This is a genomic window from Pantoea sp. RG18 (assembly GCF_025910075.1).
Taxonomy (GTDB): Bacteria; Pseudomonadota; Gammaproteobacteria; order Enterobacterales; family Enterobacteriaceae; genus Pantoea; species Pantoea agglomerans.
On sequence record NZ_JAPCIL010000002.1, the window covers coordinates 574,780 to 632,450 of the forward strand.

The 57,671-nt window shown below is 54.7% G+C and carries 53 protein-coding genes and 1 tRNA gene (2 of these 54 only partly in view); 37 read left to right on the forward strand and 17 right to left on the reverse strand.

What is annotated here, in order from left to right; genetic code table 11:
- Both OK409_RS03030 and OK409_RS03035 read left to right on the forward strand, forming a co-directional pair.
- Positions 1 to 10, forward strand: the 3' end of a protein-coding gene (locus OK409_RS03030; protein ID WP_010670838.1) for a hypothetical protein. The gene continues 332 nt to the left of window position 1, outside the view; the window shows 10 of its 342 coding nt (coding positions 333–342); the start codon falls outside the window, past its left edge; it ends in the stop codon at positions 8 to 10.
- Between the two features lie 151 nt (positions 11 to 161).
- Complete coding sequence (locus OK409_RS03035; protein WP_010670837.1) at positions 162 to 428, forward strand: hypothetical protein; 267 nt, start codon at positions 162 to 164, stop codon at positions 426 to 428.
- Positions 429 to 466: 38 nt separating this feature from the next.
- Here OK409_RS03035 and OK409_RS03040 read toward each other — a convergent pair whose 3' ends face one another.
- Complete coding sequence (locus OK409_RS03040; protein WP_003854508.1) at positions 467 to 706, reverse strand: DinI-like family protein; 240 nt, start codon at positions 704 to 706, stop codon at positions 467 to 469.
- 174 nt (positions 707 to 880) lie between these two features.
- On the opposite strand from OK409_RS03040, the gene iraP reads away from it, so the two are divergent.
- Positions 881 to 1,180: an anti-adapter protein IraP gene (gene iraP, locus OK409_RS03045; RefSeq protein WP_010247621.1), complete on the forward strand. Its 300-nt coding sequence runs from the start codon at positions 881 to 883 to the stop codon at positions 1,178 to 1,180.
- A 202-nt stretch (positions 1,181 to 1,382) separates the two neighbouring features.
- On the opposite strand, the gene OK409_RS03050 is transcribed toward iraP, so the two are convergent.
- On the reverse strand, positions 1,383 to 1,706 hold the full coding sequence (locus tag OK409_RS03050; RefSeq protein ID WP_008926858.1) for a DUF6388 family protein: 324 nt from the start codon (positions 1,704 to 1,706) through the stop codon (positions 1,383 to 1,385).
- A 254-nt stretch (positions 1,707 to 1,960) separates the two neighbouring features.
- Here OK409_RS03050 and yedD point away from each other — a divergent pair, with 254 nt between their 5' ends.
- Complete coding sequence (gene yedD, locus OK409_RS03055) at positions 1,961 to 2,434, forward strand: lipoprotein YedD (protein ID WP_010247616.1); 474 nt, start codon at positions 1,961 to 1,963, stop codon at positions 2,432 to 2,434.
- A gap of 100 nt (positions 2,435 to 2,534) precedes the next feature.
- Here the strand turns inward: yedD and amyA are convergent, their stop codons facing one another.
- The 4 genes from amyA to fliD all read right to left on the reverse strand — a co-directional run bounded on the left by amyA (position 2,535) and on the right by fliD (position 6,314).
- Positions 2,535 to 4,016, reverse strand: a complete 1,482-nt coding sequence (gene amyA, locus OK409_RS03060) for an alpha-amylase (protein ID WP_163657635.1) — start codon at positions 4,014 to 4,016, stop codon at positions 2,535 to 2,537.
- 101 nt (positions 4,017 to 4,117) lie between these two features.
- On the reverse strand, positions 4,118 to 4,483 hold the full coding sequence (fliT, locus tag OK409_RS03065) for a flagella biosynthesis regulatory protein FliT (RefSeq protein WP_010247612.1): 366 nt from the start codon (positions 4,481 to 4,483) through the stop codon (positions 4,118 to 4,120).
- Positions 4,483 to 4,890, reverse strand: a complete 408-nt coding sequence (gene fliS, locus OK409_RS03070) for a flagellar export chaperone FliS (RefSeq protein WP_182504272.1) — start codon at positions 4,888 to 4,890, stop codon at positions 4,483 to 4,485. The genes fliT and fliS overlap by 1 nt, the downstream gene beginning before the upstream one ends.
- A gap of 11 nt (positions 4,891 to 4,901) precedes the next feature.
- Positions 4,902 to 6,314: a flagellar filament capping protein FliD gene (gene fliD, locus OK409_RS03075; protein WP_264366742.1), complete on the reverse strand. Its 1,413-nt coding sequence runs from the start codon at positions 6,312 to 6,314 to the stop codon at positions 4,902 to 4,904.
- Between the two features lie 336 nt (positions 6,315 to 6,650).
- Here fliD and OK409_RS03080 point away from each other — a divergent pair, with 336 nt between their 5' ends.
- The 10 genes from OK409_RS03080 (at position 6,651) to OK409_RS03125 (ending at position 16,993) form a co-directional block, all read left to right on the forward strand.
- Positions 6,651 to 7,850, forward strand: coding sequence for a FliC/FljB family flagellin (locus OK409_RS03080; RefSeq protein WP_022625486.1), 1,200 nt, complete (start codon positions 6,651 to 6,653; stop codon positions 7,848 to 7,850).
- A gap of 159 nt (positions 7,851 to 8,009) precedes the next feature.
- The gene (fliB, locus tag OK409_RS03085) at positions 8,010 to 9,212 is read left to right on the forward strand and encodes a flagellin lysine-N-methylase (protein ID WP_022625487.1); all 1,203 of its coding nucleotides are present in this window, start codon (positions 8,010 to 8,012) and stop codon (positions 9,210 to 9,212) included.
- Between the two features lie 305 nt (positions 9,213 to 9,517).
- A complete protein-coding gene (locus OK409_RS03090; RefSeq protein WP_033772033.1) occupies positions 9,518 to 10,486 on the forward strand; it encodes an HNH endonuclease signature motif containing protein in 969 nt (322 codons plus the stop codon).
- Between the two features lie 144 nt (positions 10,487 to 10,630).
- Positions 10,631 to 11,353 carry an RNA polymerase sigma factor FliA gene (locus tag OK409_RS03095; protein ID WP_003854529.1) on the forward strand — a complete coding sequence of 241 codons (723 nt, stop codon included), beginning with the start codon at positions 10,631 to 10,633 and terminating at the stop codon, positions 11,351 to 11,353.
- Between the two features lie 50 nt (positions 11,354 to 11,403).
- Positions 11,404 to 11,907, forward strand: coding sequence for a flagella biosynthesis regulatory protein FliZ (fliZ, locus tag OK409_RS03100; protein WP_010247591.1), 504 nt, complete (start codon positions 11,404 to 11,406; stop codon positions 11,905 to 11,907).
- A gap of 218 nt (positions 11,908 to 12,125) precedes the next feature.
- Positions 12,126 to 13,112, forward strand: coding sequence for a D-cysteine desulfhydrase (locus tag OK409_RS03105; protein WP_010247588.1), 987 nt, complete (start codon positions 12,126 to 12,128; stop codon positions 13,110 to 13,112).
- A gap of 113 nt (positions 13,113 to 13,225) precedes the next feature.
- Entirely contained in the window at positions 13,226 to 14,026 is an 801-nt protein-coding gene (gene tcyJ / locus OK409_RS03110) for a cystine ABC transporter substrate-binding protein (protein WP_031593429.1), read from the forward strand.
- Positions 14,026 to 14,694, forward strand: coding sequence for a cystine ABC transporter permease (gene tcyL / locus OK409_RS03115; RefSeq protein ID WP_003854540.1), 669 nt, complete (start codon positions 14,026 to 14,028; stop codon positions 14,692 to 14,694). The genes tcyJ and tcyL overlap by 1 nt, the downstream gene beginning before the upstream one ends.
- Positions 14,691 to 15,443 carry an L-cystine ABC transporter ATP-binding protein TcyN gene (gene tcyN, locus OK409_RS03120; protein WP_010247571.1) on the forward strand — a complete coding sequence of 251 codons (753 nt, stop codon included), beginning with the start codon at positions 14,691 to 14,693 and terminating at the stop codon, positions 15,441 to 15,443. The genes tcyL and tcyN overlap by 4 nt, the downstream gene beginning before the upstream one ends.
- A 464-nt stretch (positions 15,444 to 15,907) precedes the next feature.
- Complete coding sequence (locus OK409_RS03125; protein ID WP_010247569.1) at positions 15,908 to 16,993, forward strand: acyltransferase family protein; 1,086 nt, start codon at positions 15,908 to 15,910, stop codon at positions 16,991 to 16,993.
- Between the two features lie 983 nt (positions 16,994 to 17,976).
- Here OK409_RS03125 and putA read toward each other — a convergent pair.
- Complete coding sequence (gene putA / locus OK409_RS03130; RefSeq protein WP_264366743.1) at positions 17,977 to 21,924, reverse strand: trifunctional transcriptional regulator/proline dehydrogenase/L-glutamate gamma-semialdehyde dehydrogenase; 3,948 nt, start codon at positions 21,922 to 21,924, stop codon at positions 17,977 to 17,979.
- Positions 21,925 to 22,375: 451 nt separating this feature from the next.
- On the opposite strand from putA, the gene putP reads away from it, so the two are divergent.
- From putP to phoH, 5 genes are all read left to right on the forward strand, one after another.
- Positions 22,376 to 23,860: a sodium/proline symporter PutP gene (gene putP / locus OK409_RS03135; RefSeq protein ID WP_010670826.1), complete on the forward strand. Its 1,485-nt coding sequence runs from the start codon at positions 22,376 to 22,378 to the stop codon at positions 23,858 to 23,860.
- A 189-nt stretch (positions 23,861 to 24,049) separates the two neighbouring features.
- A complete protein-coding gene (efeU, locus tag OK409_RS03140) occupies positions 24,050 to 24,874 on the forward strand; it encodes an iron uptake transporter permease EfeU (protein ID WP_031593440.1) in 825 nt (274 codons plus the stop codon).
- Positions 24,875 to 24,926: 52 nt separating this feature from the next.
- On the forward strand, positions 24,927 to 26,042 hold the full coding sequence (gene efeO, locus OK409_RS03145; RefSeq protein WP_010258498.1) for an iron uptake system protein EfeO: 1,116 nt from the start codon (positions 24,927 to 24,929) through the stop codon (positions 26,040 to 26,042).
- Between the two features lie 2 nt (positions 26,043 to 26,044).
- Positions 26,045 to 27,322, forward strand: a complete 1,278-nt coding sequence (gene efeB, locus OK409_RS03150) for an iron uptake transporter deferrochelatase/peroxidase subunit (protein ID WP_033778976.1) — start codon at positions 26,045 to 26,047, stop codon at positions 27,320 to 27,322.
- 571 nt (positions 27,323 to 27,893) lie between these two features.
- A complete protein-coding gene (gene phoH, locus OK409_RS03155) occupies positions 27,894 to 28,682 on the forward strand; it encodes a phosphate starvation-inducible protein PhoH (RefSeq protein ID WP_010258505.1) in 789 nt (262 codons plus the stop codon).
- A 169-nt stretch (positions 28,683 to 28,851) separates the two neighbouring features.
- Here the strand turns inward: phoH and OK409_RS03160 are convergent.
- The 6 genes from OK409_RS03160 to eptA all read right to left on the reverse strand — a co-directional run bounded on the left by OK409_RS03160 (position 28,852) and on the right by eptA (position 34,037).
- Positions 28,852 to 28,939, reverse strand: a tRNA-Ser gene (locus OK409_RS03160).
- Positions 28,940 to 29,203: 264 nt separating this feature from the next.
- Complete coding sequence (gene msrA, locus OK409_RS03165; RefSeq protein ID WP_031594591.1) at positions 29,204 to 29,737, reverse strand: peptide-methionine (S)-S-oxide reductase MsrA; 534 nt, start codon at positions 29,735 to 29,737, stop codon at positions 29,204 to 29,206.
- Between the two features lie 59 nt (positions 29,738 to 29,796).
- On the reverse strand, positions 29,797 to 30,363 hold the full coding sequence (locus OK409_RS03170; RefSeq protein ID WP_022625495.1) for a flavin reductase family protein: 567 nt from the start codon (positions 30,361 to 30,363) through the stop codon (positions 29,797 to 29,799).
- Positions 30,364 to 30,673: 310 nt separating this feature from the next.
- Positions 30,674 to 31,732 (reverse strand): two-component system sensor histidine kinase PmrB, encoded by a 1,059-nt coding sequence (pmrB, locus tag OK409_RS03175; RefSeq protein WP_045139876.1) that lies wholly within the window; start codon positions 31,730 to 31,732, stop codon positions 30,674 to 30,676.
- Positions 31,729 to 32,409: a two-component system response regulator PmrA gene (pmrA, locus tag OK409_RS03180; RefSeq protein ID WP_010670822.1), complete on the reverse strand. Its 681-nt coding sequence runs from the start codon at positions 32,407 to 32,409 to the stop codon at positions 31,729 to 31,731. Before pmrA ends, pmrB begins: the two co-directional genes overlap by 4 nt.
- Entirely contained in the window at positions 32,409 to 34,037 is a 1,629-nt protein-coding gene (gene eptA / locus OK409_RS03185; RefSeq protein ID WP_264366890.1) for a phosphoethanolamine transferase EptA, read from the reverse strand. Before eptA ends, pmrA begins: the two co-directional genes overlap by 1 nt.
- 453 nt (positions 34,038 to 34,490) lie before the next feature.
- Between eptA and otsB the strand changes: the two genes are divergently transcribed.
- The 18 genes from otsB to flhE all read left to right on the forward strand — a co-directional run bounded on the left by otsB (position 34,491) and on the right by flhE (position 55,409).
- The gene (gene otsB, locus OK409_RS03190) at positions 34,491 to 35,279 is read left to right on the forward strand and encodes a trehalose-phosphatase (protein ID WP_064691411.1); all 789 of its coding nucleotides are present in this window, start codon (positions 34,491 to 34,493) and stop codon (positions 35,277 to 35,279) included.
- A complete protein-coding gene (gene otsA / locus OK409_RS03195) occupies positions 35,276 to 36,712 on the forward strand; it encodes an alpha,alpha-trehalose-phosphate synthase (RefSeq protein WP_010258527.1) in 1,437 nt (478 codons plus the stop codon). Before otsB ends, otsA begins: the two co-directional genes overlap by 4 nt.
- Before the next feature lie 1,019 nt (positions 36,713 to 37,731).
- Positions 37,732 to 38,085 carry a flagellar transcriptional regulator FlhD gene (flhD, locus tag OK409_RS03200; RefSeq protein WP_010258528.1) on the forward strand — a complete coding sequence of 118 codons (354 nt, stop codon included), beginning with the start codon at positions 37,732 to 37,734 and terminating at the stop codon, positions 38,083 to 38,085.
- On the forward strand, positions 38,082 to 38,660 hold the full coding sequence (gene flhC, locus OK409_RS03205; RefSeq protein WP_010258532.1) for a flagellar transcriptional regulator FlhC: 579 nt from the start codon (positions 38,082 to 38,084) through the stop codon (positions 38,658 to 38,660). Before flhD ends, flhC begins: the two co-directional genes overlap by 4 nt.
- Before the next feature lie 133 nt (positions 38,661 to 38,793).
- Positions 38,794 to 39,681 carry a flagellar motor stator protein MotA gene (gene motA, locus OK409_RS03210; RefSeq protein WP_003849139.1) on the forward strand — a complete coding sequence of 296 codons (888 nt, stop codon included), beginning with the start codon at positions 38,794 to 38,796 and terminating at the stop codon, positions 39,679 to 39,681.
- Entirely contained in the window at positions 39,678 to 40,619 is a 942-nt protein-coding gene (gene motB, locus OK409_RS03215; protein WP_010258536.1) for a flagellar motor protein MotB, read from the forward strand. The genes motA and motB overlap by 4 nt, the downstream gene beginning before the upstream one ends.
- A gap of 11 nt (positions 40,620 to 40,630) precedes the next feature.
- Positions 40,631 to 42,613, forward strand: coding sequence for a chemotaxis protein CheA (cheA, locus tag OK409_RS03220; RefSeq protein WP_022625500.1), 1,983 nt, complete (start codon positions 40,631 to 40,633; stop codon positions 42,611 to 42,613).
- 23 nt (positions 42,614 to 42,636) lie between these two features.
- Complete coding sequence (cheW, locus tag OK409_RS03225; protein ID WP_010258541.1) at positions 42,637 to 43,134, forward strand: chemotaxis protein CheW; 498 nt, start codon at positions 42,637 to 42,639, stop codon at positions 43,132 to 43,134.
- Between the two features lie 161 nt (positions 43,135 to 43,295).
- A complete protein-coding gene (locus tag OK409_RS03230) occupies positions 43,296 to 44,969 on the forward strand; it encodes a methyl-accepting chemotaxis protein (protein WP_010670819.1) in 1,674 nt (557 codons plus the stop codon).
- Between the two features lie 194 nt (positions 44,970 to 45,163).
- Positions 45,164 to 46,726 carry a methyl-accepting chemotaxis protein gene (locus OK409_RS03235; RefSeq protein ID WP_010258545.1) on the forward strand — a complete coding sequence of 521 codons (1,563 nt, stop codon included), beginning with the start codon at positions 45,164 to 45,166 and terminating at the stop codon, positions 46,724 to 46,726.
- 106 nt (positions 46,727 to 46,832) lie between these two features.
- Complete coding sequence (locus OK409_RS03240) at positions 46,833 to 48,509, forward strand: methyl-accepting chemotaxis protein (protein ID WP_010258548.1); 1,677 nt, start codon at positions 46,833 to 46,835, stop codon at positions 48,507 to 48,509.
- A gap of 80 nt (positions 48,510 to 48,589) precedes the next feature.
- The gene (gene cheR / locus OK409_RS03245) at positions 48,590 to 49,462 is read left to right on the forward strand and encodes a protein-glutamate O-methyltransferase CheR (RefSeq protein WP_010258551.1); all 873 of its coding nucleotides are present in this window, start codon (positions 48,590 to 48,592) and stop codon (positions 49,460 to 49,462) included.
- Entirely contained in the window at positions 49,462 to 50,511 is a 1,050-nt protein-coding gene (locus OK409_RS03250; RefSeq protein WP_010258555.1) for a protein-glutamate methylesterase/protein-glutamine glutaminase, read from the forward strand. The genes cheR and OK409_RS03250 overlap by 1 nt, the downstream gene beginning before the upstream one ends.
- A 39-nt stretch (positions 50,512 to 50,550) precedes the next feature.
- Positions 50,551 to 50,940: a chemotaxis response regulator CheY gene (cheY, locus tag OK409_RS03255; RefSeq protein WP_010258559.1), complete on the forward strand. Its 390-nt coding sequence runs from the start codon at positions 50,551 to 50,553 to the stop codon at positions 50,938 to 50,940.
- Positions 50,941 to 50,949: 9 nt separating this feature from the next.
- A complete protein-coding gene (gene cheZ, locus OK409_RS03260; protein WP_003849160.1) occupies positions 50,950 to 51,591 on the forward strand; it encodes a protein phosphatase CheZ in 642 nt (213 codons plus the stop codon).
- Between the two features lie 188 nt (positions 51,592 to 51,779).
- Positions 51,780 to 52,931 (forward strand): flagellar biosynthesis protein FlhB, encoded by a 1,152-nt coding sequence (gene flhB / locus OK409_RS03265; protein WP_010258565.1) that lies wholly within the window; start codon positions 51,780 to 51,782, stop codon positions 52,929 to 52,931.
- On the forward strand, positions 52,924 to 55,017 hold the full coding sequence (gene flhA, locus OK409_RS03270) for a flagellar biosynthesis protein FlhA (RefSeq protein ID WP_010258569.1): 2,094 nt from the start codon (positions 52,924 to 52,926) through the stop codon (positions 55,015 to 55,017). The genes flhB and flhA overlap by 8 nt, the downstream gene beginning before the upstream one ends.
- Positions 55,017 to 55,409, forward strand: a complete 393-nt coding sequence (gene flhE / locus OK409_RS03275; protein ID WP_010670816.1) for a flagellar protein FlhE — start codon at positions 55,017 to 55,019, stop codon at positions 55,407 to 55,409. The genes flhA and flhE overlap by 1 nt, the downstream gene beginning before the upstream one ends.
- Positions 55,410 to 55,571: 162 nt before the next feature.
- On the opposite strand, the gene OK409_RS03280 is transcribed toward flhE, so the two are convergent.
- The 4 genes from OK409_RS03280 to OK409_RS03295 form a co-directional block, all read right to left on the reverse strand.
- A complete protein-coding gene (locus OK409_RS03280; RefSeq protein WP_010258577.1) occupies positions 55,572 to 55,904 on the reverse strand; it encodes a HigA family addiction module antitoxin in 333 nt (110 codons plus the stop codon).
- A gap of 80 nt (positions 55,905 to 55,984) precedes the next feature.
- Positions 55,985 to 56,302 carry a type II toxin-antitoxin system RelE/ParE family toxin gene (locus OK409_RS03285; protein ID WP_010670815.1) on the reverse strand — a complete coding sequence of 106 codons (318 nt, stop codon included), beginning with the start codon at positions 56,300 to 56,302 and terminating at the stop codon, positions 55,985 to 55,987.
- A 74-nt stretch (positions 56,303 to 56,376) separates the two neighbouring features.
- Positions 56,377 to 57,375: an aldo/keto reductase gene (locus tag OK409_RS03290; RefSeq protein WP_064691409.1), complete on the reverse strand. Its 999-nt coding sequence runs from the start codon at positions 57,373 to 57,375 to the stop codon at positions 56,377 to 56,379.
- A gap of 209 nt (positions 57,376 to 57,584) precedes the next feature.
- Positions 57,585 to 57,671, reverse strand: partial view of a LysR family transcriptional regulator gene (locus OK409_RS03295; RefSeq protein ID WP_264366744.1) — the end only. 849 nt of this gene lie beyond the right edge of the window; 87 of the gene's 936 nt are visible here — the last part of the coding sequence; the start codon falls outside the window, past its right edge; the stop codon is at positions 57,585 to 57,587.

Here is a 57,671-nt window from a genome sequence, read left to right on the forward strand (position 1 = left end):
TAAACCATAACTTCCGATTATTCTTAATGCGGCTTCGCTATTATCGACTAGTTTTAAATATCCGGGCAACATTTTGTACCTGAATGCAGGCCCGCTGATTGGCCGGTTGATGAACCGCTAAGCCTACTCACTTTGGATAGATGACCAGAAGGAAATTTAGCATGAGCGATTCAACAGAAACCAAGACCAAAACTGAATATCTGCGTGACGTGACTTCTCAGCTAAAAGAGATGCGTCACTATGCTCAGACCAACACCGAAACCCTTTCCAGCCAATGGTTAGCGTTTGATGCGGGTGAGTATAAAGACAAGACCAACGCCGACCGAATCGATGCGTTGCTGAATAAGCAGGGTAAACTGCTGGAAGATCTGGATGCCGCGATTCAGGACATCGAGATTGAAGTTAATCACAGCGAGCAGGAGAGCTAAGTCATCTCCCGCTAACTGATGTGGTGGCCGTTAAGGGATTAATCGGCCACCAGCCACATTTCCGCTTCGTCGAACATCTCTTCAACAATCCGCGCAACCGTCGCTTTATCGTTCTTACTCAAATCAGTATCAATCGCGTTACGTTCCATCGGCTTGACCTTAACTTCAATGTCAGGGAACACCCGATGCACCCGCTTTTCCAGCTCCTCACGAATCATCTCGCGAGCACCCGGTAAACCGGCAACGTTGCGCTTGTCATAAATCAACTCAACAAACATGATGGCAATCCATTCAGGGCAAAATCGCTGACATATAATACTGTAAATAAAAACAGTAGCAAGGCAGCGCGCCTGATTTCGTGTAAATTTTTATCTCGCATAAACCTCAATCTTCGACTAGCAAAATGCGCACGCATCGCGACATAATGGCGGCTTACTTTTAGGAGGTCCGCGATGCGACAACTGGTAATTGATATTCTGCTAAAACTGGCAAAGATGGACGTCGATGCAAAAGAGTTGACGGCGCAGCTTGAAGCGCAGTCCCTGCTGGTTGCGGCGCTGCTGGTGCAGGCGAAACAGGACAACTCGCTGACTATTTCAGAAACGGTGCAGGATGCCATTGTTACCGCTTCGCAATCTTCGACCGAGTTTCTGCAGTCTGATGTGGATCTGCTGCTGACGCATATTAATCGTCTGCTGGCGGTAGCGAGTTATGTTGAAGTAAAGGGTAAAGCGACGGAAGGTGAAGGGTAGGGGCGGATAAAAAAATTCGCCTCTGGAGGTGGAATTGAGACAACACCTGCAGAGGCAGTGCATCAGCACTATTCGTTAAAGGACAATCACGACCTGAGTCGCACGCCGAAGTTATACACTTTCCCCCGGTTAGTACAATTTTATCTGCAGTGCCGGAACTGGTTGGAGGTGTTTGCAATATACAACTTCAGCGCGTCCCTGATTAAAGCTCGTTTTTGATGCAAAACTCTTCCCAGCTCATCCCCAGCGACTCAGCATGAGATTTGAGATAAGTCTCGATAGCTTCAGCCGCCACCGCTTTATCCGGCTCAGCGAGCTGAATAGAAAAGATCATTCCATCCAGATTCTTCTGCCGCAAAAAGGCCGCATAGATGCGTTCGGCATGCCATTCGCGCAGCTGTCGCAGTGACAGGTTAGCTGCACGGGCATCGCTCTCCGTTAATTCATCAAGTGCAGACTGAAAGTCGGGATGCGCGGTAAAAAACATCTCGCGCGCCTGGGCATAGTAGGCTTCTGGCGTTTTCATATTCATATTCCTGAAAGTCTGTTGCAGCGCGTCAGTGTAGCGGGTTGTCTTCCGCTTGTCAGGCGTGACAAAGGACGGAGTTTGCATCAGTTCAGCCTCTGAACTTCCGGTCAAAAACCTGACCGTGGAGCTCACTGCGGGATAAATTCTGGCGCAATCAGGGTCTGCGTGGTGTTTGAACACCCAGATACCTTGCGCAACGCGGTGGAAAAATTATAACGTAGCCGCCATTGATGGGATCTTAGGGATTAAACATGAAAAAGTGGATGCTGATTGCCGCGCTGGCACTGAGTGGCTGTGCACAAATCAACGATTATGAAAATGCGGTGCAAACGCCGGCGCCCGCTGATCTGCAGGGAACCTGGCAAACCGTCGGTCCACAGAGCAGCCTGATCAGCGACAAGGCGATAGCCAGTGTGATCATCAATGCGGATGGCAGCACGCTGGACTGCCGTCAGTGGATGCGGGTGATTGCGAAGCCGGGCAAACTGACCCGGTTAAGCGGCGATTATGTCAACGTCACGCGTCAGGTGCGGGTGATGCCGCTGGTCGTGGAGAATGGCGAACTGAGCTATGACAGGATGACTCTGCGTAAAGTGGCGCGTCCGACCGTTGAGTGTCAGCAGGCGCTGGAAGAGGTGGCGAAACAGCCGAAAGCCGCCGTGATTCAGAACATCGAACCGCAACTGCTGCGCACACCGATTACAGAAAACAACGCGAAGTCATAACAGCCGGACCATAACAAAACCGCCCCGACGGGCAGAGCGCACTTCACGCTTCTGCCTGCCGGGGCGGGTTTAGTTTTGAGTCATTTCTTCGGCAACGACCTTATTCTGCAACCACCCAGACGCTGACACTGCCACCGTTACAGACAAAGACCGCCGTGCCGTGCTCGTCGGCAGTAATGGTCTCTTCCCGATTCCCCAGATGATCGCGCCAGACCTTACCGGCAAAACCTTCACCCATCGGCACGCTTTTCTCACCGGCATCGCCGTTCGACATGATCACCACACAGCCTGGCTGTGTTTCGGTGCCGCTGCGGCTGAAGGCCACGCAGTTTGGGTGATCAAAATAGTCGGTCTGCACACCCCAGCCATACTGCTGGCGCGCCCGGATCAATCCTTCCAGTTCAGGGATCACCGGCATCTCAATTTTGTACTTCTCGCCGTCGCCGCCTTCATCTTCATAGGTCGCGCCGAACAGGTCAGGATAGAAGATGGTAGGCACACCCTGCTCACGCAACAGGATCAGCGCATAGGCCAGCGGTTTAAACCAGGCTTCTACCGGCGCTTCCAGCGACTGCAGCGGCTGGGTGTCGTGGTTAGCCACGATCGTCACGGCATGCCACGGATCAGCAACCACCAGAGAGTTAGCAAAGATCTGGCTCATGTCGTAGGCGCTGCCCGCGGTTGAAGCCTGGTGGAAGTTCATGTGCAGTGGCGCATCAAACAGCATGGTTTTGCCTTCCACCTGATGCACATACTCCTGCAGCTTCTCCGTTTCAAACGACCAGTATTCCGCGACGATAAACATCGGCTCCTCAGCAACCTCCTGAATATGGTCAATCCACTCTTTGTAGAACCAGGCCGGGATATGTTTTACCGCATCCAGACGAAAGCCGGTGCAGGGCACCTGTTCCATCACCCAGCGCGCCCAGTATTTCAGCTCTTCCCTGACCGCGTTGTTGCGGAAATCGATGTTGGCGCCCATCAGATAGTCGAAATTACCCAGCTCGTTATCAACCTGGTCGTTCCAGCCTTCGGCGGTGTAGTCATTGATGATTTTGAATACGCCGTTTTCGTCCGGATTTTCGATGTGGTCTACGCCGCTAAAGCATTTGTGGTCCCAGACAAATTTCGAAAACTCCCCGGCGCGTGCCGGAAAAGTGAATTTCGTCCAGGCCTCGCACCCGACCACTTCGTCGTAGATTTCATCGCGGTTATCGGGATTGACGCGGTTAACGCTGATCGCCTCTTTCTCGTCGGCACCCATTTTGTGGTTGAGCACCACATCCAGCAGCACCCCAACGTTGTGACTACGCAGGGCTTCTGTTGCCGCCAGTAACTGCTGTTTGTCGCCATATTTGGTGGCAACGCTGCCTTTCTGATCAAATTCACCCAGGTCAAACAGATCGTAGCTGTCGTAACCGACAGAATAGCCCCCCGAATCCCCTTTGTAGCACGGTGGCAACCACGCCATGGTGATACCGATTTCGCTGAGCCAGGCCGCACGATCGGCGACTTCCGGCCACAGTTTGCTGCCATCCGGGTAATACCAATGGAAAAACTGTAATAACGTTGGGTTTTGCATGTACCACACTCCAGGGGATGATGAAAATCAAGTATGGAGTAAGCGGCAAAAAAGAGACGCCGCGCAGAAAAATAAATCTGGCGGCGTGACAGAGCAGGGGATCAGGAGAGGGTTTCGTGCGGCACCATAACAACGCCGCCTTGATTGCTATAAGCGGACATCACCGATTTCTGGCGGCTGTTCTGACCCACCAGTGAGGCCAGCTCATCCATCCGCGCCTGCAGCAGACGTTTCACTTCACATTCGTTATCGAGAATACGGCGCAGCACCGGACGTAACTGCTCCTGAGTCTGTGCCGACGGCGACACGGCTTCTGTCGATTGGGCTAAGTTCTGCACCGCACTGACATACTCCATCTCCCTGCTGATCAATTCATCCCATTCGCCTTGTGCTGCATGACGCAGCATTCCCTGGCTGAGATCGAGTAACTGTTGGTAAACGGTAATCAGATGCGGTGCAGTAGTCATTAAACGGCGTCCTGAATCAGGTTAGGTTGAACCACTTCTTTCCACGCGTCAGCAATGTTGCGCAGCAGGCCTTCGACCTCCTCGACTGCTGCAACATCATTGTTCAGGTTGGCATGCAACAGGCGACGCGTCATGTAGTTGTAAAGATCCAGCAGATTATCGGCCAGCTCATCACCACGGTTTTCAGTCAGGCCCTCTTTCAGGCCGGCTTCGATAATATTGATCGCTTTGGAGATCGAGTTGCCTTTGCCTTCAATATTGCCATCCAGCATAAAGAGACGGGCGCGGATTAACGCGCTGAGTGCGCCGTCGAACAGCATCACAACCAGCTGCTGCTGGCTGGCGCTCATCACGGCGCTTTCTACGCCAATTTTTGCATAGGCTTTGGTGCCTGTAGCGCTGTACATGGTCACTCCTGTTATTTTTTAGACGAATCGGACGTGTCGAACTGCTGCGTCAGATAGGTGCTGGTCGAGTTGAGTTTACTGATGGCCATATCCAGCTGAGTAAATTGCGTTTTATAGCGTGCGATATCCGCATCAATGCGATCGCTGGTGGTGTTATAGAGGGTGGTTAACTTATTCAGTGTTTTACTCACGCCATCGGTGGCGGACTGAATAATCCCTTTAGTGGCCAGCCAGTCAGTCAGTTTACTGTCGATTTTAGCGGCGATACCGGTTTTACCGTCACCTACGATCATCGCTTTCACGCCCTCAGCATCTTTATCCAGTGCGCTGCTCAGCTTGGTTGAATCCAGTTTTAATGAACCGGTGGTGGGATCAGTGGTGACACCAATCTGACTCAGTGATTTAAAGGTAGATGTGCTCTGCGAATTGGTGAGCATGCTTTTCAGCTGCGTCTCAATCGTCCGTAACGTACTGTCACCCAGCAGTGCACCATTACTGGAGTCCTGTGCATCGCTGTTGGTATCCACTTTGGTGTATTTGGTCAGGGTATTAAACTGATCCAGCAACGTATTGTAGGCATCCACCCAGGCAGTGATGGCGCTGGAGGCTTTTGAGGTGTCTTTGGTAATCGTCAGCGTCTCATCGCCAACTGTCTTCGCGGTCAGATTTAAAGTAATCCCTTCCAGCGCATCGCTAATCTGATTGCTGCTGTTTTCAATCGCAACATTGTTGACCGTCAGTTTGGCATTCTGCGCAGCGACGCTCTGGGTCATCACATTGCTGCTAGCGGATGCATCAAAGCCCACAATCCCCTGCAGCGTGCTGTCGCCGGTGACGGCGATGGTTGCCACCGCATTGTCGCTGCCGGTTTTATTGGCGCTCATTGAGAGGCGGAAGCTGCCGTCTGATACCTTAATAATACTGGCGGTGACGCCTGCATTGGCGCCGTTGATGGCGTCACGCATGCCGGTCAGCGAGGTCTGATCGCTGGAGAGCGTTACGCTTTTGCTGGTGCCATCTTTTAAGGTAATCGCGATGCTGCGGCTGGCCACGGAGCTGTCGCCCAGCGCGGCGGTGTTGCTACTCTGTACTCCTGAGGTCAGAACCTGCGCCTGTGCCAGCTGCGTGACGTTAATGGCATATTTACCGGCCACGGTGCTGCCAGAAGTGGTCGCGCTGAACGCTGTGGAGCTACTGGCCGCAGTCGTAGCGGTAAACAGGTCAGCACTGTTCAGCTTGGTATTAGCAGCCTGGAAAGTTGTCAGTGAACTTTTCAGGGTGGCGTAAGCACTGAGCTTGGCCGTATAAGCTGTCTGCTGAGTAGAAATAGGTTTGAGTGAAGCTTTTTCAGCGGTGGTCAAACTGTCAAGCATGGTACTGAGTGGCAGGCCGGAACCCACACCGAGGTTGCTTATACTAGCCATATTAATTCCTTTATAAGGTCGACAGAGAAATTGATACCTGGGTTATCGGCCTTGAATAAGGAAAGTTTAAGGTTATTTGCCTTAGGGTAATGAGGTAAATAAGCACTATAGAGAAGGGTAATTCAGCGGCTAGAAAATTAATGAATTAAGCCTAAAGAAGTTCGGGCGGGTGGCGATAACTTAAAACGTGACAGGTTGAAGCAGAAAAATTCGCCTGGTACTAAAAAAATTCTAAAGGTTGTTAAACGGCAGACGATAACAACTTTGACGGCGCTGAAGCCGGCGGGTTGAAGCCCACACCTTAACCGAAAGACTTGATTAACAGGAAAATTCATCATGGCCCAAGTCATTAATACCAACAGCCTCTCGCTGATCACTCAGAACAACATCAACAAGAACCAGTCAGCTCTGTCTACTTCAATGGAGCGTCTGTCTTCTGGTTTACGTATCAACAGCGCGAAAGATGACGCTGCTGGTCAGGCAATTGCCAACCGTTTTACCTCTAACATCAAGGGCCTGACTCAGGCTGCTCGTAACGCCAACGACGGTATCTCTGCTGCGCAGACTACTGAAGGCGCACTGTCAGAAATCAACAACAACTTACAGCGTGTTCGTGAACTGACTGTACAGGCTTCAAGCGGTACCAACTCAGCTTCTGACAAATCTTCAATTCAGGACGAAATCAAATCCCGTCTGAGCGAAATCGACCGCGTATCAGGTCAGACTCAGTTCAACGGCGTGAACGTGCTGGCTAAAGATGGCTCAATGAAAATTCAGGTTGGCGCTAACGATGGCGAAACTATCACCATCGACCTGAAGAAAATTGACTCTTCTACGCTGAAACTGAACACTTTCAACGTGAATGGTCCACAGGGTACACCTACTGCTGCTGCAGCTGCTGACTTCCAGAGCGTTTACGGTTCTACCAGTAACGTATCTAAAGCCACTGTTGCTGAAGGCACAGCTGATAGCCTGGCGACTCGCCTGGGTGTTGCAGCCGCTAACGTCACTGTTACTGCAGATAAAGTGTATAAAGATGACAACGGCAACCTGTTCGCTAAAGTTAACGTGAAATCAGCCAGCGATGCAGAAACCAACAGCCTGAAAGCGAACGGTTTTGACATTGCTAACGGTGCAAACCAGGACTTCTACGTTGCAGTTGATGCGAAGGCTGCAGTAACGACTGCTGGTGGCGATACCGCTGCGTTCACACTGGATACGGCTAACATGAGCCTGTCTAACGTGACCTCGGGTTCAACTTCTGATCCACTGAAAAAGCTGGACGAAGCGATTGCCAGCGTTGATAAGTTCCGTTCTTCACTGGGTGCGATTCAGAACCGTCTGAACTCAGCCGTGACTAACCTGAACAACACCACCACTAACCTGTCTGCAGCACAGTCTCGTATTCAGGATGCTGACTACGCAACTGAAGTTTCAAACATGTCTAAAGCGCAGATCGTACAGCAGGCTGGTAACTCAGTGTTGGCTAAAGCTAACCAGGTTCCACAGCAGGTTCTGTCTCTGCTGCAGGGCTAATCACCCAACTTATAAAAGACAAACCCCGCTTCGGCGGGGTTTTTTTTATGCCTGCGATTAGCCTGTTTTTGCCCTGTTTCTCTGCCAATCAATCTCCCCTCGTTCCTTTATCCTCACAGTAAGACTCTTTTTTAAATGCCTTTGTTGAGCAGGTAAATAATGAAAAATATTACTGTCGTGGAACCGCTCTTTGTCAGCGCCTTCAAATGTATTGGCAGTGAGTGTCGCGATCACTGCTGTAAGGGCTGGGATATCCACCTGGATAAGCCCACGGTCAATCGCTATTTAAAATCCTCGCTGATTGAAATCAAAACGCTGGCAGTTGAAAACATCACCACCACCCGCAAAAGCTTTGCCAGTTGGGGAACTATGAAGCTTAATGCTTCTGGCAACTGTGCATTTATGGATGAAAATCGCCTGTGCAAAGTGCATTCCCGGCTGGGTGCTGCCGCACTGAGCAACACCTGTGCGACCTATCCCCGAGCGGCGAACACCTTTAAATATGAACAGCAAAAAACGTTGGCGCTCTCCTGTCCGGAGGCGACCCGGCAATTATTAGCCTCACCTGACGCGATGCTGTTCGGGGAGAGCATCAGGCAACAACCTTATGGCAATAAAGCTAAAGATCTCGATCAGCAAAAGAAACTGCTGAATCTGATGTGTCTTAACATCATTAAATTCAGCGGCATTCATCTTGATGAAGGGTTTTACGCGCTTGCCAGCTTTCTGCTGGGCGCGGAAAGAGTAAGCCCTGAAGAAGACTGGCTGGTCCAGATGGAGCATCATTTTTCTGATGTACTCAACAACCTGACACAGGGTGAAATCAGGCTGCAGCTTGATCAGGTTAAACCTGACTATAACCTGCAATGGTCTTTACTGTTGAGATTGCAAAGCTGGTTCAGCACCATGGCCGATAAGCGCGCCTTTCCTACCCTGAATCACTACGTTAATAAGCTGATTTACATTCAGGCCGAAGGGGCCAAAACCGATGACGTCAGTCAGCCAATGATCCGGCTGGACAACGTCTGGCAGAAGCAGGTTATGCCCTGGCTTGCTGAACGGCCATGGATAATGAATAACTATATTCAGTACCGCATTTATGATGATTTCTTCCCTAATAACGAAAATCGCAGCCCGTTACTGAGCTTATATCTTCTGACGGCAGAATGGTTCCTGCTTAAATCACTGATTGCGGCCAATGTTGAGTTGGTCGGAACCGTCAGTGAAGAGGATATTATTAATATCATCTACAGCTACCACTCAATAACAAAACATACGCCACAATCGGTGATGGCGTTTCTGGCCGAGATTGATAAGGTCAAGGTCAATGACGATTTGTCGCTGATTTATCTGCTTAAATGATCTGAGGCGATGTAGCTTCGCATCATCGGCATCGCCCATTTGTCCCTGATAGCTACGGGCGGGCATTAGCTAATCGCTGAAAGAATTGCGGCTGGTGTGCTGGCTTATTTTTATGCCAGCAGCGCCAGGCAATGCAACGTAATTTAACACCTGCTTCCTTCAAACCGGTTTACTGACCACAACCTTGCAGGCTGCCTGTCTCTCAATCCCAGGCAATCCCCCCAGCCCGTTACAGTTCCCCTCCAGACTGCCGATAACTCCTCACAGAACAACATCATTTTTGATTTTAACTTTGTGGAGTGTCTATGCGCTTCAATTATGACCTGTTACCGGGTGAGCGGCTGACCTTTGAAGAGATCGCCCGGCGTTATGCTCTGCAATACCCTGATGATAAAGAGCTGACGGCGCGCGCCTTGCTGAGTCCGTCAACCGGGCTGCGCACGCTGAAAATCCGCGCGGTGTTCGCGCAGGAAGAGAGCAACAGCCCGCTGGAGGATCTGCTGTTCATCTCCCATGACAACGAACGTAAAAATTACCTGCGTCGCTTTGAGCACTACCTTAAGCAGAATCTCTCCTTCCTCTATTTCCGTCGCAGCGATAGCGAAAAGCGCGACAACCTGTGGAAGGTGATGGGCAGCAGCCAGGTCTTCGCGATGATCGATCCGCAATCCGCCACGGCACAGAATCTGCTGAACAGTCGCGGCTACAAACTGGTGCTGATGCATCAGGATGATGAAGACGCTTACTGGCAGCTTTTCAATCCACAGGCAGATCCCTGTTTTCCGCAGTCGCAGCGCATTCAGTTCATCGTGGTGCTGAGTACGCCGCAGCACAAAGTTCCGGCGGCGGTGATGCCGGGAACTGAGGTCGGGCGTCGTGTTAAAGCCCGGGTGCTGCAGCGCGCCAGCCAGGCGGAATTCAGCGCCGGTGTCAAAGCCCGCTACGGCGCCTGTGTGATGACCGGCACCGAGCTGACCGAACGGCATAACTGGCCATGGGTGGAAGCCTGCCATATCGACACGCAGGAAGGGGATGACGGTGTACTGGCAGATAACAGCATCGATAACGGCCTGTTTTTACGCAGTGATTTGCAGCGGCTGTTTATTAACCGACTGATTAGCATTGATGGTGAATCGGGCGAGATTCTGGTGCATCCTGGCGAGGAGGCGCAGCAGCATCTGGCGCCCTGGTATCAGGAACTGGAAGGTCGCATCTGCAGCCTGTGGGCGGCAGTGCCGCCCGCCACCCGGCAACGGCTGCGCGCCCGTCGTTAATCTTCACTGAAGAGTGCAGAAGGATCTGCACTCTGAGGTAACAAAAATGAAATAGCCTCGTTTTACCCCGCCTATTCAGCCAATCGAAAACGCTACAGAATTGGATAATCATGCCGATAACTTCATTAACGCAGGGTAGTCAACGTGAACGATTTCTATACCGCCGAAGGCGTGATGGACAAGCATTCGCTCTGGCAGCGCTACGTGCCGCTGGTGCGCCATGAAGCGTTGCGTCTGCAGGTTCGCCTGCCGGCCAGTGTTGAGCTTGACGACTTGCTGCAGGCGGGTGGGATAGGGCTGTTAAATGCCGTAGAGCGTTATGACGCGCTCCAGGGTACAGCCTTTACCACCTATGCCGTGCAGCGTATTCGTGGCGCCATGCTCGACGAGCTTCGTAGTCGGGACTGGGCACCGCGCAGTGTGCGTCGTAATGCACGCGAGGTGGCCGGAGCAATGCACAGAGTGGAACAGTCGCTGGGGCGTTCTGCCTCTGAGCAGGAAGTGGCGCAACAGCTGAATGTTTCCATGGAGGAGTACCGGCAGATCCTGCTGGACACCAACAACAGTCAACTTTTCTCCTACGACGAGTATCGGGAAGAGCACGGCGACAGCGCGGAGCTGGTGACGGAAGGCCATGAAGAGGCTAATCCGCTTCATCAGTTGCTTGAAGGGAGTCTGCGTGAGCGCGTCATTGAAGCGATCGAAGCATTACCCGATCGTGAAAAGATGGTGCTGACACTGTACTACCAGGAAGAACTGAACCTGAAAGAGATTGGGGCGGTGCTTGATGTGGGTGAATCCCGTGTCAGCCAGCTGCACAGTCAGGCGATTAAACGCCTGCGTGCCCGACTTGCGGGAGCGCGCTAGCAGTATCAGTTCCTGGCGATTCAAAATTATAAAAAACCGGGGACTCAGTAATGGGAGCCAAGACCAAGGCCAGACCGTTAAGTCGTTATCTTAAAGACTATAAACACAGCCAGAGCAACTGTTCACACTGTGGCAAGGTATTAGATCGAATGGCGCTCGTTTTTCGTGGCCAGATCATCAATAAAGAGGCCATCGCTCGGATGGACCAGATGATTGATGAGCAGCTGTGGCTGAAACTTCAGCCCGAACTGACCGCGCTTTGTCGTTTTTGCAGTGATATTTTTTGTAATACCCATCCTAATTACTTCGACATAATGGCGTTTAAACAGTATCTGTTTGAACAGACAGAGATGAGCCCCAGCACGATTCGTGAATATGTGGTGCGGCTGCGTCGTCTGGATGAGATGCTGAAAGCCAGAAATTTCCCGGCCGACAGGCTTCAGGGAAATAGCTGGCATCAGTGTCTGGAAAGCGATCTGCCCGATGCCGGTAATAACAATTACCGCATCGCGCTGCGCAAGTACGATCAGTTCTTAGGCTGGCAGCAGGGTTAACCCTGATCTGCACCGATTGCTCCCCCGCGTGCCTGCGGCACGTTCCCCTTTTGCCCGCCAGCCGGGTAGAAGGGAAGGGGGAGCACGGCGCTTCTTTCTCCTGCAACTTTCACTACACATCTGTCTCACCGCATCTGCTGACACCTGAATCAGGGTGATCCTTTTCGCATCTTCTGCAACACTGTAAGGATAAATTGAATGCCCGAACGGAGGCAGCATTGTCTTTACATCTGTTACACCAATTCCCACGTCTTGAACTGCTGGGTGCACCCACGCCGTTAGAACATCTGCCTCGGCTCTCTGACTATCTGGGCCGCGATATTTTCATCAAACGCGATGATTTCACGCCGGTGGCGATGGGCGGCAATAAGCTGCGCAAGCTGGAATTTCTGGCGGCGGACGCGCTGCGTGAAGGCGCCGATGTGCTGCTGACCGCGGGCGCTATCCAGTCCAATCATGTGCGTCAGACGGCGGCAGTCGCGGCCCGGCTTGGCCTGAAGTGCGTGGCATTGCTGGAAAACCCGATTGGCACCCACGCTGAAAATTACCTGAGCAACGGCAACCGTCTGTTGCTGGATCTGATGGACGCTGAAGTGATCATGGTGGATGCGCTGAATAACCCTGCGGAACAGCTGGCTGAACAGGCCACGCGTCTGGAAGCCCAGGGTTATCGTCCTTACATCGTGCCGGTCGGCGGCTCAAATGCGCTGGGTGCACTAGGCTATGTAGAGTGCGCGCAGGAGATTGCTCATCAGAGCGAAGGCGTGGTCGATTTCGCCGCCGTGGTGGTGGCCTCGGGCAGTGCCGGCACCCATGCCGGACTGGCGGTGGGTCTGGAGCATCTGCTGCCGGAGACCGAGCTGGTGGGCGTTACCGTTTCACGCCAGGTTGAGGCGCAGTTGCCGCTGGTGGAGCGGCTGCGTCAGTCGCTGGCGGAGACGCTGGAAGTGCATGCTAAGGCACCGATTACCCTGTGGGATGACTACTTTGCGCCACGCTACGGCGAACCCAATGATGAAGGCATGGCTGCGGTGAAACTGCTGGCGCGGCTGGAAGGGATCCTGCTGGACCCGGTCTACACCGGAAAGGCGATGGCCGGACTGCTGGATGGCGTGAGCCAGAATCGTTTCCGCCGTGAAGGTCCGTTGCTGTTTATTCATACGGGTGGCGCACCGGCGTTATTTGCTTATCATCCTTCGGTCTGAGACAAGCGAATAAAACAGTTTATACTCCGTGGGTTATCCTTCTGGACTGGCAGCGACAAGCCGTGCTGCCCTTATAAGAACACACACACAATACTGTCAATAATGGGGTGAATATGTCCTTTTCTCGTGCAGGTCGTCAGATGGTGATGGGCGTCATGGCCGTGGCGCTGATTGCTGGCGTCAACGTTAAAACCTTTGCAGCGGAAAATCTGCTCAACAAAATTAAAGAGCGCGGCACGCTGCTGGTGGGTCTGGAAGGCACCTATCCGCCATTCAGCTTCCAGGATGAAAAGGGCAAGCTGACCGGCTTTGAAGTGGAATTCGCGGAACAGCTGGCACAGCACATGGGCGTCAAGGCGAGCCTGAAACCGACCAAGTGGGACGGCATGCTGGCCTCTCTCGACGCGAAGCGCATCGATGTGGTCATCAACCAGGTCACCATCTCTGATGAGCGTAAGAAGAAATATGACTTCTCCACGCCATACACGGTCTCCGGCATTCAGGCGCTGACCATGAAAGCCAATGCGAACACCATCACCAAACCTGCGGACCTGGCCGGTAAAAAAGTGGGCGTCGGTCTGGGCACCAACTACGAGCAGTGGCTGCGTGAGAATGTGAAGGGCGTGGACATCCGTACCTATGATGATGACCCGACGAAATATCAGGATCTGCGCTCTGGCCGTCTGAATGCCATTCTGGTTGACCGTCTGGCCGCGCTGGATCTGGTGAAGAAAACGGGCGATACCATGGCGGTCGCGGGCGATGCGTTCTCTCGTCAGGAATCGGGCGTGGCGGTACGTAAAGGCAACGACGACCTGCTGAAAGCGATCGACCAGGCCATTGCTGACATGCAGAAAGATGGCTCGCTGAGCAAGCTGTCTCAGAAATGGTTTGGCGCGGACGTGACGAAATAATGCAGGAAAGTCTTCAACTGGTGCTGGATTCAGCACCTTTTTTATTAAAAGGCGCGCTGTTTACGCTGCAGCTCAGCATCGGCGGCATGTTCTTTGGCCTGCTGCTGGGCTTTATTCTGGCGCTGATGCGTCTGTCGCGCTTCTGGCCGGTTCGCTGGCTGGCGCGGATCTATGTCTCGATCTTTCGTGGCACGCCGCTGATCGCCCAGCTGTTTATGATCTATTACGGCCTGCCGCAGTTTGGCATTGAACTGGATCCGATCCCCTCCGCGATGATTGGTCTTTCCCTTAATACCGCAGCCTATGCCTCAGAGTCACTGCGTGGCGCGATTTCATCGATTGAGCGCGGGCAGTGGGAAGCGGCGGCAAGTATCGGCATGACGCGCTGGCAAACCCTGCGCCGGGTGATCCTGCCACAGGCAGCCCGCACCGCGCTGCCCCCGCTGGGCAACAGCTTTATCAGCCTGGTGAAAGATACCTCGCTGGCGGCGACCATTCAGGTACCGGAGCTGTTCCGTCAGGCGCAGTTGATCACCTCACGCACGCTGGAAGTCTTTACCATGTATCTGGCAGCCTCGCTGATCTACTGGGTGATGGCAACGGTGTTATCTGCGTTGCAGAACCGGCTGGAACAGCATGTTAATCGTCAGGATTCGGAGTCGAAATGAGCGCCATCGAAGTCAGAAAGCTGGTGAAGTCTTTTAACGGCCAGACGGTGCTGCACGACATCGACCTTGATGTGGCCGCCGGTGAAGTGGTGGCCATTATCGGCCCCAGCGGATCAGGTAAAACCACGCTGCTGCGCAGTATCAATCTGCTGGAAGTGCCGGATAGCGGCACCATCCGGGTCGGAGAGATTACCGTTGATGCGGCGCTGGCACAGAGTAAGCAGAAAGAGCAGGTGCGTCGTCTGCGTCAGCAGGTCGGGTTTGTCTTCCAGAACTTCAATCTGTTTCCGCATCGTTCAGTGATGGAGAACATTATTGAAGGGCCGGTTATCGTCAAAGGCGAAGCGAAAGCGGATGCGGTGGCCCGCGCCCGCACGCTGCTGGAGAAGGTCGGGCTGCACGGCAAAGAAGAGAGCTATCCGCGCCGTCTGTCGGGCGGGCAGCAACAGCGCGTGGCGATTGCGCGTGCGCTGGCGATGCGGCCGGAAGTGATCCTGTTTGATGAACCGACCTCGGCGCTGGATCCGGAGCTGGTGGGCGAGGTGCTCAGCACCATTCGCGCGCTGGCCGAAGAGAAACGCACCATGGTCATCGTCACGCATGAGATGAGCTTTGCCCGCGATGTGGCTGACCGCGCCATTTTTATGGATCAGGGACGGATTGTGGAGCAGGGCGAAGCGAAAGCGTTGTTCAGTAACCCTCAGCAGCCGCGTACCCGTCAGTTCCTTGATAAATTTCTGAATCAGTAATCCACACTGCCTTCCCCGGAAGGCAGTTTTAACCCGTTTAAAACCCTCATTTTTTAAGCTGCCACTGGCTATGGTCACGCTATTAGCAGGCGCAGTATCATAAATAACTCTGCCGCTGTTAAACCTTTTGGCACATCTGACAAATCTTTTCTTTTCATCGGGGATATATTGGCTTTTCCCGTTGCCACTTTCTCTTAATTATATTTTCTGAATTATGAAGCAATATTATCCTTTAAGCTGGCTGCGGCACTGCTAATTAGTGTGTTGCGTCGATATTAATAAGTGTAAGGAAACGTTCTGCTGAGTAAATAACTGTGGTAACAGGGCCACTCAGCGGCTTTTAAGAGTTTCGCTACATTCATCACCGGTTCAATGGCGAATAATTGCCGGATAATCATAAAAGCAATACTGATTTCCTCGCTTTTACTTTCCAGCATTCTGACCTACACAGCAGGAGTCATTGAATGAACCAGACTAAGTCAGATCAGATATTGTGGGTCGATACCCTGAAGGGCGCCTGCATATTACTGGTGGTCCTGTACCACACAGTTTTACCCGGCTTTGAAGGGACGATGAAATATCTCTCTGCCGGATGGATCCCCGCCGAAATATGGATACAGTTTAATACGGTACTGTCGCCGCTGCGTATGCCCGCCTTTTTCTTTGTCTCGGGATTGCTGGCGACCAATGGCATTCTGAACCGGCCATGGAAGCAGGTATTTACCAGTCGCATCACCAATCTTTTTTATCTCTATATTCTGTGGGGGTTTATTCAGTGGTGGTCAATTATCGGTATCTCTACTGAAATTACCGGCCAGCGTATTTCGCAGAACCTTAATGCCGCCTATGCGGGTTCGCTATTCGAGTTTCTCAAGCTGACCTTTATGGCTATGAGCACCTCGTGGTATCTGTATGGGCTGGGACTCTATTTCCTCTGTGCTAAAGTTTTCCGTCAATATAAGCTGGCCCTGGTGGCGGTGGCGATCCTGCTGAATTATCTGGCGGCAGAAAAAGTGATCCCGTTCTGGGGACCCCAGAGCCTGGCCCAATATTTTGTGTTCTTCCTGTTAGGGGCATTCTGGAGCCAGACGATGCTGCGCCTGAGTGAATGGCGGCGTGAGAATCTGATGCCCTGGGCGCTACTGGCGGCAGCCGCCGGGATTCATGTGCTATTCGGGCTGGATAAGAGTCTGTTCCTGTGTGTACTGGCGGTGTTATTCAGTATCGCGGCCTGTCGCTGGCTGAATCAGCACTTCAGCATGCGCTATCTCAACTGGGTTGGCCGCAATACGCTGCAGATTTATGTCATCCATCGTATTTTTATCGAGTTTTTTGGTATGTCTGCGATTCTGTTCGCGCAGCGGCATCATCTGTTCGAGCAGGCGTGGTTTTCGTTTCTCTGGGCCTGTTTCTATCCGGTGGCCATCGTGGGTCTCTGCTCGCTCTGTTCAGTGGCAATCTGGTCGCTGACCAATCGCGGAGTCGGGCAGTCGCTGTTTGTGTTCCCGACGTTAATGAAAAGGGCGCCTGGCGGCGCGAGCGGTGGGTAAGTTACGCCTGGCAGCGGGGAAGTTACGCTTTGCAGCGGGCTTGCACTGAGCGGGTTTCGCCCGCCAGGCGATGGGGAGTTTCAGGTTGCCTGTGCAGGCGGACGCGTCAAGGGGCGGACGCCCGCCCCTTAACAATCCCGGCGTCCGGCTGCCTGCGCGCCCCGCTGTACGGGGTGCCTTCGTCACGCCCTGCGGCCGACGGACCGTCCGGACTCGCCATCCCTGGCTCGTACCGTCCTTTCGCCGACGTCCTGTCGGCTCATCCTGGCCTCCGGTTGTTCCTCAGCGCTGCGGACGCCTCTGGGAAACCCCCTGCCGGTGATTTCTTTGTGTTTTCTTTAGTGCAGCGTTGTCTGGTGATCCGAAAGCCAGTCTCAATTCCGGAAGCTTACCGCAACACTCTTAGTGACCTGAAAATGAGATAACAGCGGGTAGGGTTGAATGCCATTCTATGTGCTGAGCCGAAAGTCAGAGGCAATCCCAAAAAACCACAGCGATAAAGCACTCAACATAAAAAGCAGAGATAACAGCGGGTGGGTTGAATAACATTCGGTCTGCTGAGCAAAAATTCAGAGGCAATCCCCAAACTCACAGCGACAGCGAACCCAACATAAAAAGAAAAGATAACAGCGAGGGGGTGGGGAGGCCGTCAGAACCGCTGAGCGGATGAGGGATTTCAGGACGAGCGACAGGGATGTCGCGAAGAGGCGGGTTCGCGCCATGGATGGCGCGTCCCGCTGGTCCGTGAGAAATCCTGAAGTAGCGAAGGAACCGCGAAGCGGCGGTGAAGCAGGCCGGAGCCCGGGGTCAAGGGGGCGCGGCGACTGGCGCCCCCTTGTCGGTCGCCTGCAGAGGCGAATCTGAAACTGCCTGGCTTACCAGGCGAACGAAACCTTCTCATAGCCCGTTCGCGCAGCGAACAACTCCAGCTTCAGCTCCGCACCTCAGCCCGTTCGCGCAGCGAACAATCCCGCGAACGCCCCTTACCCTATGGTCATCAGGCTCGCATTACCGCCTGCCGCAGCGGTATTCACACTCAGCGAACGCTCAATCAGCAGACGCTCCAGCAGCAGATTGGTCTCGCCGCGCGCAAAGCCCTGCACCGACACAATCGCGCCTTCACGTGCGGCAATCTGTTCACACAGGGTACGCAGCTGATCGGCATCACCGTGATAGATCACCGCATCAAACTCTGCTGCTAACGGGTCACGCGCCAGCGTGACGCGCGCTTTCACTGCATCCGGCAGCGAGGCCAGCAGGGCGCGATGCAGCTCATCATCCTGCCACAATGCTTTACTGCCGACGCTGGTCACCGCGGCCAGCTGGATTAACGCATCCTGCTCGTTATCAGCCAGACAGAGCACCTGATCACGCGGCAACAGTGAGAAGGTATTGCGCTCGCCTGTCGGGCCAGGCAGCAGACGGACCACGCCCGCCTGCGCCAGATCGCCATAGTGCTGGCAGAGTTCAGCCAGTTCAGGCTTATCCTTAGCCCAGTTGCTGAGTGCCAGATGCGGTGCCAGCAGTGACTGACGCAGCGTGCTGTCCGCCGGGCGTTCTGCATCCTGACGATCAAAAGTCAGACGCAGCGCACTATCCGGACGATGCGCCAGCAAGCGGTAAAGATAGAGCGGACCGCCGGCTTTCGGACCGGTACCGGATAAGCCCTCGCCACCAAACGGCTGTACGCCGACCACCGCGCCCACCATATTGCGGTTGACGTAGAGATTGCCGACTCGGGCGTTCGCCGTAACCTGTGCAATCGTTTCGTCGATGCGGGTATGTACGCCCAGCGTCAGGCCATAGCCGGACGCATTGATCTGCTCAACCAGCTGCGGCAGGTTATTGCGGGTGAAACGCACCACGTGCAGCACCGGGCCAAAAATCTCTTTATCCAGATCGCTGACCTGGCCCAGCTCAATCAGTGTCGGTTTAACAAAGGTACCGCTATTCCACTCTTTGCTGTCCTGCGGGTTTTCCTGCACCGCCTGATAGACCGTGAAGCCTTTATTACGCATCGCCTGAATATGGCGATCGATATTGGCTTTCGCTTCGGCATCAATGACCGGACCGATGTCGGTCGAGAAGCGTTCCGGATTGCCCATGCGGCACTCCGCCATCGCGCCGCGCAGCATCTTCAGGGTATGGTCGGCGACATCTTCCTGAATGCAGAGCAGGCGTAGGGCAGAACAGCGCTGTCCGGCACTGTCGAAGGCAGAGGCGACGATATCGATCACCACCTGCTCAGTCAGCGCGGAAGAATCGACGATCATCGCATTCATCCCGCCGGTCTCAGCAATCAGCGGCACAGGACGACCGTGCTGGTCAAGGCGACCCGCCAGATTACGCTGCAGCAGTGTCGCCACCGCAGTTGAACCGGTAAACATCACGCCACGTACCCGAACGTCACCGGTCAACTGTGCACCAACGGTTTCACCCTGGCCAGGCAGCAGTTGCAGCACGCCTGGCGGCACACCCGCATCCAGCAGGATCTGAACCGCCTGTGCGGCAATTAGCGGTGTCTGCTCGGCCGGTTTGGCCAGCACGCTGTTACCCGCTGCCAGTGCAGCCGCAATCTGACCGGTAAAGATCGCCAGCGGGAAGTTCCATGGACTGATGCAGACCACCGGGCCCAGCGGACGATGGGTTTCGTTGTCGAAATCGTCACGCACCATTCCGGCGTAGTAATAGAGAAAATCAACCGCTTCGCGCACTTCCGCGATGGCGTTGTTGTAGGTTTTGCCAGCTTCACGCACCAGGATGCCGAGCAGCTGCTGCATCTGGCCTTCCATGATCTGTGCGGCGCGTTCCAGAATGGCGGCACGCTCCTGCGGCGGTGTGGCAAACCAGATTGGCCCGCTGTTTACCGCGGCATCCAGCGCCACAGAAACTTCCTGCTCTGTGGCTTCACGGACCTGACCTACACGGTCGCCAGGCGCTGCCGGGTTCAGAATGTCGCGCAACTCGCCGGCACCCGCTTCACCGTCGATCATCGGCTCGGCCAGGCAGGGCTGTGCGGCGCTGCTCAGCAGGGCGCTGGAGAGTGAGGCAAGACGGTGTTCGTTGGCCATATCCAGACCCGCAGAGTTAACACGGTTATCGCCATACAGATCGCGCGGCAGGGGGATTTTCGGATGTGGCAGACCAATGGCGCCTTCGCTGGCACCCAGCTTCTCCACCGCGCTCACCGGATCGGCCACCAGTTCATCAATCGGCAGCGAGGTATCGGCAATACGGTTAACAAAGGAGGTGTTGGCCCCGTTTTCTAACAGGCGGCGCACCAGATAGGCCAGCAGGGTTTCATGGGTACCGACCGGCGCATAGATACGGCAGGGACGGTTAAGCTTCCCGTCTGCCACTTTGCCGACCACCTGCTCATAGAGCGGTTCGCCCATGCCGTGCAGGCACTGGAACTCATACTGACCGGGATAGTAGTTGTTGCCCGCCAGCTGATAAATCGCCGCCAGTGTGTGGGCATTATGGGTAGCGAACTGCGGATAGATCAGGCTTGGCACGGCCAGCAGTTTGCGGGCACAGGCCAGATAAGAGATATCGGTGTAAACCTTGCGGGTGTAGACAGGATAGCCTTCAAGGCCTTCCATCTGGGCGCGCTTGATTTCGCTGTCCCAGTACGCGCCTTTCACCAGACGAATCATCAGGCGACGGCGGCTGCGCTGCGCCAGATCGATCAGCTCATCAATCACAAACGGACAGCGTTTCATGTAGGCCTGAATCACAAAGCCTATGCCGTTCCAGCCTTCCAGCTCTGGCTCGAAACAGAGTTTCTCCAGTAAATCCAGCGACAGTTCCAGCCGGTCCGCCTCTTCTGCATCGATGTTGATGCCGATGTCATAGGAGCGGGCCAGCAGCGTCAGCGATTTCAGAATAGGGTAGAGCTCTTCCATCACGCGCTCATACTGCGCCCGGCTGTAGCGGGGATGCAGTGCTGAGAGCTTGATAGAGATGCCGGGACCTTCATAGATGCCACGACCATTCGACGCTTTACCAATGGCATGGATCGCCTGCTGATAAGAGAGCAGATAGGCTTTGGCATCGCCTGCCGTCAGGGCCGCTTCGCCCAGCATGTCATAGGAGTAGCGGAAGCCTTTCTCTTCCAGCTTGCGGGCGTTAGCCAGCGCTTCGGCAATGGTTTCACCGGTGACAAACTGCTCGCCCATCAGACGCATCGCCATATCCACGCCTTTGCGGATCAGCGGTTCGCCACCCTTACCGATAATGCGGTTAAGCGAGCTTGAGAGATTCGACTCGTTGTGGGTCGAGACCAGACGGCCGGTGAACAGAAGGCCCCAGGTCGCCGCGTTGACAAACAGTGACGGGCTGCGTCCCAGATGTGACTGCCAGTTGCCGTTGCTGATCTTGTCGCGGATCAGCGCATCGCGTGTTGGCTTGTCGGGGATACGCAGTAGCGCTTCAGCCAGACACATCAGCGCCACACCTTCATGGGAGGAGAGAGAGAACTCCTGCAGCAGGCTCTGCACCATTCCAGCGCGTCCGGTTGCCCCTTTCTGGTGCCGCAGCTTTTCGGCGAGCTGGTAAGCCAGCTGATGGGTTTTCTCTGCCAGCGCCGCCGGTAAACGTGCCTGTTCCAGCATCATTGGCACCGCATCAGTCTCCGGACGACGCCATGCGGCGGTCACCGCTGAACGGGTCACTGACTGAGGTAAAATCTGCTCTGCGAAATCAAGGAACGGCTGGTGCGTCTCCTCTGGCTGGGTGTCGTCGGACTCTGCGGCCGCCTGGGCAGAAAGCGGGATCTCCGGCACGGTATCGCCGGTTTCCAGCTGGCCCAGGTAGTTAAAGATCGCCTGTTTAATCAGCCAGTGTGGCGTGCGATCAATGCGCTGCGCAGCCAGTTTGATGCGCTCGCGTGTCGCGTCATCCAGTTTTACACCCATGGTGGTTGTAGCCATGACTCCAGAGCTCCTTGATAGTGGTTCGATACGGCGTTGGCTGCACTATCACTTAAGTTGCAACTTTGTGCAACCGTGTTAAATGTGAGCCAGTTAACACCCTTTTAACGTCGACGATTGCTAAATCCCGCAATGCGGCACGGATATTGCTGCAAGATCCTCGCCAGTCTGGCAGACCCGATGAAAAGCGGGTTTCAGGCAGGTAATACGATGGTGCAACCGGATAACTGTGAGCGAGTGCAACCTATGAGCACGTTTTCACAAACGGTTAGTGAAATCACTGTAACGCCTGTGTTAAATCCATTGTGCGCACAACGCCTTTCCGGCAGGATACCGCGCCGCTGGGAAATGAGTGACGCCCTGACGAAGAAAATCGGCCCGCTTTGCCCCGTTCCGGCAGGCGGGTAGCTGGCGATTTCTCTGGGATATCAAATAATAAGTGGAGAGACAGATGAGTGTAAGTACACCTTTGCTGGTGACCTTTTTGGTTTATATTCTTGGGATGGTATTAATCGGGTTTGTGGCTTATCGCTCAACCAAAAACTTTGATGATTACATCCTCGGTGGCCGCAGTCTGGGTAGCGTGGTCACGGCACTCTCTGCCGGTGCATCCGATATGAGCGGCTGGCTGCTGATGGGCTTACCGGGTGCGATCTTCATCTCCGGTATCTCTGAAAGCTGGATTGCGATTGGCCTGACGATCGGTGCCTGGCTGAACTGGAAAATCGTGGCCGGTCGCCTGCGGGTACAGACTGAACATCACAACAACGCCCTGACGCTGCCGGACTTCTTTACCAGCCGCTTTGAGGACCACAGTAAAATCCTGCGCGTGATCTCCGCCATTGTGATCCTGGTGTTCTTCACCATCTATTGCGCCTCAGGCGTGGTAGCCGGTGCGCGTCTGTTTGAAAGCACCTTTGGTATGAGTTACCAGACCGCTCTGTGGGCGGGTGCAGCGGCGACCATTCTCTATACGCTGGTGGGCGGTTTCCTGGCGGTGAGCTGGACCGATACCGTTCAGGCGAGCCTGATGATTTTTGCGCTGATCCTGACGCCGGTGTTTGTGATTATCGCGGTCGGCGGCTGGTCTGATTCGCTGGCGGTGATTGAAGCGAAGAGCCTGGAAAACCTCGACATGCTGAAGGGACTGAACTTTGTCGCGGTTATCTCCCTGCTCGGCTGGGGCCTGGGCTACTTCGGGCAGCCCCATATTCTGGCGCGCTTTATGGCGGCAGATTCGCATCGTTCAATCCGTACCGCTCGCCGTATCGGTATGACCTGGATGGTGCTCTGTCTGGCCGGTGCCGTGGCGGTGGGCTTCTTCGGTATCGCCTACTTCCAGAACAACCCGACGCTGGCGGTTGGCGTTAACGCCAATGCGGAGCGGGTCTTTATCGAGCTGGCGCGTATCCTGTTCAACCCATGGATTGCCGGTATTCTGCTGTCAGCGATCCTGGCAGCCGTGATGTCAACGCTGAGCTGTCAGCTGCTTGTCTGCTCCAGCGCCCTGACCGAAGATCTCTACAAAGGCTTACTGCGTAAAAATGCCAGCCAGAAAGAGCTGGTATGGGTAGGGCGTCTGATGGTGCTGCTGGTGGCGCTGATTGCGATCGCGCTGGCGGCTAACCCGGAAAACCGCGTGCTGGGCCTGGTGAGCTACGCCTGGGCGGGCTTCGGTGCAGCGTTTGGTCCGGTGGTACTGTTTGGTGTCTGCTGGAAGCGGATGAACCGCAACGGTGCGCTGGCGGGCATGATCGTCGGTGCGCTGACCGTGCTGGTGTGGAAACAGTATGGCTGGCTGGGACTGTATGAAATCATCCCGGGCTTCATTTTCGCCAGCATCGCCATTGTAGTGTTCACGCTGATGGGCCGTGAGCCATCAGCAGAAGCGCAGCAGCGCTTTGCCGCTGCAGAGGCGGAGTTCCAGACAAAATAAGCGAGGCGTTAATCGCCTGGCCCGTCCCGAAAGGGGCGGGCTTTTTTGTTACAAAGATAAACCACTCAAAGATGAAATTATCTCCACCGGCAACTTGTTTTTTTCTCAGCGATAATGATAATCGGTATCGTTTACACTTTACCTTATTTTACTGTTTATTGACGCTGCTTAACATTCAAGAGGTTGGCGATGTTTGTTCCTTTTCTCATCATGCTGCGCGAAGGGCTTGAAGCCGCGCTGATAGTCAGCCTGATAGCCAGCTATCTCAAACGCACCCAGCGCACCCAATGGTTTCCCGCGATGTGGGCTGGCGTGTTTATTGCCGCCGGGCTCTGTCTGGGCCTGGGTCTGTTCATCAATGCCACCACCGGTGAGTTCCCGCAGAAAGAGCAGGAGCTGTTTGAGGGCATCGTGGCGCTGATTGCGGTGGTGATCCTCACCTCAATGGTTTTCTGGATGCGCAAAGTCGCCCGCAACATCAGGGTCGAGCTTGAACAGGCGGTCGATCAGGCGCTGCAACGCTCAGGTCGTGGCGGTCTGGCACTGGTGCTGATGGTGTTTCTTGCCGTGGCGCGCGAAGGGCTGGAGTCGGTGTTCTTCCTGCTGGCGGCGTTTACCCAGGATGTCGGTTATGCGCCGCCGATTGGCGCGGTGCTGGGTCTGGCAACCGCGGTCGTGCTGGGCATGCTGCTCTACTGGGGCGGTATCCGTCTTAACATGGCCCATTTCTTCCGCTGGACCAGCGTATTCATCCTGTTTGTCGCCGCGGGTCTGGCAGCGGGCGCCATCCGCGCCTTCCACGAAGCGGGTTTATGGAATCGCTTTCAGGATGTCGCCTTCGATCTCAGCAATACCTTATCGACCCATTCGCTGTTCGGCACCCTGCTGGAAGGGGTGCTGGGTTATCAGGAGACCCCAAGCGTCAGTGAAGTGACCGTTTACTTCGCCTACCTGATCCCGGCGCTGATCCTGTTCTTTATGCCTGCGCGTTCTGCTGCGTCGGCCACTGTGTAATTTGACATTTAACGGGCGCATCTTACGCCTGCAACATGATAGGGAAAAAGAGATGACAATGCGTTTCCGCCGCAAGGCACTGCTGCTTCCTCTGCTGGCGATCTCCGCAACGGCGGCCGCGGCGGTTCCTCAGGTTACCGTAAGCGTCACCGACAAGCAGTGCGAGCCGATGAGCTTAACGGTCAAGGCCGGTAAGACCCAGTTCCTGATTAAAAACAACAGCCAGAAAGCGCTGGAGTGGGAGATCCTCAAAGGCGTGATGGTGGTTGAAGAGCGTGAGAATATCGCGCCGGGCTTCAGTCAGAAACTGACCGCCAATCTGGAGGCGGGCGAATATGAGATGACCTGTGGGCTACTGAGCAATCCAAAAGGCAAGCTGATCGTGCAGGCCGGTGAGGGCGCGGCGAAAAGTGGCACCTCAGCACGTATGCAGCTGGAAGGCCCGATCACCGAATATAAAGCCTATGTGACCGACCAGGTAAACCAGCTGGTGAGCAACACCCAGGCCTTTACTGACGCCGTTAAAGCGGGTGATGTTGAAAAAGCCAAAGCGCTGTTTGCTCCGACCCGTCAGTATTATGAGCGCATTGAGCCGATTGCTGAGCTCTTCTCCGATCTCGACGGCAGCATTGACGCCCGTGAAGATGACTATGAGAAAAAAGCGGCCGATCCTAAGTTCACCGGTTTCCACCGTCTGGAGAAAGCGCTGTTTGCTGATAACAGCACGAAAGGCATGGCGGACTACGCTGAGCAGCTGAATAAAGATGTGAAAGATTTGCAGGTGCGCATCAGCGAACTGGCCTTCCCGCCAGCCAAAGTGGTCGGCGGCGCAGCCGGCCTGATTGAAGAGGTCGCTTCCAGCAAAATTTCCGGTGAAGAAGATCGCTACAGCCGGACTGACCTGTGGGACTTCCAGGCGAACATTGATGGCGCGCAGAAAATCGTTGAGCTGCTGCGACCCATGGTAAGCAAAGCCAATCCGCAGTTGCTGGCCAAGGTTGACGCCAACTTCAAAAAAGTGGATGCGATCCTGAGTAAGTACCGCACCCAAACCGGTTTTGAATCCTATGAGAAACTGACCAGCGCCGACCGTAACGCGCTGAAAGGACCGATCACCGCACTGGCGGAAGATCTTTCATTACTTCGTGGCACCCTGGGTCTGGATTAATCATGAGTCGCAAGGAAGATGACGCGCAGCCTGCGCGTCGTCGGTTACTAAAAGGGCTGGGGCTGCTGGGTGGCGCGGCAGCGCTGGGCGGCGGCTGTCCGTTCCATGCAGCCGCCGCCGACAGCTTTTCGCCGGGGACGGTTACGCCGCAGGCCCGACAGCAGATGCAGCCGTTTTATGGTCAACATCAGGCGGGTATCACGACGCCACAGCAGGCATCGATGATGCTGGTGGCGTTTGATCTGCTCAGCAGCGATAAAGCGGAGCTGGTGCGTCTGTTCCGGTTGCTGACCCAGCGTATTGCCTTCCTGACCACGGGCGGTCCGGCACCGGTAGTCACCAATCCGCGGTTGCCGCCAATGGATTCCGGTATTCTTGGGGCGACTATCGCGCCTGATAATCTGACGATTACCGTGTCGGTCGGCAATTCACTGTTTGATGAACGCTTTGGTCTGGCGCCGCACAAACCGAAAAAATTGCAGCCGATGACACGCTTTCCCAATGATTCGCTGGATGCCAGTCAGTGTCATGGCGATCTGCTGTTGCAGCTCTGTGCCAACACCCAGGATACGGTGATTCATGCCCTGCGGGATATCATCAAGCATACGCCTGACCTGCTTGGCGTACGCTGGCGGCGTGAAGGCTTTATCTCCGATCACGCCGCCCGCAGTCAGGGGCAGGAGACTCCGATCAACCTGCTGGGTTTCAAAGATGGCACCGCCAATCCGGATACCCACAACCCTGCTCTGATGAATCAGCTGCTGTGGGTGACCGACGATCAGGACGAACCGGTCTGGGCGCGCAATGGCAGCTATCAGGCTGTACGGTTAATCCGCTTTCACGTCGAAATGTGGGATCGCACGCCGCTGGGCGAGCAACAGACTATCTTTGGTCGCGAGAAATTAAGTGGCGCGCCGCTGGGGATGCAGCATGAGCGCGACGTTCCGGATTACGCCCGTGATCCGGACGGTGAGGTAATTGCGCTGGATGCGCACATCCGTCTTGCCAACCCCCGCACGCCAGAGACGGCAAGCAGCCTGATGCTGCGGCGCGGCTACAGTTACTCCGCGGGTATCTCTGCATCGGGACAGCTGGAGATGGGGTTACTATTCGTCTGCTATCAGCACGATCTGGAACGCGGCTTTCTCACGGTGCAGCGGCGCCTGAACGGCGAAGCGCTGGAAGAATATATCCGGCCTTTTGGCGGCGGTTACTTTTTTGTTTTGCCCGGTGTACCAGACGCCAGCCATTATTTAGCGCAGTCGTTGCTGGAAGCCTGATTAAAATTCAACCACTGTGGGCGTACCTGTTCTGGTCGCCCACGTTTTACGGTTTTCGTGCTTTGCTGGCTGAGGTTAAACTGAGTTTTAGCGGTTGTCTGGCATATATAAAATAAGCTAATACACTGTAATTAAAAGATTTTACATTTTGCCTTAAAAGAAATACATACACGTGATTAGCAATTCTTTTGCCAGCAGGTAAAATTACTATTGCAAAGGCCCAACAAAATGGTGCACTTTATTAAACAGGCGTAATCGGATGTGTTGATGTATCACACTGGAGTTCGCGCATGGGTCGAGTCTTTAATGGAAAGTCACTGTCAGTAAATAGATTGCGCCTGACCGCGAGGGCAATTCTGCCTCGTTATTTCTTCCTTCCTTCAACCATCTCTTTTGTTTTATCGCATCCTGTTTTATCCGGTGTTCAGCTACGCTATTGCGCTGCTGCATACCCACTATCCTGTCCTGTCATGGCTCAAAAGGAAGCCAACTGAAACCTCTAAAGCGTTCACGTTATCGCAACGGGCCACCGGCCTGACGCAGGAAATGAAACCAACTGAAAGGTGCCACTATGGGAAGACAGAAAGCAGTGATCAAAGCGCGTCGTGAAGCAAGAAGAGTGCTTCGTAGTGACTCAAGAAGTCATCGTCAGCGTGAAGAAGAGTCGGTCACTTCGCTGGTGCATATGAGTGGACTGGATGCCATTGGCATGGCGCGCGATACGCGTGACCGGTTGCCGATTGAAGCCCGTAATGAAGCTCAGGCGCACTATCTTAACGCCATAGAGAGAAAACAGCTGATCTTCGCAACCGGTGAAGCCGGGTGCGGTAAAACCTGGATCAGTGCCGCAAAAGCGGCTGAGGCCCTGATTAATAAGGATATCGACAGGATTATCGTTACGCGCCCGGTACTGCAGGCAGATGAGGATCTGGGATTCCTTCCCGGCGATATTTCTGAGAAATTCGCGCCTTATTTCCGCCCGGTTTATGACATTCTGGTTAAACGTCTTGGCGCATCCTTTATGCAATATTGTCTGCGTCCGGAAATTGCCAAGGTAGAGATTGCACCGTTCGCCTATATGCGTGGTCGCACTTTCGAAAATGCTGTGGTAATTCTGGACGAGGCGCAGAACGTCACCGCCGCGCAGATGAAAATGTTCCTGACCCGACTGGGCGAAAACGTCACGGTCATTGTTAACGGCGATATTACCCAGTGCGACTTGCCCGCTGGGGTGCCTTCCGGTCTCGCAGACGCGCTGGCGCGTTTCGAAGAGGACGAGATGGTTGGCATTGTACGCTTCGGCAAAGAAGATTGTGTGCGTTCTGCGCTGTGCCAGCGCACCCTGCACGCGTATAGCTAGCGTTTGATTGAGTAGAAGTGTAGCGCCCAAACCCGGCTCCGGCCGGGTTTTCTTATTGTGGGGCAGGACTGCGCCCGCGGTCGTTCCCCGGCGGGGGTTATCACACTCTCTCAGAGTGCAATATGCAAAAAAAAGAGCCTGAACAAAAGTTCAGGCTCTTCTTTGAATATGGCGGTGAGAGAGGGGTTCGAACCCTCGATACGTTGCCGTATACACACTTTCCAGGCGTGCTCCTTCAGCCACTCGGACACCTCACCAGATTTACTTCGCTGACCGCGATGGGTCAACGGGGCGGTACTATAGGGAGTCGACTGAAAACGGTCAAGCACTATTTTTCTCTTTTGATCTATTCGCTTAAGCTCTGAACGAATTGATTTACTGCGGCATAAAACCCGCCGTTTTACCGGCCACATCCCGCCAAACTGATGAGCCCGGTCAGGTGAGTTTTATAGCAGCAAATAACTCGGGGCGGCGTTCTCAGCCTCGTTACTGGTCAGACGCTGCCCCGACTGATGCCGGAATCAGCTCTTTACTCTGTTAGCGAAACTTTTCCGCAGCTTCTGCAATTTCGGTGGAATGACCGCCATGCAGTAGCCGTTGCGCTGGCCCGCGCCTTCCCAGTAATCCTGATGATAAGCTTCAGCGGGATACCACTCTTTCAGCGGCTCAATGGTGGTCACCACCGGCACATCATGGTCAGCCTGAGCGCGGGCAATGGCGGCGCGTGCTTCCGCTTCCTGCTCTGCATTGGCCGGGAAAATGGCGGAACGATACTGGGTGCCAATATCATTACCCTGACGGTTAAGCTGGGTCGGATCATGCGTCACAAAGCTGATATCCAGCAGATCGCCAAAGCTGACTTTCTCCGGGTCGAAGCCAATGCGGATCGCTTCCGCATGACCGGTCGCACCGCTGCAGACCTGCTCATAAGTCGGATTCGGCCGGGCACCGCCGGTATAACCGCTTTCTACCGACTCTACGCCGATCACATCCTTAAATACCGCTTCGGTACACCAGAAACAGCCGCCAGCGATAACTGCGTATTCGATTGCCATAATAATTTACTCCTGTCAGGTCGAAAGAGGTGAATGGGGGCGCAGAAGAGCGCTTTCAACTAGATCAGCATCTCCGGTTTAAAATCGCCGCTCTTATCCAGTATTTTGTCGCTCATCACGCTGAACCGGCCTTCGCCAGTGTAGTGCAGGGTAGTGGGGTATTCCGGCTGCTCGGCAACGTGCGCTTTAACAATCTCAAAAATAAACAGGTTGTAGTTAGCGACCATCGAATCGTCATAAAGCTGACACTCAAAGCTGGCAAAACATTCGGCAATCATCGGCGCGCCAACCACCTGAGCGGGTTCCGGCGTCAGGCCAAATGCCTCAAACTTATCAATGCTGTCGCCGTGGCTGTTGCCGATTGCCACAACTTCATCAATCAGCGAGGCAGAAGGAATGTTCAGCACGCACTGACCGCTGTTGCGGATAAGCTCATGGCTGTGGTTCATACCGGCAATCATGCAGCCGACAAGTGACGGAGAAAACTCCAGCACCGTGTGCCAGCCGAGCGTCATGATGTCATGTTGATCTTTGTACTGCGAACTGAGCAGCAGCACCGGTCCGGGCTCAAGGTATTTGCGGGCTTTGCTGACCGGAAAAGCATATTTGTGCATGCGTTGGCTCATGGCGTAACTCCTGAAACGGAACGTAGCCATTAAGTGTAGAGCACCGGGCGGATGCAGCAGGCGTGTCAGCGGGCAGAAATGCGAGGTTGATGGCGGCGTCTGGCAGCGCAGACATTTTTAGCGGCAGTGTCGCGAGCTTAAGGTTTCCTTAATATGCAATCGCGATACTGCCTGCTTTAACTGAGGATGATGCTATGAAAACTGCTCCTGTTGCCCTGTCTGTGACTGCTCCGCGTCCGATGAGTGAATATGCTGCACTGCTGATTGCCGCAGCTACGGTCGTTCTGTTCCTCTCCGCCTGGTTCAGCGCTTAAAACTTCACCACGGCACGACAACCGCTTCGGTCGCGGCGGTTCTCTAAGAAAAACTGAAACCGGTGTAACTGGACGATACGGCTGACGATGCTCAGCCCGAGTCCGATACCGCCGTAGCGGCTGTCCATCCGGATAAACGCTTTACTCAGCTCGCCACTTTTACTCTCATCAATTCCCGGACCCTGATCTTCCACCACCAGCATCGGCTGAGGAGTTAACACCAGCTGCACACTGATGGTGCTGTTATCCGGGCTGTAGCGATGGGCGTTCTCCACCAGGTTACGCAGCAACATCTTCAGCAGCGTGGCATCACCGCGCACAAACTGCTCCTGTGGCAGATCGAGCACCAGCGTCTGCTGATGCGCCTCCAGCATGATACTCAGCTCTGCCTCCATTGGCAGGATCACATCTTCAATCAGCCCCACGTTCTGATAGGTGCCAGAGGTAAAAGACTGCCCGGCGCGCGCCAGATTCAGCAGCTGCGACACACTGTGCGTCATCTGATCCAGGCGCTGCACCAGCGGCTGAACTTTGACATCGCTGTTACGTTCGATTAACTCCAGATGCAGCCGCAATCCCGCCAGCGGCGTGCGCAGCTCATGTGCCACGTCGGCGGTGAACAACCGTTCACGCTCCAGACTGCTGTTCAGACGCGCGACCAGCTGGTTTATCGCCTGCGTCACCGCATCGATCTCCTGAACCTGACTGTGGCAGGCGACGGGATCAAGATTCTCTTCGCTGCGACTCTCCAGTTCGCGCTGCAGTTGATAAAGCGGCCGGGTAATCCATTTCACCGCCTGATAGCAGAGCAGCAGCGTCAGGGTAATCATCACCAGACTTGGCACCGCCAGGCTGGCTACCGCTTCATGCACTTCACGCTTAACGTGACTGTCCATGTTGCGCTTCTGCAGCTGCGCTTCCACCAGAAACTGAATCTGCTCTTTGCTCTCATGCCACAGCCAGACCACGCTGATCACCTGGAAAACCAGCAGGATCAGACCGATGGTCAGGATGAGACGAAAGCGCATACTGCGATGATCGAAACGTCTTATCATGTTGCCTCACGAACGCCATCCTGCGTCACCAGCGCATAGCCAAAACCGCGCACGGTGCGGATTGCGCTTTTGCCGATTTTGTCGCGCAGATTATGGATATGCACTTCCAGGGTATTAGTAGAAGGCTCGGTCTCCCAGTTATAGATATCCTGGTAGAGAATTTCACGGTGAACCGGATTCCCGGCCTTGAGCATCAGCCGTGACAGAATCGCAAACTCTTTAGGTGTCAGATCCAGCAGTACGTCGCTGAGCGTAATCTGGCGATGGGTCATATCCAGCGCCAGCGCACCCACTCTGACATGACTGTCGCCCTGATTGACGTGGCGGCGGATCAGCGCGCGGATCCGCGCCAGCAACTCATCCAGCGAGAACGGTTTGATCAGATAGTCGTCCGCGCCTGCGTCGAGTCCGGCAATGCGTTCGCTGATGGTGTCGCGTGCGGTCAGGATCAGCACCGGCGTCATCTTCTTCTGCCGCCGCAGTCGTATCAGAAAATGCAGTCCATCTTCATCCGGCAGGCCAAGATCCAGCACCACCAGACTATAAAGGCCGCTTGCGAAATGCGCTTCAGCATCCCGCACCCGCGTAACGCCATCACAGACGTAGCCTTCACCTTCCAGCGCCAGCATCAGACCCTGCAGCAGCAGGGCATCATCTTCAACAATCAGTATCTTCATTAAGGTTGGCTCCGACACGACGTCAAAATATCATCCGCAGGCACATATTCGTGGGTCGCGGTGCCGGTTAATCCCAGCATGGTTGAAAACAGATTATCCTGTGAAAAATCGTCTGTCGCCGCCAGTTTATTCAGACAGCCGCGATTAACCGCATAACGTTTCTGATAATCATCGGAAAGCCAGATCAGCAACGGCACATGTTTCTGGGTGTCCGGCGCGATAGCATAGGGCAGGCCATGCAGGTAAGCACCATTTTCACCCAGGGATTCGCCGTGGTCAGACAGATAGACCAGGCTGGTGGTGAAGCGGTCCTGATGTGCACGCAGTACGTTAATGGCTTTATCGACGATGTGATCCACATTGACCAGCGTATTATCATAGGTGTTGATCAACTGTTGTTGCGAACAGTCCTGAATCTGGTTGGTGTCGCAGGTCGGTTCAAACTGACGAAACTGTGGCGGATAGCGATGACTGTAAGTCGGGCCATGACTGCCAATGGTGTGCAGCACAATCACCGCGTTGCCTTTTAACTGACTGATGTACTCATCCAGACCGTGGAACAGCACGTCGTCGTAACACTCACCATCAATACACATGCCGGGCAGGTTCAGGCTGGTCATGTCCTGATGCGGAACGCGATCGCAGGCCCCTTTACAGCCCCCATCGTTCTCATTCCACAACACGCTGATCCCGGCGCGCTGAATAATATCCAGCAATCCCTCCTGATGGGCGGCCAGCACATCATCATAGTGGGCGCGCGGCATGTTGGAGAACATGCAGGGCACGGAAACCGCCGTCGCCGTTCCGCACGAGGTGGTGTGCGGGAAATAGATCACATCATCTTTCGCCAGCAAGGGATTGGTCAAACGACTGTAACCGCCCAGCGAGAAATTTTGCGCACGCGAGGTTTCGCCCAGCACCAGAATCGTCAGGTTAGGTTTGCCACTGCTGCGGCTGGGCTGCAGGTGCGCATCTTCACCGATGCGTATCAGCGGCGCGTTCTGTAACTGCTCATGCTTATACCATGAGAGCGTCGCCGCGATGCTGTTAGAGGGGCTCAGCGCTTTTACCAGCTCGCGGTTGTTACGGAACAGCGAAGCGTAATCTTTATAGAAGAGCAGGGCGATCAGCACAATCAGCGCCGCTGACAGCAATACGCTGAGCAGTCGCGCCAGCACGCCGCGCCACTGCTGTTTTTTGATTCGCGGCCAGAACAGCAGCAACGTCATCAGCACGCCTGAAGTGAGCAGGGTTACAAGCAGCTGTGGCGTAATCAGCGCAAAGGATTCCGAGGCGGTGGTATCCATCATGTTGGTGATCATCGAGCGATCGACCACGATGTTATAGGTGTGAATAAAGAACTGTGCCGAGGCGGAGAGCAGAATAAACAGCGTGGCCAGCAGCCGATCCAGCCAGATAAACGAGGCCAGCGTAATCACGATATTGATCACGCTAAAGGCGACCAGCGGCATCGATAAAAAGACCAGCGTGGTGTGCAGGTCGTTCAGCGGCATCACCGCCAGCACCTGACGGTAATAGGCAACGTTAAGGAAAACCGCGATGTAAACCGCAGCCAGAATCAGCAACGTAAGGCGGCTAATCAGCGGCCTCTTCAGGGTAAACGCCATGTGAGCAGGAACCAGAGTAATAAAAGTGTCACGAGAATGCGCTTTCAATATTAGGAATACCTTAAGAGCCTTAAGCTTTGGGGGGGCCGACTCTGCCGGGTGCGATACGTGCGTGACTCCAGTCAGCAGCGGATCGTGTCCGGCCTGAACATCAGAAGCGAAGCAGAATTGAATGGTGCTTTTATGCTGACTTAACCGCAGCGGCTGGCATGAAACCTGCATCTTTCTGGCATAACCCCTGTTAATGACTACACTTACTGTGAAGATGTTCTCAGTTAGCCAGTATTGTCAGCAATGCGCTTGCAAGTTTGAGGAGAGTGACCTATCCCGTTACCGCGTTTTATCCCTCAATCACCGCTTTATCAGAATTTCCCGCTTGCTGACCTGACTGCGTCAGGACATTCTTGTTTTAACTCAATGTTTTATTAAAATTCGATTTTCAGGAGAAGCAACGTGACCCAAGCGGCAGACACCCATGCCAGGTACCCGACATTAAGCGGCGGGCAGTACGCCTTCTTTTTTGATGTCGACGGCACGCTGGCAGCGATTCAGTCCCGTCCCGAAGCGGTATTTATTCCTGAGCAGGTCATCGCGCAACTGCAGCAGCTCTCTGCACTCTCGCAGGGCGCGCTGGCGCTGGTCTCCGGCAGACCTATAGAACAACTCGATGCGCTGGCCGCTCCCTGGCACGGCCCGGCTGCGGGCGTACATGGTGCAGAGCGCCGTGATGCAGAGGGTAATCTGCAACGCATCAGCCTGCCGGTCGAGGTGGAGCAATCGCTCAGGGCGGAATTGCAGAATGCTATGGCATCCTGGCCTGGCACCCAGCTGGAGGTAAAAGGCATGGCTTTCGCTCTTCACTACCGCCAGGCGATGCAGCATGAGCAGGATGTGATGCGACTGGCTGAACAGTCAGTGAAACGTTTTCCCGGACTGGCGCTTCAGCCGGGGAAATGTGTGGTAGAGATTAAACCGGCAGGTATCGATAAAGGCGCCGCAATCAGCGACTTTATGCAGCAGCCCCCTTTTGCCGGACGTACGCCGGTCTTTATTGGCGACGATCTGACGGATGAGAAGGGCTTTCTGGCCGTGAACGCACGGCAGGGCGTCTCGATCAAAGTCGGAGAAGGTTCCACCCAGGCCCATTATCGGCTTCATGATGTCGATGCGGTTTACGGCTGGCTGGAAAGAACATTATTACTATCAGATCAAGACAACGTCGGTAAGGAGTTTAGGTTATGAGTCGTTTAGTGGTTGTATCTAACCGTGTCGCCATGCCCGATGGGTCAAAAACCAGCGCTGGCGGTTTGGCCGTCGGTATTCTCGATGCACTGAAAAGCACCGGTGGACTGTGGTTTGGCTGGAACGGTGAAATCAGCGAGTACACAGGCGAAGAGGTAGAAGAAGTCACGGTTCAGGAACATGAAGGTATTGAGTATGCCTCGTTCCCGCTGAGCCAGAACGATTACGATCTCTACTATTGCCAGTTCTCAAACACTGTCATCTGGCCCGCATTCCATTATCGCCTTGACCTGGTTCAGTTCCAGCGGGAAGCCTGGGAAGGGTATTGCGACGTTAACGATGCGGTGGCACAGCGTTTAAAACCACTGATCAAGCCGGATGATATTGTCTGGATCCACGATTATCACTTTTTACCGTTTGCAGCCGCGTTGCGTCGGGCGGGCATTAATAACCGCATCGGCTTCTTCCTGCATATTCCGTTCCCGACGCCTGAAATATTCAATGCGCTGCCGCCGCACAAAGAGTTGCTGGAAATGCTGTGCGAATATGACCTGCTGGGTTTCCAGACCGAATCGGATCGGGTGGCCTTCCTCGACAGCGTCAGCCAGCTCACTCAGCTGCAGAATAAGGGCGACAAAAAACATCGCGCCTTTGGCAACACCTTTATGACTGAGGTTTATCCCATCGGGATTGAGCCAGACAGTATTAAAGAGATGGCCGAAGGGCCGCTGCCACCGAAAATGGCCGCCATGAAGAAAGAGCTGGGCGATGCACGCAATATTATTGCCTGCGAACGTCTTGATTATTCCAAAGGTCTGCCTGAGCGTTTTCTTGCCTATGAAGCGCTGCTGGAAAACTTCCCGCAGCATCGCGGCAAAATTCGCTACTCGCAGATTGCACCGACCTCGCGCGGCGATGTGCAGGCGTATCAGGATATCCGTCATCAGCTGGAGACCGAAGCAGGGCGCATCAACGGTAAATACGGTACGCTGGGCTGGACCCCGCTCTACTACCTTAACCAGCATTTTGACCGTCGACTGCTGATGAAAATCTTCCGTCTGACCGATGTCGGTCTGGTTACGCCGCTGCGTGACGGTATGAACCTGGTGGCGAAAGAGTACGTGGCTGCGCAGGACCCTGATGATCCCGGTGTACTGGTGCTGTCGCGCTTTGCGGGTGCGGCTAACGAGCTCACCTCCGCGCTGATTGTGAATCCGTATGACCGTGATGAAGTGGCCGCCGCGCTGGATAAGGCGATTACTATGCCGCGTACCGAAAGGATTTCACGCTACAACGACATGATGGCGGTATTGCGTAAAAATGATATTACCGCCTGGCGTGAAGGCTTCCTGAAAGACCTGGAGCGCATTGAACCGCGCAGCGTTGACCACAACACGGTTAACAAGGTCGCGACCTTCCCAAAACTCGCCTGATATCTGTTCTGACTCAGGTTATGAAAGCAGCGGCGCCTCTACGGCGTCGCTGCTTTTTTTTCGGTCCAGATCACAGAAAACTCGCCTGCTATCTGTTAATGACCGTTTGTTACGATTCTACGCTGATAACGTCAGTGGCTGCCCGGAGTGGCCCGATAAATGCAGGTAAGCCCGGAAATCCCCGTCCTGTCAGCCCCTGCCGCTTTCTTTACCTTCTTTACTCAAGTTTCTCTTCAGACTGCCGATAGTGATAGTGCCAACGCATAACCCTTCGTTAATTCATTCGACTTTCTTATATAACCCCTTGTTACAGTGGGAATCAGAGTCTGTACAACCCGCCACCACTGTTAACGTCAGGTTGCCAGAAATCTGACCTGCTGCCGTATAAACCTTAACGATTTCATTACTCACCCTCTGCGATACTCCCCTTAAGTAACTAATTTAAAAGCAAATACCTGCAGGTCGCAGCAGCATAATATGCTGATAACCTTTCTTTGGGTGGTTCTAAATAGGGTGTTAAAACGATTAACACCCGATATTCATTCCGGACTGCGCAAAGCGTCGAATAGCGATGCTTTTACCCCCTATTAAACCTTTCTCAGGACCAATTGGACTTAAAATCGGTCTTTTTTGCTCAAAAAATGACCAGTCGGTAAGTAATGGTAAAGGGTTGCTGAAGAAATTTGCGTTAAAAGTGTGATCTGCGTCACACTTTATCTAAAATTTCACATCACTGTCGTTGTATGTCGAAATCAGACGATATAGATTTGCGTTGTTTTCGGAATAGTCCTAAAAAATGTAAGAAGACGTCACGGAAGATGTCCAGAACTCGAAAATAAAATGGCATGGATTTTCGACCTTCGGTGGGTCTGAAACCCACACAAAAATGGAAGGCGAAAACGGTGACATTAACGTTACATAAAGTTTTTTTTGCCATCTTTTGATTTAACAAACAGCAGCTCGAACCGCAGATTTATTCTGCGATACAGTTACGTCGCATCTCTCAGGATGGAAAAATAATGGGCACCTCTGAAGTACTGAAACATATTTACGATCTCAACTTGTCTTATTTACTGCTTGCGCAGCGTTTAATTAACCAGGATAAAGCTTCTGCAATGTTTCGCCTCGGAATTGACGAGAAAATGGCGAATGCATTATCTGAATTAACATTGCCTGAGATGGTAAAAATGGCGGAAACCAATCAACTGGTTTGCCAGTTTCGTTTTACCGATAGCAGCACCATTAATCGCCTGACGCAGGAATCACGCGTGGATGATTTACAACAAATCCACACCGGCATTTTATTATCGAGCCGTTTACTGCGTAATGCGTCTAAAGATGATGCACCTGCTAAAAAGAGAGCAATGTCATGAGTGAGAAAAGTATTGTTCAGGAAGCACGTGATATTCATCTCGCGATGGAGCTCATCACATTAGGTGCCCGCTTACAGATGCTTGAGAGCGAAACCCAGCTGAGCCGCGGTCGTCTCATCAAGCTCTATAAAGAATTACGTGGCAGTCCGCCACCGAAAGGTATGCTGCCGTTCTCTACGGACTGGTTTATGACGTGGGAGCAGAACATTCATGCTTCTATGTTCTGTAACGCCTGGAAGTTTTTGCTGAAAACCGGGTTGTGCAGCGGCGTCGATGCCGTGATTAAAGCTTACCGCCTGTATCTTGAACAGTGTCCTCAATCGGACGAGGGCCCGCTGTTGGCGCTGACTCGTGCCTGGACCCTGGTCCGATTCGTTGATAGCGGTATGCTGGAACTGGCAGATTGTAAAAGCTGCAACGGCAGCTTTATTAATCATGCGCATCAGCCGGTTGGCAGCTTTACCTGCAGCCTGTGCCAGCCACCATCACGGGCAGTAAAAAGACGTAAACTTTCTGCAGAACCTGCCGATATGTTTCCACAACTGCTGGATGAACAGGTTAAACACGCCGTTTAAGTTTGTTCGCACTGTGGAAGCCATCCAGCAGCGGTTAATACCGCTGCTTTTTTTTTGCTTGCGGTTCAGGAATAACATCTGCGGCTCTCTGGCTTAACTTCCACCAACACGTTACGGACGTAAGGATTTTTTTGTGCTGATAATTATAGGTTACCTGATTGTTTTAGGCTCCGTGTTGGGCGGATATGCGCTGGTAGGTGGCCATCTGGGCGCGCTTTATCAGCCAGCCGAATTATTAATGATCGGCGGTGCCGGTGCCGGTGCTTTTTTAGTCGGCAACAACGGTAAGTCGATTAAAAAAACGCTGAAGGCGCTGCCTAAATTATTTCGCGGCTCCAAGTACAACAAAGCGGTTTACATGGATTTGATGGCGCTGCTTTATCGCCTGATGGCGAAGTCGCGTCAGCAGGGTATGTTATCGCTGGAACGCGATATTGAAGATCCCAGCCAGAGTGAAATTTTTGCTAATTATCCCCGCATTCTTGCCGATAAACAGTTAGTGGATTTTATTACTGACTATTTACGCCTGATGGTGAGCGGCAACATGAACGCTTTTGAAATCGAAGCGTTGATGGATGAAGAGATTGAGACCTACGAACACGAGTGTGACGTACCAGCGCAAAGTATTGCTGCAGTGGGTGATGGTCTTCCGGCATTCGGTATCGTCGCCGCGGTAATGGGCGTGGTCCATGCACTGGCTTCGGCCGATCGTCCGGCCGCTGAACTCGGTGCGCTGGTCGCGCATGCGATGGTGGGCACCTTCCTGGGCATCTTGCTGGCGTACGGGTTTGTCTCTCCACTCTCGTCAGTGCTGCGTCAGAAGTGTGCGGAAACCACCAAGATGATGCAGTGCATTAAGGTGACATTGCTGTCGAGCCTGAACGGATACGCGCCGCAGATTGCGGTGGAATTTGGTCGTAAGACACTCTATTCCGCCGAGCGCCCGTCGTTCAGCGAACTGGAAGAGCACGTACGTAACGCTAAGAACCCGGCTAAACAGACTTCAGACGAGGCTTCATGAAACACGGCAATCGCCCAATTGTGCTGATCAAAAAGCGCAAACATAAAGGCCATGAAGGCAGCCACGGATCGTGGAAGATTGCCTACGCCGACTTTATGACGGCGATGATGGCCTTTTTTATGGTGATGTGGCTGCTCTCAATCGCCAACCCGCAGGAGCTGGTGCAGATAGCAGACTACTTCAAAACACCGCTGAAGGTAGCGATTACCGGCGGGGCGCGCAGCAGCGACAGCGAGAGCCCGATCCCCGGCGGCGGTGATGATCCGACTAAAAAGATTGGCGAAGTGAACAAAGTCGTCGATATGGACGCCCAGAAACGCAAGCTGGATGAGATTCGTCTTAACCGGCTGCGTGAAAAGCTCGACCAGCTGATTGAAGCGGATCCGCGTCTGAAAGCGCTGCGCCCGCATCTGATCATCAACATGGTGGAAGAGGGGCTGCGTATTCAGATTATCGACAGCCAGAATCGCCCGATGTTTAAGACCGGTCGGGCCGAGGTTGAGCCCTATATGCGCGATATTCTGCGTGCGATAGCGCCAGTCCTTAACGACATTCCGAACCGCATCAGCCTGGCCGGACATACCGATGATTTTCAGTATGCCAGCGGTGACAAAGGCTACAGCAACTGGGAACTGTCGACAGACCGTGCTAACGCCTCACGCCGTGAACTGGTGATGGGCGGCTTAGACAGCGGAAAAATTTTACGGGTGTTGGGTATGGCCGACACCATGCGCCTGAAAAATCGTGGCGGTAATGACGCCGTTAACCGCCGCATCAGCCTGCTGGTGTTGAACCACGACACCGAAGCGGCAATAGAAAAAGAGAACGCAGAAAGTGATGCCGTCCAGATCAGCGATCCGGCGGCCATTGAACAGATTACCGCACCTGCAACACCAGGCGGCGCGGTGAATACAGCAGCCCCCTCACAGCCGAGGTGATTCCCGTGAGTATGGACATCAGCGATTTTTACCAGACGTTTTTTGATGAAGCCGATGAGCTATTAGCGGATATGGAACAACACCTGTTGGGCTTAGACCCGCAGGAGCCAGATTCGGAACAGCTTAACGCCATCTTCCGTGCCGCTCACTCCATTAAGGGTGGGGCCGGAACCTTTGGTTTTACGGTATTACAGGAAACGACTCATATCCTGGAAAACATTCTGGATGGTGCTCGTCGCGGCGAGATGCAGCTCAGCACCGACATCATCAACCTGTTTTTGGAAACCAAAGATATTATGCAGGAACAGCTCGATGCTTATAAAACCGCGCAGGAGCCTAACGCGGAGAGCTTCAAATATATCTGTGAAGCGCTGCGCCAGCTGGCGCTAGAGGCCAAAGGTCTGCCGGTTGATGTTCCGGCCAGTGTTGCCACTGCCAGCGCAGAACCGGCTAGCACCAGCGGCCTGCGTGTACAGCTGATCGATCTCAAAGAGAAAGAGGTCGATCTGATGCTGGAAGAGATGAGTAATCTCGGCACCCTGACCAACGTACAGAAAGGCAGCACCACGCTGGATGTCTGCATTGATGGCGTCGGTAAAGATGACATCGTGGCGGTGCTCTGCTTCGTCATCGACGAAGCACAGATCCGCTTCCCGGCAGCAGACGAAGCCGTTGCCGCGCCAGCTGCTGTTGCAGCCGAGGCCGAACCGGTGGTGGAAGACGTTCACACCGCCACCGTCACCGAACTGCCGGTGGCCGCAGTGAAGCGTGAAAGTAAGCGCGTCGCGGCACCTGCCAAATCGAGCGAATCCACCAGCATCCGTGTTGCGGTGGAGAAAGTCGATCAGCTGATCAACCTGGTGGGCGAACTGGTGATTACCCAGTCAATGCTCGCTCAGCGTTCCGGCGAACTCGATCCGGTCGCGCACGGTGACCTGCTGAACAGCATGGGTCAGCTGGAGCGTAACGCCCGCGATCTGCAGGAATCGGTGATGTCGATTCGTATGATGCCAATGGAATATGTCTTCAGCCGCTTCCCGCGTCTGGTGCGTGACCTGGCCAGCAAACTCGGCAAAGAGGTCGAACTGACGCTGCTGGGCAGCTCAACCGAACTCGATAAGAGCCTGATTGAACGCATCATCGATCCATTAACGCACCTGGTGCGTAACAGCCTTGACCACGGTATCGAAACGCCAGAAAAACGTCTGGTGGCCGGTAAAGTGGCAACCGGTAACCTGACGCTTTCAGCGGAACATCAGGGCGGCAACATCTGCATTGAAGTGTCTGATGATGGTGCCGGTCTGAACCGTGAACGTATTCTGGCTAAAGCCCTCTCATCGGGCCTGCCGGTTCACGAGAACATGAGCGACGAAGAGGTCGGCATGCTGATCTTCGCACCGGGCTTCTCCACCGCAGAGCAGGTGACAGATGTTTCAGGACGCGGCGTCGGTATGGACGTGGTGAAACGAAATATTCAGGAGATGGGCGGTCACGTTGAAATCGCCTCGAAGCAGGGCAAAGGCACCACCATTCGTATCCTGCTGCCGCTGACCCTGGCCATCCTTGATGGGATGTCCGTTCGTGTGGCCGATGAAGTCTTTATTCTGCCGCTGAATGCGGTGATGGAGTCGCTGCAACCGCGCGCCGAAGAGCTGAAACCGCTGGCCGGTGGCGAGTGCGTGCTGGAAGTGCGTGGCGAATATCTGCCACTGGTCGAGCTGTGGAACGTCTTTGATGTGCAGGATGCCAAAACCGAGGCCACTCAGGGCATTGTGGTAATCCTGCAAAGCGCGGGCAAACGTTACGCGCTACTGGTCGATCAGCTGATTGGCCAGCATCAGGTGGTGGTGAAGAACCTGGAAAGTAACTATCGCAAAGTGCCGGGCATCTCTGCCGCCACCATTCTTGGCGATGGTAGCGTGGCGCTGATTGTTGATGTTTCAGCACTGCAATCACTTAACCGTGAAAAACGTGTGGCTGGCGCTGCCGCCTGATTGATAACGAAAGGGTAAATAACATGAATGGAATGGCAACCGTGACAAAAATCGCTGGCGAAACCGTGGGTCAGGAGTTTCTGGTCTTCACGCTGGGCGACGAAGAGTACGGCATCGATATCCTCAAAGTTCAGGAAATTCGCGGTTACGATCAGGTAACACGTATCGCAAATACCCCTGAATTTATCCGCGGCGTCACTAACCTGCGCGGCGTTATCGTGCCGATTATCGATCTGCGCGTGAAGTTTGCGCAGCCCGATGTTGAGTACAATGAAAACACCGTGGTTATCGTGCTGAATCTGGAAAATCGCGTGGTCGGTATCGTGGTTGACGGCGTCTCTGATGTGCTGTCGCTGACCCAGGATCAGATCCGTCCTTCACCTGAGTTCGCTGTGACCATGTCCACCGAGTACCTGACCGGTCTGGGTGCGCTGGGCGATCGCATGCTGATTCTGGTCGACATTGAGAAGCTGCTGAGCAGCGACGAGATGGCGCTGGTGGATAACCTGCGTAGCGCGTAATTGAATCATCACGGGCCGGTTATGGCTGGCCCGTGATAGTTTCACTGAGCGATAATTCCTTTCTATTCATAGAATAAAGCCGCATTGCACTCTAATTTCCCGCTGTCACCTGCCGATAATCCCTCAGTCACTTTAATTACCTACTTTCTTCAGGGTTACTCATGTTAACGAAAATCCGTGTTGTCACCAGCCTGTTACTGGTGTTGCTGGTGTTTGGGCTGTTACAGGCCTTCTCCGGTTCTGTTTTCTACTCCGCATTAAGCCACGACAAGCAAAGCTTCGCCGTGTCGCAGCTGGCGATGCAAAATACGCAGTCGCTCAACGACGCCTATATGAGTCTTAACCAGAGCCGGGTGCTGCTGACCCGTATTCAGCTGCGTTTCGCCACCAGTAAGCTGGAAGGCAAAACGGCCGATGTCGCCACGCTGTTTGACGACAGCAAAAACTTTCAGCAGGCGGCCGCCGGTTTTTTCAAAGTCTTTAAAGAGACACCCGATACGCCGGGACAGAATAGTGAGTTAAACAACCAGCTGGAGCAGCGCTACAGCGACTATGGCGCTGCGCTGGATCAGTTGCAGACGGCGCTACAGGCAAACGATCTGATTGCGGCCGGTAAAGCCCCGGTGGCGCCAAGCCAGAGTGCGTTTCTGACGCTTTACCGTGAATGGCGAGCCGATCAGAATCGCCTGACTACGCTTGGTGTTGAAGAGAACAGTTCTGCTTACAGCCGTATGATGTGGATCCTCTCCACCATCATGGCCGTCGTGGTCGCGGTGATCGTGCTCTGCTGGTTTGGACTGCGCAAAATCGTGATGACACCCCTCAACAGCAGCATTAATCACATTCAGCATATCGCCCAGGGCGATTTAACCCAGCCGATTGTGGTGGAAGGGCGCAATGAGATGACTCAGCTCGCGGCCAGTCTGCATGACATGCAGCAGTCACTGGTGCGCACGGTGACCAATGTGCGTGACGGCTCGGATGCGATTTTCACCGGTGCCAGCGAGATCTCTGCCGGAAACAATGATCTTTCTGCCCGCACAGAACAGCAGGCTGCGTCACTGGAGCAGACGGCGGCCAGCATGGAGCAGCTCACAGCCACGGTGAAACAGAACGCCGAAAACGCCCGCCAGGCGTCACAGCTGGCACTCAGCGCCTCAGAAACCGCAGAAAAAGGCGGCAACGTGGTGGCGGGTGTCGTGAAAACCATGAGCGAAATCGCTGGCAGCTCGAAGAAGATTGCCGATATCACCAGCGTGATTGATGGCATTGCTTTCCAGACTAATATTCTGGCGCTTAACGCCGCCGTTGAAGCGGCGCGTGCCGGCGAGCAGGGTCGCGGTTTTGCCGTGGTCGCGGGCGAAGTGCGTAATCTGGCGCAGCGCAGCGCCCAGGCGGCAAAAGAGATCAAAGGGTTGATCGATGACTCAGTGAACCGGGTCAATGTCGGTTCGCAACTGGTCGGCACCGCCGGGGAAACCATGAGCGATATCGTCAGTGCGGTTACGCGCGTCACCGACATCATGGGTGAAATCGCCTCGGCGTCGGACGAGCAGAGTCGCGGTATCGATCAGGTCGGGCAGGCGGTCACTGAGATGGATCGCGTTACCCAGCAGAACGCCTCGCTGGTGGAAGAGTCCGCTGCGGCAGCCGCCTCGCTGGAAGATCAGGCCAGCCGGTTAAGTCAGTCAGTGTCGGTCTTCAAAATTAAACGCGGCGCCTTGCAGCAGACGCTGACAAAGCATCTGCCGATTGCCGCACCCGCTACGGCGGCGCTGGCACCACGCAAAGCCCTGACGGCGCCGGTCAGTGATACTCACTGGGAAACCTTCTGATGTCACGCTGCGCATCCTGCGGGATGCGCAGCAACCCCTCGCGATTCCTCTGCGTAAAGCCAAACTCAGCAGCTCATGCTGATAAAAATAATTACAAAAGCCACTTCTCTCCTGAAAGCGCTGAATAGCGTTAATTAATCCTGTTACATCGCCGATATAGCCGCTGCACCTAAATTAACCTGCAGGGGAACAAGATGTTAAAAAAAATAAAAGTGGTGACCAGTTTAATCGCAGTCCTGGTCATCTTTGGCGCGCTCCAGTTAGTCGCTGGCAGCCTTTTCTGGTCAGCCCTCAATAAAGACAAAGAGTCCTTTGCGCTGTCGCAGGTCTCTAATCGCAATGTCACCGAGATGACTGACGCCTATATTTCACTGAACAACAGCCGTACCACGCTGAACCGCGGCATGCTGCGCTTACAGACCAGCATGGCCTCGCAGATGAACGGCGGTCAGCTTGATGAGCTGATCAACAAAGCCAATACCCAGTTAGCGGAAGCCGATCGCCACTTTAAAATCTATTACCATCTGCCAACCACGTCGGGTCTTGACGAAACCATGGGCGACACGCTTGAAGCCGATTACGCTAACTACGAAAACGGCCTGAAGGCGATGGTAAAAAGTCTGCAGGCGCGTGACCTGGAAGGGATGTTTAAACAGAACATTGAGCAGAAACAGGTCGCGATGCAGGAGAGTTACAACAAATGGCGTGCGCGTCAGACTGAGCTTTCCGATCAGGGAATGGAGCAGAACCAGAAAGCCTTTAAACAGATGATGTGGCTGCTGGCCGCGATTGGTGTTGCGGTGCTTGCGGTGATTATTACCTGCTGGTTTGGCCTGCGTCAGGTGCTGATTCAGCCGCTGCAACAGCTGCTGGCACAGATACGCGCTATTGCCTCCGGCGATTTGACCCAGCCGATTGTGGTTGAGGGGCGTAATGAGATGAGCCAGCTGGCAGCAGGCATTCATGAGATGCAGCAGTCGCTGGTGATGACGGTGGGGAATGTGCGTGACGGCTCTGATGCCATCTTTACCGGTGCCAGCGAAATCGCCGCCGGTAACAACGACCTGTCGGCCCGCACCGAAGAGCAGGCCGCTTCGCTGGAGCAGACCGCTGCCAGCATGGAGCAGCTCACTGCCACGGTGAAGCAGAATGCTGACAACGCCCGTCAGGCATCCCAGCTGGCGCTGACCGCCTCCGAAACCGCGCAGCAGGGCGGTAAAGTGGTGAATGGCGTGGTCACAACCATGAAAGAGATCGCCGGCAGCTCGAAGAAGATCGCGGACATTATCAGCGTGATCGACGGCATCGCCTTCCAGACTAATATCCTGGCGCTGAATGCGGCGGTTGAAGCGGCGCGTGCCGGTGAACAGGGTCGCGGTTTTGCGGTAGTGGCCGGTGAAGTGCGCAGTCTGGCCCAGCGCAGCGCCCAGGCCGCGAAAGAGATTAAAGGCCTGATTGAAGACTCAGTGTCACGCGTCAACAGCGGTTCACTGCAGGTTGAAAGCGCCGGCAGCACCATGAATGAGATTGTGGGTGCCGTGACCCGCGTTACCGACATCATGGGTGAGATCGCCTCGGCTTCCGATGAGCAGAGCCGCGGTATCGAGCAGGTCGGTCTGGCCGTTACCGAAATGGATCGCGTGACCCAGCAGAACGCCTCGCTGGTTGAGGAGTCTGCCGCCGCTGCGGCCGCACTGGAGCAGCAGGCCAGCGTCCTGACCCAGGCCGTCTCCGTTTTCAAAATTTCCCGCGCCTGATTTTTTCCTCTTTCAACATGGCGGCGGCGTAAAGCCGTCGCCATGCATAAAGTTCCCCCCGTCTCCGCCGATAAATACACACGAATCGCCAACCAATGAGGTGTTTATGTTTAGTCGAGTACGAGTCGTCTCCGGCCTGCTGTGTGTGCTGGCGCTGTTTGCGCTGCTGCAGCTGTTTTCCGGCGGAATGTTTTTCAAAACTGTCAGTTCAGATAAAGAGAATTTTGCCTACAACCAACGCCTGAATACTCTGCAACAGGCGATGGGCACCTCATGGGTTTCGCTGGTTCAGGCGCGCAATACCCTTAACCGCGCCGGTATCCGTTTTCTGCAGGATGCACAGATGTCGGGCTCGGGTGCCAGCGTGAAAGAGCTGGTCGCCCTGGCGGGCGAGGAGCTGAAGCAGGCTGAAGTCAGCTATCAGATATTCAACGATAACCTGTCAGAAGAAGGCAAAACGGCCGAAAACGTCCGGGCGTTACAGGCGAACTACAAGGCCTATCACGATGCGCTGGCGGAACTGATGGTCTTCTTCACCGCCGGCAACTTCAAAGGTTTTGTGGATCAGCCGACCCAGAGCTACCAGGACAAGTTCCAGAAAGATTACAGCGAGTGGCTTGAGCACAATAAAGCGCTGTCTCAGCAGGGTGTGGAAGCTAACCAGCACGCGTATACCCGCTCCATCACTATCGTTATCGCCACGCTGGCAGTGACCTTGCTGATGATTATCCTGGTGTGGAACGTGATGCGCTCGGTGCTGATCCGTCCGCTGCGTCAGAGCATTGAGCATATCCAGCACATCGCACGGGGCGATCTGACCCAGCCGGTTGAGATTAGCGTGCGTAACGAAATCGGGGAGTTACTCACTTCGCTGCAGCACATGCAGCAGGAGCTGGTCCGTACCGTGCGTACCGTTCGAGACGGCTCTGATGCCATCTATACCGGTGCGAGCGAAATCTCCATCGGCAATAACGATCTCTCTTCGCGTACCGAACAGCAGGCCGCTTCGCTGGAGCAGACCGCTGCCAGCATGGAGCAGCTCACCGCGACCGTGAAGCAGAATGCCGAAAACGCCCGTCAGGCGTCCAAGCTGGCGCTGACCGCCTCTGAAACCGCGCAGCAGGGCGGCAAAGTGGTGGATGGCGTGGTCACCACCATGAAAGAAATTGCGGGCAGTTCCAAAAAGATTGCCGATATCACCAGTGTGATTGATGGCATCGCCTTCCAGACCAACATCCTGGCGCTGAATGCGGCCGTTGAAGCGGCGCGTGCCGGTGAGCAGGGTCGCGGTTTTGCGGTCGTTGCCGGTGAAGTGCGCAGCCTGGCGCAGCGCAGCGCCCAGGCCGCCAAAGAGATTAAAGGTCTGATTGAAGATTCGGTTAGCCGCGTTAATACCGGCTCGGTGCTGGTAGAGAGCGCCGGTGACACCATGAGCAACATCGTCAGCGCGGTCACCCGCGTCACCGACATCATGGGTGAGATCGCCTCAGCGTCAGACGAGCAGAGCCGTGGCATTGACCAGGTGGGGCTTGCCGTGACCGAGATGGATCGCGTCACCCAGCAGAACGCCTCACTGGTCGAAGAGTCAGCGGCAGCGGCTGCAGCGCTCGAAGATCAGGCAAGTCACTTAAAACAAGCGGTATCAGTGTTCAATATTGGTAAAGAATTTGTCGCTCAGGCCGTTAACAAGACAACGGCGATGAAAACTCTCCAGTCAGATGCACCGTTAGCCGTTGGTCGTTCGCCTGCTACCCGCAGCGACGACAACTGGGAAACCTTTTAAACGCCCGTGGCCCGGCCGCTATTGAGCCGCCGGGCATCGCAGCAGACAAATAATGTATTGAGTTCGGGCCAGGTGCAGAGATGAAAAAATCGACAATTTTAGATCAAAATGAGACGACAACGCTGCTGTCGCAAATGGTGCAGCGTTTACCGCTCTCCGACACGCATTTTCGTCGTATCAGCCAGCTGATCTATCAGCGTGCCGGTATCGTACTGGCCGATCACAAGCGTGAGATGGTTTACAACCGTCTGGTTCGTCGCCTGCGTACGCTGAATATCGATGATTTCGGTCGCTACCTGGCGCTGCTGGAGTCCGATCCGAACAGTGCCGAGTGGCAGGCGTTTATCAATGCCCTGACCACTAACCTGACCGCGTTCTTCCGCGAAGCGCATCACTTCCCGATTCTGGCGGAGCATGCACGTAAGCGACAGGGCAACTTCAGCGTCTGGAGTACCGCAGCGTCAACCGGCGAAGAGCCTTACTCCATCGCCATGACGCTGGCGGAAGCACTGGGCACCGGACCGGGCAAGTTCCAGGTTCATGCCAGCGATATCGACACCCAGGTGCTGGAAAAAGCGGTGGCGGGTGTTTATCGCCAGGAGGAGCTGCGCACGCTGTCACCCGCACAAATGCAGCGCTACTTCCTGCGCGGCACCGGTCCTCATGCCGGTATGGTGCGGGCGCGTCCCGAGCTGACCAATATGGTCACTTACGCGCAGCTTAACCTGCTGGCCAATGACTGGGCGCTGCCGGGTCAGTTCGACGCTATTTTCTGTCGCAACGTGATGATCTATTTCGATAAAGAGACGCAGGAGAAGATTCTGCGTCGGTTTGTCCCGCTCCTGAAGCCGGGCGGCATTCTGTTCGCCGGGCACTCAGAAAACTTCAGTCAGATCAGTAAAGAGTTCTGGCTGCGCGGGCAAACCGTCTATGGACTGACGAAGGAAAGATGATGAGCAAAATCACCGTGATGTGCGTAGATGACTCTGCGCTGATGCGGCAGTTGATGACTGAAATCATCAACAGCCATCCGGATATGGAGATGGTCGCTACGGCGCCCGATCCGCTGGTCGCCCGCGATTTGATTAAGCAGTTCAATCCGCAGGTGCTGACGCTGGATGTGGAAATGCCGCGCATGGATGGCCTCGATTTCCTGGAAAAACTGATGCGGTTACGGCCAATGCCGGTGGTGATGGTTTCATCGCTGACCGGGAAAGGCTCTGAAATTACCCTGCGCGCGCTGGAGCTGGGAGCGGTGGATTTCGTCACCAAGCCACAGCTCGGTATTCGCGAAGGAATGCTGTCTTACAGCCAGATGATTGGCGACAAAATTCGTGCAGCCTCCCGTGCCCGACTGCACAACCGTGCAGCGATGCCGGTGCCGGCGACGCTGAAAGCGGGTCCGCTGCTGAGTAGTGAGAAGCTGATTGCGATTGGCTCCTCAACCGGGGGTACCGAGGCGATTCGCCATGTGCTGCAGCCGTTACCGGCGACCAGCCCGGCACTGCTGATTACCCAGCATATGCCGCCAGGCTTTACCCGCTCTTTTGCCGAGCGTCTGAACAAGTTGTGTCAGATCACGGTGAAAGAAGCTGAAGATGGTGAGCGTATTCTGCCAGGCCATGCCTACATCGCGCCAGGCGCAATGCACATGGAGCTGGCCCGAAGTGGCGCCAACTATGTGGTGAAACTGAATGAAGGACCACCGGTTAACCGGCACAAACCCTCTGTGGATGTGCTGTTTAAATCGGTGGCAACTTACGCCGGACGAAATGCGGTGGGGGTCATCCTCACCGGCATGGGCAACGACGGTGCCGCCGGGATGCTGGAAATGCATCGGGCAGGCGCCTGGACTATCGCCCAGAACGAAGCCAGCTGTGTGGTATTTGGCATGCCGCGTGAGGCCATTGCCACAGGCGGCGTGAGCGAAGTCGTGGATTTAAGCAACATCAGCCAGCACATGCTGGCGAAAATTAGCGCCGGACAGGCATTGCGTATTTAACAGGCCCGTCCCGCCGGGCGAGACAACTCAGGAGTAGATATGGCTGATAAAAACATGCGCTTTTTGGTAGTAGACGACTTCAATACGATGCGTCGTATTGTGCGTAACCTGCTGAAAGAGCTGGGCTTCAATAACGTAGAAGAAGCGGAAGATGGTGTGGACGCCCTCGGCAAACTGAAAGCGGGTGGTTTCGACTTCGTGATTTCCGACTGGAACATGCCAAACATGGATGGCCTGCAGCTGCTGCAGACCATTCGTGCCGACGCGGCAATGAGTTCGCTGCCGGTGTTGATGGTGACCGCGGAAGCGAAGAAAGAGAACATTATCGCCGCCGCCCAGGCCGGTGCCAGCGGATATGTCGTGAAGCCATTCACTGCGGCAACCCTGGAAGAAAAGCTGGGTAAAATTTTCGAAAAACTGGGCATGTAAGGGGATGTGATGAGCGACTTTCCGAAACCAACTGAGGATGCCGCGGCACACGACATCATTTCACGTATTGGCTCTCTGACGCGCATGCTGCGCGACAGCCTGCGCGAGCTGGGGCTGGATAAAGCCATAGCCGATGCGGCTGAAGCCATTCCTGATGCCCGCGACCGTCTGGATTATGTTGTGCAGATGACGGCGCAGGCCGCTGACCGTGCGTTGAACTGTGTTGAAGCAGCACAACCCCATCAGGATAAGATGGAAGCCGGGGCAACCCAGCTGAAAGGGCGTTGGGATGAGTGGTTTGAGAACCCGATTGAACTGGGTGATGCGCGGGAGTTGGTGACGGATACGCGCGCATTCCTCACCGCCGTGCCAGAGCATACCGCCTTTACCAACAAGCAGCTGCTTGAAATCATGATGGCGCAGGATTTCCAGGACCTGACCGGTCAGGTGATCAAGCGCATGATGGATGTGATCCAGGAAATTGAGCGCCAGCTGTTAATGGTGCTGCTGGAGAATATGCCAGAAGTCAGCGCTGAGAAGCGTCAGGAAGGCACCAGCCTGCTGAACGGGCCGCAGATTCACGCCGATGCACCGGGCGTGGTGGCGAACCAGGATCAGGTTGATGACCTGCTGGACAGCTTAGGGTTCTAGGTTTCGTCCGCCTGCGGGCGGGCAAAACAGCTGCAGGTTATAATAAACAGGGTCACCTTCGGGTGGCCTCGTTCCGCATTGTCAGACCCATCCCCGAAAGAACGCCTGTTTTCTTCATCTTATCTCCGCTTTAACTTAAGCCAGATTTGGCATCCTATGCTCAGAATTCCTGCCAACCGAGGTTTGTCGTGGCTGAAGATAGCGACGAAGACAAAACAGAATCGCCCACGGCCCACCGACTTGAGAAAGCGCGTGAAGAGGGCCAGATTCCGCGTTCGCGCGAACTCACATCCGTACTGATGCTGCTGGCCGGCATCATGATCCTGTGGATGGGCGGCAACATGATGGCGCACCGGCTGGCGGCGATGGTCGCCACCGGACTCCGTTTTGATCACGGCATGGTCAGAGATGACAAAATTATCGTCAGCCACATCGGCAGCCTGATCACGCAGGCACTGATGGCGCTGCTGCCATTGATGGGCGGTCTGGTGCTGGTGGCAATCGCCGCGCCCATGCTGCTGGGCGGTATCGTTTTCAGCGGTAAATCGATCAAGTTCGACCTGAAGAAGATGAGCCCGATGGCTGGGTTCAAGCGAATGTTTGCGGCGCAGGCCTGGACCGAACTGTTTAAAGGCATCCTCAAGACTATTCTGGTTGGCTCGGTGGGCTGGTGGTACATCTGGAGCCACTGGCCCGAGATGCTGCGGTTGATCAGCGAAGCGCCCGTCACCGCGCTGATTCACGGCATGGAGATGATCGCGGTCTGCTGTTCGCTGGTGATGCTGGGGCTGATCCCGATGGTCGGATATGACGTCTTCTGGCAGCTGCACAGCCACTTTAAAAAGCTGAAGATGTCGATGCAGGAGATCCGCGACGAGCATAAGCAGCAGGAAGGTGACCCGCACGTTAAAGGGCGCATCCGCCAGCAGATGCGCGCCGCAGCGCGACGCCGAATGATGGCGGATGTGCCGAAAGCCGATGTCATCGTCACCAACCCGACGCACTACTCGGTGGCACTGCAGTACAACGAGAAGAAGATGAGTGCGCCGAAAGTGGTGGCGAAAGGCGCAGGTGAGATCGCCCTGAGAATTCGTGAACTGGCTGCCGAACACCGCATCCCGGTTCTGGAAGCACCGCCGCTGGCGCGTGCGTTATACCGACATACTGAAATTGGTCAGCACATTCCCGGCGCGCTCTATGCCGCCGTGGCCGAGGTGCTGGCGTGGGTCTGGCAGTCGCGTCGCTGGAAGCGCGAAGGCGGCCTGATCCCAACCAAACCAAAAAACCTGCCGGTTCCGGCAGAGATGGACTTTGCAGGAGAGAGCAAAAACGATGGCTAATAACCTGGCCGCAAAACTACGTTTACCGGGCAACTTTAAAGATATGCAGTGGCAGGTGCTGGCCGGGCCGGTACTGATCCTGATGATCCTGTCGATGATGGTTCTGCCATTACCGCCGTTCATCCTCGATCTGCTGTTCACCTTTAACATTGCGCTGTCGATCATGATCCTGCTGGTGGCGATGTTCACCCAGCGGACCCTGGAGTTTGCGGCGTTCCCGACCATTCTGCTGTTCTCTACCTTGCTGCGTCTGGCGCTGAACGTGGCCTCAACCCGTATCATCCTGATGGAAGGGCATACGGGTGCCGCCGCGGCAGGACAGGTGGTTGAAGCGTTCGGTCACTTCCTGGTGGGCGGTAACTTCGCCATCGGTATCGTGGTGTTTATCATCCTCGTCATCATCAACTTTATGGTTATCACCAAAGGTGCCGGCCGTATCGCCGAAGTGGGCGCGCGCTTTGTGCTGGACGGGATGCCCGGTAAGCAGATGGCGATCGATGCCGACCTCAACGCCGGTCTGATCGGTGAAGATGACGCCAAACGCCGCCGTGCCGAAGTGACCCAGGAAGCGGACTTCTACGGTTCGATGGACGGTGCCAGTAAGTTCGTTCGTGGTGATGCCGTCGCCGGTATTATGATCATGGTGATCAACGTCATCGGCGGCCTGCTGGTGGGCGTGGTGCAGCACGGTATGGATGTGGGTCATGCCGCAGAGACCTATACGCTGCTGACCATCGGTGATGGTCTGGTCGCGCAGATCCCGGCGCTGGTTATCTCTACCGCAGCCGGTGTTATCGTGACGCGCGTTGCCACCGATCAGGATGTCGGCGAGCAGATGGTCACCCAGCTGTTCAAAGATCCGCGCGTGCTGATGCTGAGTGCCGGCGTGATTGGTCTGCTCGGTCTGGTGCCGGGCATGCCGAACTTCGTCTTCCTGCTGTTCACCGCCGCCTTACTGGGTCTGGCCTGGTGGCTGCGCGGCCGCGAAATGCAGCCGAAGAAGAAAGTGGAAGTCACGGGCGGCATCGCCAAAACGGCGGACACGCCAGCCGCCACCGAAGCGTCGTGGACCGATGTGCAACTGGAAGATACGCTGGGCATGGAAGTGGGCTATCGCCTGATTCCGATGGTCGATCATCAGCAAAATGGTGAACTGCTGGGACGTATCCGCAGTATCCGTAAGAAAGTCGCCCAGGATGTCGGTTTCCTGCCGCCGGTAGTGCATATCCGCGACAACATGGAGCTGCCACCGGCACGCTATCGCATCCTGATGAAAGGGGTGGAGATTGGCAGCGGTGATGCCTATCCTGGCCGCTGGATGGCGATTAACCCGGGCACGGCTGCCGGAAGTCTGCCAGGCGAAGCGACCGTTGATCCTGCCTTTGGACTGGCGGCGGTCTGGATTGATAGCGCGCTGAAAGAGCAGGCACAGATTCAGGGCTTTACCGTGGTTGAAGCCAGTACCGTGGTGGCAACCCACCTTAACCATCTGATTGGCCAGTTCGCCAGCGAGCTGTTTGGCCGTCAGGAAGCGCAGCAGTTGCTGGATCGTGTGACTCAGGAGATGCCGAAGCTGACCGAAGATCTGGTGCCGGGTGTGATCTCGCTGACTACCCTGCACAAGGTGCTGCAGAACCTGCTGGTGGAGCGGGTGTCGATTCGCGATATGCGCACCATTATCGAAACGCTGGCGGAACACGCGCCGGTGCAGAGCGATCCGCAGGAGCTGACCAGCGTGGTGCGTGTGGCGCTGGGCCGTGCGATTACTCAGCAGTGGTTCCCGGGTAATGACGAAGTGCAGGTTATCGGGCTCGATTCCACGCTGGAGCGCCTGCTGTTACAGGCGTTGCAGGGCGGTGGCGGACTGGAGCCGGGTCTGGCCGATCGGCTGTTAAGTCAGGCACAGGCGGCATTACAGCGTCAGGAGATGCTGGGCGCGCCGCCGGTGCTGCTGGTCAATCATCCGCTGCGTGCGCTGCTGGCGCGTTTCCTGCGCCGCAATCTGCCACAGCTGGTGGTGCTCTCTAATCTGGAGCTGAGCGACAACCGTCAGATCCGTATGACTGCCACCATCGGAGGCAAATAATGCGCTGGCTGGTGATGGCATTCGTGATGCTGCCACTGATGGCGCAGGCGGCCGGTGGTGCCTGGAGCGCCACGGCCAATGGGCCGCTGCTGGCGAACCGCGGCAGCTGGCAACGGGCGCAGCCGCTGACGCCGCCCGCCGACATTGGCGGGGAGGTCAGCGTCATTAACTGGCGTTACCAGCTGAGCAGACCGGCTCCGTCCGGCCTGCAGGTGCGCTTGTGCGGCGAACAGCGCTGCACTTCCCTGGAGGGGGCCAGCGGCACCACACGCGGGCTGGCACATCTGAGCGCCAGTGAGACCCTGCATATGGTGTTTGGTTTCGCCGGAAGCGGGGCGCTGCCACCCGGATTACGGGTGGTGAGCAGTGAAGTGATGGTCAATTACGAGTAAGGATATCGTTGCTGAATTGACTGAAGGCGAGCCGGAGATCGCCTCCTGGCTCCCTTGTTACGTGATGACCCTGGCTGTAAACCGATGCTAACCCTGACCCAGCGGCTGACAGATAATTGGCCCGTTTCAAATCCCGTCATGACCAGTGCGTTATAAAGCTTTTCACGCCAGCTGATTCTCTTTCTGCACCAGAAAATCCTTCAATGGTGTTACGCGACTGATCTCCTCCTGTGCCCTGGCATCATGCATCACTTCCCAGATATCGACACTGTTTTGCAGATTAAGCCAGAACTCAACGCTGGTTTCGAAGGCTGCAGCCAGCCTGAAAGCCATATCCGGCGTCAGCTTCCGGTTATTGTTGACCAGGGCGCTGACCGTGTTGCGGTGCACTTTTAGCATCTCCGCTAAGTCGAGAATCTTCAGGCCGGTTGGCTCCAGATATTCGTAAAGTAATACGTCACCGACAGTGGTCGGTTTGCGGGTCGCCTGGTTCATAGTCTTGCTCTCTTTATTACTGACAGAGGTTGATGTGTTACATGCTGTCTTACAGCGCCTGATGCAGCCAGACTCAGTTTTCATCGCTTGTGCGTTTTATAGCTATGAGCATCCAGATAAAGGTCAACGGCCTTACCTTCTATCCATTTAAAGATCAGCCGATATTGCTCATTGACCCTGATTGAAGCATATCCCTTGAGAGGCGGGTTTAGTTCCTCATAACGATTGCCTGGCGGCGACTTTAAATCCTTATAGCTAATCGCCGCATTGATGATGTCGAGCTTTCGCGCCAGCGCTGATGAGAGGCTTGACGGTATTCTTTTGGAAAATTTGCCATATAAAAAATAATCCTTAAGCCAGTCATCCCTGAAACTTTCAATATTCCTTAACGTCGCCACCTCATTACCTCCCTGTATCACACTGAAAACAATTTAACGCACCGATGCACAGTGCGCAAGTGCGTAGTTTGTATTCAGGCGTTCACCCCCTTCATTCCCTCCTCAGAGTAGCGACCGCCTTTAACTTCAATCTGCTGATGAACAGCGTTCAGCATCGCGATATCTTCCTCTTCCAGCTCGATATCTGCGGCCTGCGCGTTTTCAGTAAGGTAAGCGATCTGTTTGGTGCCCGGTATCGGCACAATTTTGTCATACTGTGCCAGTAGCCAGGCCAGCGCAATCTGCCCGGTGGTGGCGTGATATTTCTCAGCCAGTGGCGTCACCGCGTTAAGAAGCTGGAGATTGTGATCGATATTTTCCTGCCGGAAACGGTCATTGTTTTTGCGGAAATCACCCTCGGCAAAATCGCTGTTTTTACGGTATTTACCCGTCAGGAATCCTCTGCCCAGCGGCGAATAGGGCACCAGTCCGATACCGAGCTTTTTCACCATAGGGAGAATCTCTTCTTCAATGTCACGCGTCCAGAGTGAATACTCCGTCTGCAGTGCGGCCAGCGGATGGATCGCCTGCGCCCGATTCAGCGTTGAAGCCGACGCTTCACACAGCCCAATCCGGGCAATCTTTCCCTCCTGCACCAGACGGCTGAGACACTGCATGCTCTCCTCAATCGGTGTCGCCGGACTGATCCGGTGCAGATAAAAGAGATCGATACGCTCAACGCCCAGCCGTTTCAATGATTCATGGCAGCAGCGGGTAATGTAGTCCGGCTGATTGTTGATGGTGCGGGCATAGGCCGCATCAGCAGGACGTTCAATGCCACATTTGGTGGCCACGGTGAATTTCAGCCGTTCGGCCTGATTGAGCCCGGCAAGAAACTGACCTATCAACTGCTCGTTGTGACCGCGCCCATAAAGATCGGCGGTATCGATAAAGGTGATATCCAGATCGCGCAGCTTATTGAGCAGTTGCAGGGAATGACGGTCATCGGTCTGACCATAAAATTCGCTGAGCCCCATCGCGCCATAGCCGATTGCGCTGACGTCCAGACCCTGAGTTAACGTTCGCTTTTTCATTGTCGCTCCTCGTATGTGAGACGCGATTGTTTCACTCCGCGTGAAAGCAATGAATTGCTCTTTCCGTCATGCAAAAAAGGTATCAGGCGGATGAAAGGCCTTCAGAGATATATCCGGCATGCCGATACACTAAGCTCGCAGCAACAGGCTGAGCGGGGATTAACAAGTAAGAAGAGGGGGATGCTTCGCTCTGTTTCAGCGGCGCGGCATCATGCGGACTTTATCGCATCCCCGGGATGAGAGAGTTCTCTCAGCGCATTGAGAACGGCCTCATTTTTTTCATCGGCGCGAATCGC

Coding starts and splice junctions, on each gene's coding strand:
- OK409_RS03035 (WP_010670837.1), top strand. CDS start 162: ATGAGCGATTCAACAGAAACCAAGACCAAAACTGAATATCTGCGTGAC.
- OK409_RS03040 (WP_003854508.1), bottom strand. CDS start 706: ATGTTTGTTGAGTTGATTTATGACAAGCGCAACGTTGCCGGTTTACCG.
- iraP (WP_010247621.1), top strand. CDS start 881: ATGCGACAACTGGTAATTGATATTCTGCTAAAACTGGCAAAGATGGAC.
- OK409_RS03050 (WP_008926858.1), bottom strand. CDS start 1,706: ATGAAAACGCCAGAAGCCTACTATGCCCAGGCGCGCGAGATGTTTTTT.
- yedD (WP_010247616.1), top strand. CDS start 1,961: ATGAAAAAGTGGATGCTGATTGCCGCGCTGGCACTGAGTGGCTGTGCA.
- amyA (WP_163657635.1), bottom strand. CDS start 4,016: ATGCAAAACCCAACGTTATTACAGTTTTTCCATTGGTATTACCCGGAT.
- fliT (WP_010247612.1), bottom strand. CDS start 4,483: ATGACTACTGCACCGCATCTGATTACCGTTTACCAACAGTTACTCGAT.
- fliS (WP_182504272.1), bottom strand. CDS start 4,890: ATGTACAGCGCTACAGGCACCAAAGCCTATGCAAAAATTGGCGTAGAA.
- fliD (WP_264366742.1), bottom strand. CDS start 6,314: ATGGCTAGTATAAGCAACCTCGGTGTGGGTTCCGGCCTGCCACTCAGT.
- OK409_RS03080 (WP_022625486.1), top strand. CDS start 6,651: ATGGCCCAAGTCATTAATACCAACAGCCTCTCGCTGATCACTCAGAAC.
- fliB (WP_022625487.1), top strand. CDS start 8,010: ATGAAAAATATTACTGTCGTGGAACCGCTCTTTGTCAGCGCCTTCAAA.
- OK409_RS03090 (WP_033772033.1), top strand. CDS start 9,518: ATGCGCTTCAATTATGACCTGTTACCGGGTGAGCGGCTGACCTTTGAA.
- fliZ (WP_010247591.1), top strand. CDS start 11,404: ATGGGAGCCAAGACCAAGGCCAGACCGTTAAGTCGTTATCTTAAAGAC.
- tcyJ (WP_031593429.1), top strand. CDS start 13,226: ATGTCCTTTTCTCGTGCAGGTCGTCAGATGGTGATGGGCGTCATGGCC.
- tcyL (WP_003854540.1), top strand. CDS start 14,026: ATGCAGGAAAGTCTTCAACTGGTGCTGGATTCAGCACCTTTTTTATTA.
- tcyN (WP_010247571.1), top strand. CDS start 14,691: ATGAGCGCCATCGAAGTCAGAAAGCTGGTGAAGTCTTTTAACGGCCAG.
- OK409_RS03125 (WP_010247569.1), top strand. CDS start 15,908: ATGAACCAGACTAAGTCAGATCAGATATTGTGGGTCGATACCCTGAAG.
- putA (WP_264366743.1), bottom strand. CDS start 21,924: ATGGCTACAACCACCATGGGTGTAAAACTGGATGACGCGACACGCGAG.
- putP (WP_010670826.1), top strand. CDS start 22,376: ATGAGTGTAAGTACACCTTTGCTGGTGACCTTTTTGGTTTATATTCTT.
- efeU (WP_031593440.1), top strand. CDS start 24,050: ATGTTTGTTCCTTTTCTCATCATGCTGCGCGAAGGGCTTGAAGCCGCG.
- efeO (WP_010258498.1), top strand. CDS start 24,927: ATGACAATGCGTTTCCGCCGCAAGGCACTGCTGCTTCCTCTGCTGGCG.
- efeB (WP_033778976.1), top strand. CDS start 26,045: ATGAGTCGCAAGGAAGATGACGCGCAGCCTGCGCGTCGTCGGTTACTA.
- phoH (WP_010258505.1), top strand. CDS start 27,894: ATGGGAAGACAGAAAGCAGTGATCAAAGCGCGTCGTGAAGCAAGAAGA.
- msrA (WP_031594591.1), bottom strand. CDS start 29,737: ATGGCAATCGAATACGCAGTTATCGCTGGCGGCTGTTTCTGGTGTACC.
- OK409_RS03170 (WP_022625495.1), bottom strand. CDS start 30,363: ATGAGCCAACGCATGCACAAATATGCTTTTCCGGTCAGCAAAGCCCGC.
- pmrB (WP_045139876.1), bottom strand. CDS start 31,732: ATGATAAGACGTTTCGATCATCGCAGTATGCGCTTTCGTCTCATCCTG.
- pmrA (WP_010670822.1), bottom strand. CDS start 32,409: ATGAAGATACTGATTGTTGAAGATGATGCCCTGCTGCTGCAGGGTCTG.
- eptA (WP_264366890.1), bottom strand. CDS start 34,037: ATGGCGTTTACCCTGAAGAGGCCGCTGATTAGCCGCCTTACGTTGCTG.
- otsA (WP_010258527.1), top strand. CDS start 35,276: ATGAGTCGTTTAGTGGTTGTATCTAACCGTGTCGCCATGCCCGATGGG.
- flhD (WP_010258528.1), top strand. CDS start 37,732: ATGGGCACCTCTGAAGTACTGAAACATATTTACGATCTCAACTTGTCT.
- flhC (WP_010258532.1), top strand. CDS start 38,082: ATGAGTGAGAAAAGTATTGTTCAGGAAGCACGTGATATTCATCTCGCG.
- motB (WP_010258536.1), top strand. CDS start 39,678: ATGAAACACGGCAATCGCCCAATTGTGCTGATCAAAAAGCGCAAACAT.
- cheA (WP_022625500.1), top strand. CDS start 40,631: ATGGACATCAGCGATTTTTACCAGACGTTTTTTGATGAAGCCGATGAG.
- cheW (WP_010258541.1), top strand. CDS start 42,637: ATGAATGGAATGGCAACCGTGACAAAAATCGCTGGCGAAACCGTGGGT.
- OK409_RS03230 (WP_010670819.1), top strand. CDS start 43,296: ATGTTAACGAAAATCCGTGTTGTCACCAGCCTGTTACTGGTGTTGCTG.
- OK409_RS03235 (WP_010258545.1), top strand. CDS start 45,164: ATGTTAAAAAAAATAAAAGTGGTGACCAGTTTAATCGCAGTCCTGGTC.
- OK409_RS03240 (WP_010258548.1), top strand. CDS start 46,833: ATGTTTAGTCGAGTACGAGTCGTCTCCGGCCTGCTGTGTGTGCTGGCG.
- cheR (WP_010258551.1), top strand. CDS start 48,590: ATGAAAAAATCGACAATTTTAGATCAAAATGAGACGACAACGCTGCTG.
- OK409_RS03250 (WP_010258555.1), top strand. CDS start 49,462: ATGAGCAAAATCACCGTGATGTGCGTAGATGACTCTGCGCTGATGCGG.
- cheY (WP_010258559.1), top strand. CDS start 50,551: ATGGCTGATAAAAACATGCGCTTTTTGGTAGTAGACGACTTCAATACG.
- cheZ (WP_003849160.1), top strand. CDS start 50,950: ATGAGCGACTTTCCGAAACCAACTGAGGATGCCGCGGCACACGACATC.
- flhA (WP_010258569.1), top strand. CDS start 52,924: ATGGCTAATAACCTGGCCGCAAAACTACGTTTACCGGGCAACTTTAAA.
- flhE (WP_010670816.1), top strand. CDS start 55,017: ATGCGCTGGCTGGTGATGGCATTCGTGATGCTGCCACTGATGGCGCAG.
- OK409_RS03280 (WP_010258577.1), bottom strand. CDS start 55,904: ATGAACCAGGCGACCCGCAAACCGACCACTGTCGGTGACGTATTACTT.
- OK409_RS03290 (WP_064691409.1), bottom strand. CDS start 57,375: ATGAAAAAGCGAACGTTAACTCAGGGTCTGGACGTCAGCGCAATCGGC.